Source organism: Pacificimonas sp. ICDLI1SI03, assembly GCF_054740865.1.
This window is the reverse complement of record NZ_JBSQAU010000002.1, coordinates 452,078-509,329: the sequence shown is the minus strand read 5'-3', so window position 1 is coordinate 509,329 and position 57,252 is coordinate 452,078. Positions and strand designations below refer to the sequence as shown.

The window sequence follows — 57,252 nt, the reverse complement described above, 5'->3', positions numbered from 1 at the left end:
TTCATCCGCGCGCAGGCCGTTTTCTTCACGGCGACGGCGGCGGCGGGCGCGCGCATCAATCTCAGCCCCAAGGGTCTGGACACCTTCCGCATCCTCTCGAACGACAAAATTGCCTATTTGGACCTCGGCGGATCGGGCAATGAGACGCACGCTCATCTTTCCGCCGACGGCCGTATTACGATCATGTTCTGCGCGTTCGAAAATCCTGCGAATATTTTGCGCATTTATGGGCGCGGCGTGCCCGTATTGCCGCAGGACAAGGAATGGCCAGACCTCGTTCGGCATTTTGAGATTCTGCCGGGCACGCGGCAGATATTCCGCATCGAGGTGGAAAGCGTGCAGACAAGCTGCGGCTGGGGTGTCCCCATCATGCATGTCGAGCGGCCACGCGCGACGCTGCCAAAGGCGCATGCGAATGCCGACGGCGATGCATGGGTCGAAACGGTAAGAGGACGCACAAAATCCATCGATGGCCTGCCGATCCGGCCCACCAACCGTTATTTCGGACCAGAGGGTGGCCAGGGGGCCAACAGCCTCTGATGCCGATGGTCGAGATCGCGCGGTTTCATGGCCCCGTAGAGGCCGATCTGGCACGCGCGCGACTGGACGCGGCGGGCATCGAGGCACTGCTGCTGGATCATAATCTGTCGTCCGCGTTCGGCGGCGCGATGATGCCATCGCGTCTGATGGTGCTGGACGAGGACGCGGACGAAGCGCGCGCCCTGCTGGCGGAGGTACACCGCTGAACCCCCGATACCAGGCGACCGGCGCTTACCTGCCCGCCTCGCCCAGTGATTTCTCCGCCATCTCGCGCACATCCTTCGACAGGTTCTTCGTCGCCAGGATGCGGGCCAATTGGCCGCGCATCAGGGCGGCGCGATTCGTCTCGAACCGGCGCCAGCGGCCCAGCGGCGCGATGAACCGGGCTGCCGTCTGCGGATTCAGACGGTCGACGGCCAGGATCTGATCGGCCAGGAGGCGATAGCCCGCGCCATCCGGGCGATGAAACCCGGCCATGTTCGCAACGAAGCCACCGATCAGCGCCCGAAAGCGATTGGGGTTGGAAATCGAGAAATCGTCCCGCCGCATCAGCGCCACCGCCGTCGCCAGTGGATCGCCTACCTCTGCCAATGCCTGCACCGCGAACCATTTGTCGATGACATTTGCGTCTCCGGCAAAGCGTGCCTGGAAATCGGTGAGCGCCCCCTCCCGCTGCGGCGCCTCGGAATTGGCGAGCACGCCGAGCGCTGCCATTCGATCGGTCATATTGTCCGCATTGTCGTACAGGTCCGCGGCGGCGCGGCAGGCGGCCTCGTCGGCATCGGCGAACAGCAATTGCAAGGCGACGCCGCGCAGTCGGCGACGGCCCTTCGCATGTGGTGTCAGTCCGAAGGGGCCCCCGCCCAAACTGGTGAACAGGTCCGTCACCCGCTCGCGCCCGACGCCGTGAAGCAGCGCACGCATCAGCTGTTTGCGTGCGGCAACGACTGCTTCGGGGTCGGCATCATGACCGATGCGGTCGACGATCATCGTATCGGCGGGCAATTGGATCGCCTCTGCCTGGAAGGCGGGGTCAAGCGACTGGTCGGACAAGGTTTTGCGGACCGCCTCAACGATGGCGCGGGGGGCACCCGGCTCGCCGCCCGTGGCGCGCGACGCAAGCCACAAGGACATCAATTCCTGCGTCGCCTCGTACCGCGCAAACGGATCGTCGTCGTGCGCCGCCAGAAACGCCAAGTCCTCCGTCGTGCGGTCGGTCCGCACCTCTACCGGGGCGGAAAAGCCGCGATTGAGGGAAAGCACAGGCGTTTCGCGAACATCTTCGAACACGAAATCCTGCATCGATTCTGTCAGTTCGAGGACGCGCTCTTCCGTAATGCGTGATCCGCTTTCCCGGCCCAGCAGGGCTACGCGCAGGGGAATATGCATGGGACGCTTCACGGGCTGGTCCGGTGTCGGCGGCACGTGCTGCGACAGGGTCAGCGTCACCTGCTCTCCGCTCCGACGAAGTCGCCCGGTTACGACAGGCGTTCCCGCCTGTTCGTACCACAGGCGGAATTGCGACAGGTCCAGACCCGCGCCGTCTTCTATGGCGGCAATCCAGTCGTCGCAGGTTGCCGCCTGGCCGTCATGCCGCTCGAAATAAAGATCTGTGCCGGCACGATAGCGTTCGGGGCCCGCCAATGTCGCCATCATGCGGATGACCTCAGCGCCCTTATTGTAGATGGTCGCCGTGTAGAAATTGGAGATTTCCTGATAGGAATCAGGCCGGATCGGATGCGCCAGCGGCCCGGCATCTTCCGGAAATTGCGCCACGCGCAGGGTGTGCACATCGTTGATCCGGGTGACGGCTGCACTGCCGTGATCGGCGCTGAACGACTGATCGCGAAACACGGTCAGCCCTTCCTTCAGGCTCAACTGGAACCAGTCGCGGCAGGTGATGCGGTTACCGCTCCAATTGTGGAAATATTCATGCGCGACGATGGCTGCGATATTGTCGAAATCGCGGTCGGTGGCTACGTCGCGGTCGGCGAGAACATATTTGGAATTGAATATGTTCAGACCCTTATTTTCCATTGCGCCAAAGTTGAAATCATCGACGGCGACAATGTTGAAGACATCCAGATCATATTCGCGGCCATAAACCCGCTCGTCCCAGCTCATCGCGTCCTTCAGCGCCTGCATGGCGTGGCGACAGCGCGGCTCGTCCCCCGGACGTACCCATATGCCCAGCTGCACAAGGCGCCCGGACATGGTGGTGAAACTGTCGCGCAGGACACCCAGGCGCCCCGCGACGGCGGCGAACAGATAGCAGGGCTTCGGATGCGGGTCCGTCCAGACGATTTCATGTCGCCCATCACCCAGCGTCCGCAACTCGCCGGGATCGCCGTTCGACAGCAGCACGGGGTACTCATCCGCCTGCGCGCGCAGTGTCACCGTATAACGGGACAAAATGTCGGGCCGGTCTGGAAAGGGCGTAATGCGGCGAAATCCCTCCGCCTCGCACTGGGTGCAAAGAATATCGCCAGAGGCGTAAAGGCCCATCAATTGCGTGTTGCGGTCCGGCCTCAGCAGAACCTCCGTTTCGACGATCGCACTGTCGCCATCGATCGGCACGGTCAACAAATCGTCGGCGAACATATAGTCGCCGGAATCGAGATCCCGGCCGTCGACGGCCACCCGCACAAACTCCAGTGCTTCCGCATTCAGGACGAGCGGGCCAGATTCGCCCTCTCCGCGCACGATGGAAAGGCGCGCAGCCACGCGCGTCTCCCCTGCGCCAAGATCGAACGTCAGCGCAACATCGGGCACCTGCCAGGCGGGCGGGCGGTACTCCGTGCGCCGCGTGACGGCGGGCTGACTGGCGGGCGGCTGCGCATCTGTGCTGACAATATCCATGATGCGGAATTAGTCCGATAGGGCGCGGGCGCAACTGCCGTGCGGCAAACTCTGCGACGGGGCATCGGTTCGCCGCGACACAACAACGGCTGAACGCAGGAGCGACGAACAGGCGATTCCGTTTATTTGACATTAAAGAATCCTGCCGACTATGTGGATTGGCAGGATTTTCGGCCGCAGGTGCCATGCAGGTGCCATGAAGGCGACCGAATAAGGAGGGGTCTTTTGTACAAGGGAGCCGCGCTCGACGAGCTAAGCCCGTTCGCCATCGCGGCGACGAAGACTCCCGCTAACGGGTTTTTTGTCGACTTGGGCAACGATATCGGTTCCTCCGCCTGGTGGCGTGGCATGGTCAGCCTGGTCGTGATGCTGGTCGCGGCGTTTCTGCTGGCGACAAGCCCCGCCAAGCTGCCGACACGGGCTTATGCGCCGCTGCCTCAGGCGCAGATGGCGGCACTGGCAGCGATCAGCATTGCGCCCCTCAGTGCCGGAGGACGCACCGGCGCCCGTGTTGCCCCCACCGTGCTGGTCCAGCCGCTGTCCGAAACACCGGAGCGCCCGCACATCGAATTGACCGCGGAACTGGGAAGCGTCGACAGCTTCGGCGGCGCTCTGCGAAGAGCGGGAGTCAGCATGGCGGACATCGCCGAGGCCACATCGCTGATCGAGGATTTTGCGGAGATCGGCAATCTGAAGCCTGGAACCGAATTCGACATCGTTCTCGGCCGCCGCAGCGACAAGACGCAGCCGCGCCCGCTCGATGCGCTGTCGTTCCGGGCCGCGCTCGACCTGAAGATCGACGTATCGCGCGGCAATGATGGCAAGCTGTTCGCACGCCGCATCCCCATTCGCATCGACGATACGCCGCTGCGCATCACCGGCATGGTCGGTGACAGCCTGTACAAATCCGCGCGTGCCGCCGGCCTTCCCAGCCGGGTCGTCGCAAATTTCATCAAGGCGCTGTCTCCGCGCGTTAATTTCCAGCGCAACGTCTATGCGTCAGACGAATTCGATGTCGTCGTCGCGCATCGTCGCGCGGAAACGGGCGAATCGGAAACGGGTGATCTCCTTTACGCGCGGCTCGCAGGACCGAAGAAAGACCTGGAAATCGCGGCGTGGGAGAAGGGCGGCAAACTGGAATATTTCCTGCCCGACGGAAAAGGCGTGAAGGAGGGGATGTCCGCCACGCCGGTTCGCGGTGCCCGCGAATCCTCCGGCTTTGGTGTCAGGAACCATCCCATCCTGAAGCGCACACGCATGCACAAGGGGCTGGATTATGCCGCGCGCGCTGGCTCCCCCATTGAGGCGACCGCCGCAGGGACCGTCATCTTCGCAGGCCGCAATGGCGGTTATGGCAATCAGGTGCGCGTGCGCCACGCCAACGGCATCGTCACCAGCTATAGCCACATGAAAGATTTCGGCCCTGGCATCCGATCTGGCGCGCATGTGAACCAGGGGGACAAGGTGGGGTATGTCGGGTCGACCGGCATGTCGACCGGCCCCCATCTGCACTACGAAGTGCTGGTAGCCGGACGGGCGGTAAACCCCAAATCCCAGACCCTGCCGACCGGACTGGAACTGACGGGCGGGGAGCTGCGGCAATTCCAGAGCCAGATGGCACGTTTGCGCTCGCTGTCGCCGAGCAATGACGACGTCGAGGACGAGGCCGCCAACGCCGGCTAGACGCCCGCGCAGGTCGCTTTGGCGAGGATCAATTTCTAGGCCCTGCAATGGTTAAGCAGGGTCATTACGGAGCCGTCGGCTCTGGCCAAGGCGATCCATTCCCCTCATATTTACATAGGTTTAGTCGGAACAATCCGTCCGTGGTCCCGTTGCTGGATCAGGTCCCCCCGTGGCCGTCAGATCAGGATTAGGAGCCGGCGCATGAAAATTTCCCTGAAACCCCTCTCTCAGCAGACGATGGTCGTGACCGGCGCGTCGAGCGGAATCGGTCTGGCCACCGCACTTCGTGCCGCTGAGGCGGGAGCCAATCTTGTTCTTGTTGCCCGCAATGAGGAAGCGTTGAAGGATGCCGCCGCCCGCGTTGAGGCCGCCGGAGGGCGCGCGGTATATATCGCCGTCGACATCGCAGAGGACGGTGCGGCCGAGCGCATCGGAGCCAAGGCTGAGGAAGCCTTTGGCGGCTTTGACACCTGGGTGAACAATGCCGCCGCTGCCGTCTATGCGCGGATGGCGGACATGACGATGGAGGAGCATCGCAAGCTGTTCGACACGGGCTATTTCGGCACGGTGGCAGCGTCCCTTTACGCCGCCGAGAAGCTGCGCGGGCGCGGCGGCGCGATCATCAATGTCGGCTCGATCCTTTCCGAACGCGCGATCCCCATTCAGGGCGGCTACAGCGCCATGAAGCATGCGGTTCTAGGCTTTACGGACGTGCTGCGCATGGAACTGGAGGAAGAGGACGCTCCGGTTTCCGTCACGCTGATCAAGCCAGCCTCCATAAACACCCCCTATCCCGAACATGCGCGCAACAAGATGGACAAGCCGGCACGCGTACCGCCGGTTCTTTACGATCCGCGCTTGGTGGCAAAGGCGATCTGCTTTGCCGCAGAACATCCCAAACGGTCGCTGACCGTCGGCGGCAATGGCTTCGCGATAACGAAATTCGGCAACGCCGCACCGCGCCTGACCGACAAGATCATGGAGGCGCTGTTCATGGAAAAGGGCCAGTCCACTGATCAGCCGCCGGCGCCGGGCACGCGCGATAACCTGTTCGAGGCGCGCCGGGATGGCCGCATCGAAAGCAATCAGGACGTCTATGTCCGCCGACAGAGCATGGCGCTGGAAGCACAGATGCATCCATGGCGCACCGCCGGAATATTAGGCGCCGCCGGACTGGCGGCCGGGGCGTTATGGTTCAGGCGTGGCACCAAGAACGGAAATGATGACACCCGCAAGACAGCGGATCGTACTCGCAATACAGAACGCAGAACATTTACGCCTGCCCCACCCGCACGCGCGCATCAGCCGGATGGCACCGACTCCTCCGCCTCCTTCGCAGCTGGAATCGCCGACGAAGCGACGATACCGGACGAACTGCCGCGCGACGTTCCCGCAGCATCGCAAACGGCGAAGCCTTCATGAAGGTCTCTGCACTCCTGACCGCTGTTGCCGTGTCCTTCGTGGCGACATCGGCCGTGGGGCAATCCGCCGGAGGAGAGGTGGAGCCCGGCCCAGAGGCAACCATCCTGGGTCATGTGAACAAATTCCGGCAGGCTGATCCCGACCCGCGCAGCCTGAAGGTGCCGGAAGACTTCAAGGTCGAACTGGTTGCAAACGATCTTGGCAATGCGCGCATGCTGGCAATTTCTGACGAGGGGCGCGTTTACGTGACACGCCGCACCGAAGGTGATGTCCAGCTATTGAGGGACCGGGACGGCGATGGCGTTTACGAGGGGAAGCAAACCGTCGCGTCGCGCCCCTATATGCATGGCATCGCCATCGACGGCAGCACCATGTACCTGGTCACGATAAAGGAACTGTACCAAACCGATATCGGCCCGGATGGCAGGTTGGGGCCGCTACAACTGATCGTCGACGATCTGCCAGACGCGGGCCAGCACCCGAACCGGACGCTGGGCGTGGGACCGGACGGTCGCATCTACATCTCGGTCGGTTCTACCTGTAATGCCTGCGCCGAAAACAATCCTGAAAACGCGACGATCGTCAGGATCAGAGCCGATGGCTCCGGCCGACAGATATTCGCCTCTGGCCTGCGGAACACGATCGGTTTCGACTGGAATCCCCGCAATGGCGCGCTGTGGGGTCTGGATCACGGGATCGACTGGCTGGGCGACGAAGTGCAGCCGGAGGAGGTCAATCACATCGTTCAGAATGGCACCTATTGCTGGCCCTATGTCTGGGGTGCGGATGGTGAAAACCCGCAGGATTATCCCCCCGGCGGCCTGACGATGGATGACTGGAAGGCGATCAGCACGCCGATGGTGCTGGGCTACACCGCCCACGCCGCGCCAATGCAGATGGCGTTCAATCGCGGCACGAACTTTCCTGTCGACATGCAGGGCGATATCTTTGCCGCCTATCGTGGTTCCTGGAACCGCGAAGCACCCGCCGGATATGAGGTCGTGCGCATTCGTTTTGGCGAAGATGGCCAGGCCCAGTCGGCGGAGCCGTTCCTGACGGGCTTCCTGCAGCAGATCGAGGGGGAGACGGCGTGGACGGGTCGTCCGACGGGTCTCGCCTTCGCACCAGATGGAACCATGCTGGTCACCGATCCAGAGAACGGCGCACTTTACCGGATCAGCTATGCCGGCGGGAATGCCGCCGCGACACCGCTGCGAAGCGCGGAGGTCAGTCCGGCGGACCGGCCGCAGCCGCTTGCGCTGGAACGAATTTCGGCAGGCGCCGCAGCCGACATGCAAGTGAAAGCAAGTTTTACTGAGGGCGACGCAATTCCGCGCGCCCATTCCGCCTATGGCGAAAACATCTCTCCCGCGCTCAGCTGGACCGAGGGACCTGCTGGTACGCAAAGCTATGCGATCATCGTCGAGGATCCCGACGCCGGCACGCCTGCCCCCATCGTCCACTGGCTGGCATGGAATATTCCGGCGGACGTGCTTCGCCTGCCCGAGGGCATGGGCGGGGGACCGCAGCTGACCGACCCCAAAGGCATGCGTCAGGGGATTACGGCTCGGGGTTCACTGGGCTGGTTCGGCCCCCGCCCCCCGGCAGGGGATCCACCGCATAATTATCATTTCCAGATTTTCGCGCTCGACCGGCAACTTGATCTTCTGCCGCGCGCGGGGCGCGATGAAGTGATCGCAGCCATGAAGGGACATGTGCTGGGCAGGGGCGAGCTGATCGGTACCTATGCCCATGGGGATGCGGAGCCATAACTTACGCGCGGGCGGGGCCGTCGCGGCCGACCACGGAGGTAATGCCGCCCCCACCCCGCCTGTGGCGATTATCCCCAATGACAGTGGCGGGCAAAGAAGCTATCGGCCCCGCTCGTGGGAGCCGTACGCCGCCTTTTCTTACGTAATCGCCGGCTCGCTGCGCTTGTTTTTGGCGCAGCGCTGCTGATGAAGGTGCTGGTTCCCCCCGGGTTCATGCCCGGCAGCGCGAATGGCATGATGCTGATCCAGCTTTGCACCGGCCAGGGCGTCGAAACCGCCCTGATGGCAATTCCCGGCAATCATGACGAGGGCGAGCACAAAAAGACCGACATGCCATGCGCATTTTCGGGCCTTGCGACGCCGTCGCTCGCCGGTGCCGACCCCGTCCTGTTGGCCATCGCAATCGCCTTCATCCTGGCGGCCGGGTTTCGCGTGGCCGCGACCCCCCTGCTATGGCGCGGCATTCAGGTCCGCCCCCCCTCCCAAGGGCCGCCCGCACTCATCTGATCCTTCTTAAAAAAAAGCCGAAATGCGCCCATGCGCCGCCGCGGCGGTGCGTGGGCCGGATCAGGATATATTATGTTTTATTCAGCAATTCGCGGGGCGTTAACGTCCCGACCCTTGTGTTCTGTTGCCGCAATCGCGACCGTCCTCCTGTTGTCCGCACCAGCCTGCGCCGATGATGCGGACTCTCCGGACACGATAATCGTCACAGGCACGAAATCCGGCTTTGGCGAGAAGTCCGGTATCCCCCTCGACCGGATGCCGCAGAGCGTACAAGTTCTTGATGCCGACGACATCATCGAACGCGGCGCCCGCAGCATAGAGGACGCCCTGCGGGCCGTTCCCTCCGCCACCGTGGCGCGCAGCCGCATTGGCGGCTTTGGCGGCAATACGCTTCGGATACGCGGGTTCGCCGCACAACAGATCCGCAATGGCATGTTTCAGCGCTTTTATGACGGTACGGACCCGTCCGCCCTGTCAAACGTCGCCCGCATAGAGGTGCTGAAGGGGCCGTCGGCAGTGCTCTATGGCCAGTCGGGCGTCGGCGGCATCGTTTCCATCATCACGAAACAGCCAACCGAGGAGTTCGGTGGCTATGTCGCGCTGACGGGGGGAAGTTTCGATCAAAAGCAGGCGACCATTGATGTTGGCGGGCCTATCACCGACACGCTGGGCATCCGTTTGACGGGAGAGATTGAGCGCTCAGGCTCCTTCACCGATTTACTGGACGTCGATCGTGAAAATTTGGCGCTGACCTTGGCATGGCAGCCCAGCGAGGGCGTTTCCACGCACCTGGTTGCCGAATATCTTCACCGCAAGACGCTGAATAATCCCGGATTGCCGACAGTCGGGACCATCATCAGCAACGGCGTGGCGACTGTCGACCGGTCGACATTCTTGGGCGAACCGGATTTTTCGCTGCAGGAAAATCATGCACCACTTGTACAGTTCTGGGCGGATATCAGCATGGGGGGCAGTTGGACGCTGACCCCGCGCCTGCAATATAGCGAATGGAATAATAAGGCGCGGTCGACCACGCTGCTGCCGTCCAGCCAGGACGATCCGACGCTGATCCCGCGCGTTGGCCGCAATGCTGGCGAGAACGACAAATTCTACCTCGCCCAGCTCGATCTGGCGGGGACGGCCCAGACCTTTGGCATCGCACACAGGTTGCTGTTCGGCGTGGAATATAATCACGATCAGGTGCCGTTCCGCATGTCCGCCACGGTTCCCTGTGGCATCGGCCCCATCGACGCGTTGGACCCGGCCTATGGCTGCGGCGCGCCCACCGGCAATTTCGGCTTCGTTTCAGAGGCGGTGCTGGATGGCTTCAGCTTTTATGCACAGGATCAGATCGCGCTGACGCCTGCATGGGACGTACTTGCCGGAATACGGCATTCCGTCTCCGACAATCATAATTATTTCAATGGCTCGCCCAGCGGCTATGCAGAGCTGGCCAACACCTCCTGGCAATTGGGAACGACCTTTGCGCTGGGCAGTGGCCTGTCGCTGTTCGGGGGCTATAATACCGGCTATGATCTGAGCGCGGTGACCGGGCTGCGCAGCACGGATGGGTCCGCGTTCCAGCCGGAAACGTCCGACCAGGCAGAGGCCGGGTTTCGCCTGTCGCGCGACACCGTACAGGCCAGCCTGTCCGCCTTTCGCATGCGGCGCAACGACATCGGCGTTCCCGACCCGGACAATCTGGGATTCCAGATCCAGGAGGGGCAGTTCCGCGTGCAGGGCGTAGAGTTCGAGGGGGAATGGTCGCCAATGCCCGGCTGGTGGCTGCAGGGCGGATATGCCTATCTGGACGCAAATGTAACGCGTTCGACCGATCCGGCGATTGACGGTGCACGACTGGCCGAAACGCCGGAACACAGCGCAACCGCCGCAACCCGCCTGTCGCTGGGACTCGTCGAATTGCGTGCGGCGGCCAATTATGTCGGTGCGCGAAAAATGGTCAATGGCGGCACGGTCACGCTGCCCGACTATATCACCGCCGACCTGGGCGCGGGGACGGAATTCGGCCCGGTCAGGGTCGATGCGACCCTGACCAATATCTTTGACGAGACCTATTATTACAGCGACAACCTTTCCCGCTATTCATTGGGGACGGAGGACCGCGTATTGCCGGGCGAGCCGCGTACCTTCAGCCTGCGCGTTGCGTACCGCTTTGGCGGCGATCGGTCATGAAGGCCGGGCGCCTTTATCCCACCATGTGGCGCTGGCATTTCTATGCCGGGCTGTTCGTCATTCCGTTCGTCCTGCTATTGGCAGTGACGGGCGGGTTCTATCTGTTCAAGCCGCAGATTGAACGGTGGGAGGAGCGCGCCTATCGGGACCTGCCCGTTGCAGAAAATGTCCTGCCACAGGAACAGCTGAACACCGCATTGGCGGCATTTCCGGGGGCGCGGTTCGACAGCTATCGCCTTCCCCGGCAGGCAGGTGATGCTGCGATGATTCATCTGGCCATGCCCGACGGTCGTTCGATGCGCGATGTCTTTATCTCTCCACAAGGAGAGCTGCTGGGCAGCATGGACAGCCAGTCCCGCATCATGGAGGTGGATAAACGCATCCACGGACAATTGCTGATGGGCGCGCGGGGCAGCTGGCTGGTGGAACTGGTCGCTTGCTGGGCGATCTTCCTCATTCTCTCCGGTCTCTATCTGTGGTGGCCGCGCGACCGCATGTTCGCTGGCGTGATCTGGCCGCGACTGAAGGGTCGGGGGCGGGTATTGTGGCGGGACCTGCATGCAGTCACAGGGTTCTGGATTTCCGGCCTGGTGCTGGCCCTGCTTATTACCGGTCTGCCCTGGACGAGCATATGGGGCGGCGCCTTCAGCAGCATCCGAACCGAACTTGGGCTTGTGAAGGGCGCGCAGGAATGGACCCTCGGCGGCGAAGCTGCGACTGACGAGGGGCCCCGGCCACCGGTCGTCGGGCTTCACCCGCGACACGACCATGCAGCCATGATGGCGATGATGCCGCCACCGAATGCCGCCGATGCAAGCGCCAGCATCGACCACATGGTGGCACGGGCGAGGGAGGAAGCTCTCGCCTTTCCCGTCATCATCACGCCGCCCGGCGCCCCCGGCAGGTTTGGCGCGCCCGGACCCATGGCATGGACGATCCGTTCCGATGCCGCGGTTCCGCCGCTGCGAACAAATATCACCTATGACGCGGCGACGGGGCAGGAAATTTCGCGGGACAGATTTGCCGACAGCCACATCATCGATCGAGCCGTCGGATATGGCATTGCATGGCACGAGGGACAGTTGTTTGGCTGGATCAGCCAGGCCGTGGGTGTCATCACCGCCACCGGCCTGATCCTGATGGCGGTCAGCGGATTCGTCATGTGGCGCCGGCGCAAACCGGCAGATGCCCTAGGGGCGCCTTCGCCGTCCGCCCTGCCCGCGCGCATGGGCGGGGTCGCCGCAATCCTGTTGTTTCTGGCCGCGCTACTGCCGCTGCTGGCCCTCTCCCTGGCGGCGTTGTGGTTCTTCGAACGACAAGCCCTCCCCCGCATGCCCCGCCTCGCCCGCTGGCTGGGTGTGCTACCGCGTAGAAGCGCCGCTGTGGACGACTGATCCGGCGACACGCGCAGCGAATCGGCAGCGCCTGACGGCGACGTCTCGCGAATTTTGTGAAACTGGAGCGGGCGAAGGGATTCGAACCCTCGACCCCAACCTTGGCAACTGCCTCTCGGCATTTTCGCTATCGTTTTCGTATTCAGTAAAATCTACGATATTCCAGGCAATATCAATTGCTTGTTTCTCACATCGAGTCCCCATTGGTACGCTGCGATTTCCGGCGGTTTCCCTCCTACTGCTTCCCCCCTGCTTCCCCGGCCATGCTGCACCTGTGTGGGGAAGCAAATATCAAGCGCGTGGGCCACCGGAGCGCAGGAGCAACTTCGAAAGGAATGACAACTCAAATCAAGGACAAATCGCATGACCAGACTAACTAAACGCACCGTCGAGGCGCTCAAATCCAACCGAGAGCGCGACACCTTTCTTTGGGACAGCGAACTGCGCGGTTTTGGCGTTCGCGTTAAACCCAGCGGCACCAAAACATTTATCATCCAATATCGAAACCAAGAGGCGAGGACCCGTCGCTGTGTTATAGGCCAATATGGTGTTCTGACTGTCGAGCAAGCCCGCGACCTCGCCCAAAAGAAGCTCGCCGCTGTGATCGACGGGGCCGACCCATCCGCCGAACGGCACTCGGTCCGTACGGGGCTGACAATCGCAGCAGTTTGCGATTGGTATCTTGCCGAGGCCGAATCCGGTCGGCTGATCGGACGAAACCGCCGCCCCATCAAGGCGTCATCGGTCGCAGGTGATCGAAGCCGTATTGAACTCCACATTAAGCCGCTGATCGGCAATCGCGTGGTCAGCCAATTGAAATTGGCAGATATTGAACGCTTGCAAGGTGATATTGCGGCTGGTCGAACCGCCCGAGCGAGGCGCACAAGCCGAGGTGGGCAAACGGCCGGCGGCTCAGGCGTTGCTGCCCGCGCCATCAGCACGCTTCGCGCTCTACTCAATCACGCCCGCCGCCTCGGCATTATTGAGGTTAGTCCGGCAACAGGCGTGCGCATCATGGCCTCGCAGAAGGTGAAGCGATATCTGAGCGCTGGCGAAATCCGTCACCTTGGCAAGGTGATGACGCAGATGGAACGCGAGGGCGAACACCCGGCCGGCCTCGCTGCGATCCGCGTCATGCTTCTCACCGGTTTTCGCCGCACGGAAGTGCTGGCAATGCGCAAGGCATGGGTTCAGCCCGACGACAATCTCGTCCGTTTTCCGGATACCAAGTCCGGTCCGCAGATCCGCGTGGCCGGAGACTCAGCAATGCACGTGCTGGAGGCTCAGGCTTTGTCCAGTCATTCGCCCTTCATCTTCCCGGCGGATTGGGGCGATGGGCATTTCGTAGGCGTCGTTCGGGTGCTGGGCCGAGTCTGCGCGCGTGCAGGCCTGGACAAAGTGACACCGCACACCCTGCGCCACAGCTTTGCCAGCATGGCAGCGGCGCAAGGTTTCAGTGAACTGACCATCTCGGGCCTACTCGGTCACGCCCCGCGCGGCGTAACCCAGCGCTATGTGCACCTGGATACCGCGCTCATCATCGCGGCGGATCAAGTGGCGGCAGAGATTGCGCGACTATTGGACGGTGGCGAGTTGCGGAGCGTGCGGGAGATCAAGCAAGCGCGCACACTGGCAGCTTTGCGTGCAGTTGCATGACGCCTACTTGGCTAAGATTGCCCAAAAGTCAGATTGAAAAACTGCGGTAGCTCGTGGATAGCGCTCCAAATCAAAGCCCGTCTCCAGAAATGGGGATGGGCCTTGTGGATAAGCCTGTGGTCTGTTCGGACTATCAGGAACCGGGATTCACGGACTATCAGGAACCCAAAGCTCGGACTATCAGGAACCGAAACAGGCCTCAAACCCGCAGAAATGCTTGGCTCCAGCATCCCTTAACAATGCTAACGACAATCCTTCTCGGATTGTTGCTAACACTAGGCACAGCGGCGCGCGGCTCCTCAGCGCTTTGGGGTGCGCCGTCACTGCGCGCCTTATGCACTCGGCAGGTGCAAGCTTCGCGGCTGCTTGCTAGAGATTAAACGATGAAGACCGACCTCGATCATCTTCCCCCGCAAAAGCAGCGCGAGATCGAGCGCGTCGTGCAGCTTATCTTCGAAGAATTCGACGATGCCTTCGCGCTCGCTAAGCATGAGTGGAAGAAGGCCGGGCGGATACTTAAGGTCATTCTTTACGGCAGCTATGCTCGCGGGACCTGGGTCGACGAGCCTCACACGGCCAAGGGATACCGCTCCGACTTTGATCTTCTGATCATCGTCAACGACAAGCGACTCACTGACAGGGTGAAGTACTGGGCGAAGCTCGATGACCGGCTAATGCGCGAATATGGCGTTACCGGTACGCTCCAGACGCCGGTCAATTTTATCGTGCATACCCTGCAAGAGGTGAATAACGGGCTGGCACATGGGCGCTACTTCTTCATGGATGTGAAGGAGGACGGGGTTGCGCTCTACCAATCCGACGACACCGACCTGCATACGCCCAAGCCGAAGACGCTGGAACAGGCGCTGGCGATGGCTCAGGAGTATTTTGACGAGTGGATGCCGTCAGCCGAGCAGTTTCTCATCCAGGGGAACGAGGCCACGAAAAGAGGCTGGAACAAGAAAGCAGCGTTTGAACTGCACCAAGCGGCTGAGCGCCTTTATCACTGCGTTCTGCTCGTTTGCACCTTCTATACGCCGCATAACCACAATCTTGCATTCCTGCGCACCCAGGCTGAACGGATCGACCCGCGTCTTACTTACGTCTGGCCGCGTGAAACGAAGCGTGATCGCGCACGCTTCGAGAAGCTCAAGGAAGCTTACGTGAAGGCGCGCTACTCGAAGCACTACCGCATCAACAAGGAAGAACTCGATTGGCTCGGTGAGCAAGTCGAAGAGCTGGGTCGCGTCGTCCACGATGTATGCACAGAACGCCTCGAAAAGCTTCAAGCCGATGCCAAATCGTGCCCGGATAAGCAGTAGACGCCGATTTGATTGGCCGGCAGCTTATCGATCTGGCTTGCCGGAAGCAGACCTTCGGCTATCGACCCCATTTCGGTGGTAGCAGCGCATTCGACCTATCGCCAAAAGCGGTCGTTCATGAAGAACCGGTTGTCGTTGGTAACGCGCCTCAATCCCAGCCATTCTGGTACGAGATCTGAACGCCCAAAAACAGTTGATCGTATAGCGGCAGCTACGCGCTACACTCTCCGAGACACAACAAATCGTCGCGAAAAATTCAGAATGTCAGCGGTCGACAAAAGGGCGGTCGCGAACCGCAGTCGAAAACGGCGCCGGGTTTAAGCCAGCGCCGTTCATCGTTCTCATTCAATGCGAAGTGGCCTGAGAATCAACCGTTGCATGAATACTCAAATTGCGCCGCGAAATAACCGGCGTTCTGGATTATGCGAATGACGTTGAAAGATGCCAGACCGCCATTCGAAGCACAGATGTTTTGCGCACCTTGCTCGGCCGCAGCTATGGCCTGTCCCACTTCGGGTAGAAATGGCCCGATATCCGTTTGCTGAGCAACCGCGGCAGAAGAGCCAAATGCGATTGCAGCCGAGAGTGCCAGAACCTTCGTTTTAGGGTCCGGACCCATAAACGGGATTCACAGCAGCATCGAGATGTGATTCACCTGCCTCCAGTGAGGAGGTGTGGTGGATGGCGGATTTCTTCTGGTTTTCGGATGAGCAGTGGGCGCGGATTGAACCGCTTCTGCCGCAGGATACGCGTGGTATGCCGAGGGTCGATGACCGTCGGGTGCTCTCCGGGATTGTCCATGCTCTGAAGAGCGGCGGTCGCTGGGGCGATTGCCCGGAACATGTCTACGGTCCGAAGAAGACGCTCTACAACCGCTTCCGGCGCTGGGCCGAACGCGGCGTGTGGGAACGGATCTTCGCCCAGCTCGCCGGGGTCGATGGCGTCCCTGAAAGGCTCTTCATCGACAGCAGCTGCATCAAGTTCCACCGCACCGCCGGCGGCGCAAAAGGGGGGCCTTGGCTCATGGTATCGGCATCACCAAAGGCGGACGCAACACCAAGCTCCATGCCGTCTGCGACGAGAAGGGCCGCCCGCACGTCCTCCTGCTGACGCCGGGCAACACGCACGATGCCAAGGTCGCTATCCAGACGATCAATGCCGTACCGCCATCCGACTATCTGGTCGCCGACAAGGGCTATGACAGCAACGCTTTGCGTTCCTGGCTGATCGAACGCGGCACCACCCCGGTCATCCCGTCGAAGTCCAACCGCAAGGTGCAGATCGAGCATGACCGGCAGATATACCGCCAGCGCAATGTCGTCGAACGCATGTTCTGCCGCTTCAAGGACTGGCGCCGCGTCGCCACCCGCTTCGACCGCAATATCAAGACCTTCATGGCCACCATCGCCATCGCAGCATTCGTCACATGGTGGCTCTAATGAGTCCGGACCCTAGTTTTGAACATGGCATTTTCTCCGTGGGCTCTGAGCCCTTCACGCCGATATAGTGGCTTGGATCTCCGGACCTCGGCCGAGCAGCCTGGTCAACGGACGCGATACGCCGACCGGGCGTGCTCGGAGCAATCCAAGCCGCTTATCGTCGCTCCGATGAAAATGATTCCGCGCCCGACCAATCCCATGAATCAGGCAAGAGCGACTCGCTCCGGTCGGTCTCCTGGCTCGCGGGTCATCACTTGAAATACACCTTCCCGAACCAAACAATCAGTCCAGTGGTTGCGGAGTGACCCGCCAGTATTTCTCGCTCGCCGCTTACAGTTGCAGGGACAGCCGCAGATTTGACCTTGGAGGGCCTCACTGTGTTCCCGTTACCGGTGCGAACTTGAAGCTGAATGCGCGCAACTTTGCATGCAGCTGATTTTGAGTATCGGTACGCAGCTTTGAAAACAAGGGCTGATGCGCTCGTTTCGCGTCGAATAGCGCGAAAAACATCGTCAAACCCCATCGATGGAGATCCAATCCCGTCCCATCTCCAATGCCTGTGTTGGCGTCGCCCCAACCAACTGCGCGATCAGTTCAGCCGACTCGACGAGTCGTGGGCCAGGACGATTGAAAAGATGGTGGCCATCAACGGCAAAGACCTTCCCTTTGCGAACCGCGGTAAGGTCTTTCCAACCGAAGTGGTCGACGAGCGACCCCAGATCGGCGAGCGTTTGTGGCAACAGATATCCGCAGGGCATCGCAACGATCAGATCGGGATCGGCGGCAATCAAGTCGTCCCAATTCAGCCACGAGGAATGTTCTCCGGCTCGCGCGAACAATGGGTGACCGCCGGCCGCCTCGATTAGTTCGGGTACCCAGTTTCCTGCGGCCATCAGCGGATCGATCCATTCGATCGCGGCGACACGCGGGCGATCCATCCTCTCCGCGCTACTTCGGGATAGCCCTGACATCCGCTCCTTCAAGTCACCGACGACCGATGATGCACGCTCGGGAATTCCCGCCGCTTCGGCGACCTTAGCGAAATCGCTCCATACATCTTCCAATGTATCGGGTGCCAGCGACAGCAGCGTCGGGGCGGTTCCGATCCAGTCGCCGAGTGCTTCTTCCAGATCGGCAGGGGTGACCGCGCAGACCGCGCATTGCGATTGGGTCAAGATGAGGTCGGGCCGCAAGTCCCGCAGAAGCGCGGTATCGACTTCGTATACCGACAGTCCTTGCCTCACGATTTCCTGGATCCGGTCGTCGATCTGCCGCGACGTCAGTCCTTTCTCGAGTCTGGTCGACGTGACGACCGGCAATGCCTTTACGAAAAGCGGATAATCGCATTCGTGCGAGCGACCGACGAGGCTCTCTCCCAATCCGAGTGCGACGGCGATTTCGGTCGCGCTCGGCAGGAGGGACACGATGCGCGGCTGCGCCATGTCAGGCGAACCGTATTCGCGGAGAAGGTCCGAATAGCGTGGGAGCGGCTCTGGCGAGGAGCCAGGACGCCAACAACAGTCCTGCGAACCATAATGCATCGTTCGCGAAGATCTGTCCCACGATCGCCATCGTGAAAGTCTCTGTCCCGCCTACCACCAAAGCAAACCCGAATAGCGCAGCCTCGTAAACAGCGAAGCCGATCAGAAAGGCGCCAAATGTCCGAAGGGTGCTCAGCTCGTTTTGTTCTCCCATGATGATGGCACCGGCGAGCATGGCGAGAATAGATGCGATGCCCAGCGCACCGCCCCAGGCGAACGCATATCCCGTGTGCGGGTAGCCGAGGACGGTGAACCCCAGCAACTGGTTGGTCGCCCAGATCGCGAGGATCGTCGTTAACGCGAGCGAGCGGCGCATGGTCGCGGCGGTCACGATCGTAACAGCCACGAACGGCATCATGCAGGCGGCAACCAGCGATCCGCCCACCGTCGCCAAGGCAAGTGTGACAGGCCATGCGAACCTCGCAATGTCGGACTTTGCTATCATTTCATCCGTCATCGAAATTCTCCTTAGAAACGCGCGCGCGCGCCAATGGCGAACGAGCGTCCGGGCGTCGCGAAACTGAAGACATCCTCGTAATCGGCGGCCGTCAAATTCTCGACTCGGCCGAACAGCTCGACATTATCCATCACCCTCACGTCGGCGTTGACGTTCAGCAGAAAGTAGTCGTCCAGTTGCACGCGAACCGGCACGAACGAGGGATCGATGAAAGCGCTGTCGATCGTCTCTCCATTGTAGCGCGCAACGAGCGTGACCCCTCCGGCATCCTTGGGAGCGCGCCAGTCGACAGCCAGGCTGGCGGTATGGGAGGGCCGCCGCACTTCGCGCGCGCCATCCTCGTGGGAACGCAGATAGGTGTAGGCTCCATTGACGCGCCAAGCTTCCGCGAAGCGCGCCTCGCCGAACACTTCGACGCCGTTTCTCTTGGATACGGTATCGCGATTGCCAGGGCTGGCGACGAAGTTCGGGGGCGGAAAAGAAGTGAAGATCTCTTCGTCCAGTTCGCTCTCGAAATAGGTGACCCCGATTGAAGCGCGCTCACCGAACAGCGACTGGTCGATCCCGATCTCCCATCCGCTCGACTTCTCGGGCCTGAGGTCGGGATTGCCGATGAAACGGCCGTCCACGAACCCATATAGTTCGTAGAACGAGGGGTTCTTCACCCCCGATCCGACGGCCCCGCGCACTCGCGTAGCCGCAGCGATCCGATAGCTCGCCTGAAGCCTGTACGTGGTTGTATCGGCGAACTGGTCGTTCCAGTCCCTGCGGATGGATGCGGACGCGCTCGCTCGGTCTCCGAGATCGATCGCATACTGGCCGACGAGACCGACATTGTCGATCTGTCGGCGACCGGTGAATGCGAAGCCGGTCGGATCGGTGTTACGGAAGCGTTCGCGTTCGACATCGAGAGCCGCCGTGACCCGGTGGGTCAGACCGCCAGCCTCGATACGCAACGTCGTATCGTAGGACCCTTTCAACCTCTGGCCCTCGCTGCCATAGCTGCGTCCAGTCGAAGCGAAACCGTCGCGCCGGGTATCCGCGATCTGGGCCGAAAACGCTTGGGTCCAGCGATCGTCGAGCAAGTCTAGCTCGCCCCTGATGAGCACATAGATAGCCTCGTTCTCGAAGCGGTTGCCGGGGCTATCGACCTGGAATCCGAAGGTCGGACTTCCCGGATCGGAATCGCTGTCGTTGAATTCGGCATTGGTGCGCGCGTAGCGTAATACACCAGTGAGGCGTGCATTGGTTGATGGCGCGAACGTCGTCTTCAGCGACACCGCACCACTGTCGTTCGCAAGATCGCGCGTGCCGTTCCGGGCGCCTGGCGTGCCATCGGTGGTATTGAGTGTGGCGGACAGCGCGTAGTCGAGATCGCCACTATATCCAGCGATCCGGGCAGCACCGTTCACCATGCCGAACGAACCGGCTTCGATCCGCGCGACCGCCCCGGGCGCATCGCGGCCGTCGAGAGTGATGTACTGGATGACGCCGCCGATCGCGTCCGACCCGTAGATCGCGCTCTGCTGTCCGCGCAGCACCTCGATCCGCGAAGCCTCGTCGGCGATAAGCGTTCCGAAATCGAACTCGCCGGCATAGGGATCCGACACCTCGATCCCGTCAACGAGGACGAGCGTATGGTTGGCTTCAGCACCGCGCAACCGAAGCTGTGTCTGACCGGGAACCCGTCCGACCGCGACCCCTGGGACGTCGCGGAGCACGTCGGACACCTCGCGGACTTGCCTCCGGTCGAGGATTTGCTCGTCGAGGACGGTGACCGATCCGCCGATCCGGTCGAGCGGCATGGGATCGGTGGCGCGGTTCCCGGTGACGACGATCGAGGTGTTGGATGTCTCTGGATCGGCAGCGGGATCGATGGTCTGAGCGAGCGATGGAGCCGGCAGAAGCACGGAAGACAGAAGCGACAGGTGAATGTATTTCATGAGAACGAATTTCCGGGGCGCCGGGCGACTTGGCCGGAGCGTCCGCACGAGTGCGGTCGACGAGACTGCTAGGGACGGACGCGTGCATCCCCCGGCAGTCCTGCCGATGCGGCTCCAACCGCTACTCGTCGCCCGGACGAAATTCGTTTCGCGCCTGGCCAATCCCATGAGCCCGGCAAGAGCGACACGCGCCGGTCGGTCTCCTGGCTCACGGGTTGTCGCACGAAACATACCTTCCCAGACGACAATTGCCGCCCAGTGGTTGTGGAGCCAACCCCACCCATGTTACGCGCTCGCCGCTTACAGTTGCAGGGACAGCCGCAGAATTGGCCTATCGAGACCTCACTGCGTTCCCGTTACCGGCACGCTTTATCGACATTTGATTCTGCCGACGCTCGTCTCATAGACTTTGGTCGAATGAGCGGCAAGCGCGCAGTTCCAGAGCAACGCAGCAAGACGATGGTCGCCGTTTTAGGGGGTAGGTGAACTTAATCCATCGTATCTGTTTAGGTCACCAACTGAAATGCCCAGATGTTGATCCGTCGACCTTTGGATTGGCACCAGCTTTCGCTTTCGTCTGAGATCGATTCTCAACCCTTTCTTAAATATCGCGAATGGTGTCGGAAGCCGTACGGCAGCATTTTAGTTTCTAATGCGCAAGCCGGACAGATCGCATACGGTCCAACTTCGTCGCCGGTTCAATGTCCTCTATATTGAATGCGCGGCCTAAAAGCCGACCGTCGCACACCCACCCTAAACCACGACATTAAAGCGTCAACATTATTGACCCAGAAGCTGACACATAGGCCGTCCACGAGCGTGGCTGCAACCAATCGTCGAGTATCCCGTGTGCGCTCGTAATCCGAATATCTGGCGCTTGGTGTGCGATGATCGCGTCGTTGCGCTGCCTTGGCGTTGCATCATTTAGCGACGCTCTTAGACACTGCCGCTACAGAAACTTTGCAGCTTGGTTGCTAATCAGAAGCACACTCGCAACGCTATCACTGCAGGTCGCTGGCAGCGCCGGATACAGTCGCGATGCACTCCGCTTGCAGGCGTAATCGGCGTGGGGTATTTGTCCGTAAGCGTCTGATTTGAAGAAAGAAAATGAGGGCGAGATAAAAGCGCCGCCGTCGGTCGGGGCGCAGGTGGTTGGTTTCGTTCAGTAATATGCGACGGCACCCATATTGCCCCTGCGGCGCTCATTTCAAAAAGTTCTTTGCTATCAAACAGATTGGCGACGGCGCTTGGCGTTCTGCGCTGTTTTCGTTCGGTAACCCGCTTTCGCCCGGACGTCCTTCGCCGTCCCGATGAGCATCGGTGCATTTGACTGGAGTGCTTGCCCCCACGCCTCTGCGCTGCGGCGAAAGAACGACAGCTGCGGCGTAGGAACGTCATGTGGCGCAGGGTGCCCTAATCGATCGATACTCAGTGCTGATGGCGGGCCGGCCTGTTCCCTCCATGCTTCCCAAGGTCGGTCCGTCATCACCCGAAAGATGAAAGGATCGACGGCTATGCCATCTGCGAGCACGACAGAGCATCCTTGCGAGCAATGCGGGCCCCAGGCCATCGAACCGATCGCCATGCGCGTACCCGAAGCCTGTCGCTATCTCGGGATCGGACGCAGCACACTCTATGTGCTCATTTCCAGAGACGAGATCGAGATCATCAAGATGGGGAGCGCAACCCTCGTGCTCACAGCCAGCCTGCGCTCGCTGGTTGAGCGGCTACGTCGTCCTGCCGATCAGGTACCGGGGACCGCTATATGATTACGGCGCATCCTGACTTGCTGAAAGCTGTGGTGCTTGCCGCAATCGTGAGCATGCCAGATCATTCCAAACGTCAGCTGGTCTCGAAGATCAAAGCGCGGCGTGCAAACGCAGAAGAAGCGCTGGCCGCCAGATTGGTGATTGCGCTTTCGCAGCGATCCTAGGCTCTCTGGCTATGGCAGCTACGCGCCCCAACTTCGGTCATTGGGGTGCTATTGTGTGGACACCGGAAGCAGACCATCCGCACTCCACGATCCGCCGAGCGCGAGGTTGAGCCCGACCCATTGGTCGATCCGCTGGCGGCGCACGCTCACCAGGTTGCGTTCCGTCTGGAAAAGGCGCTGCTGGAAATTGAGCACATCGATCAGGTCGATCTCGCCTTCGCGGTACTGCAACTGGGCAAGCTGGTAGGCGGTCCCCGCCTCGTCGGCAGCGGCCGCGAGTATCTGTTCGCGTTCCTCCAGCACGGTGACGGCGTCGAGATTGTCCTCGACCTCGCGCAGGGCGGCAAGAGCGGTTGAGGCATAAAGCGCGACCGCCGCGCGGCGGTTGGCATCGGCTTCGTCCTCGCGTGCGCCGCGCAGGCCCGCATCGAACACCGGCTGCAGGACGTCGCCGATGATCGACCAGAGAATGTTATCGGTATCGAGCAGGTCGCCGAGATCGGTGGAAGCGACGCCTCCGACAGCGGTCAGCACAAGTTGCGGCAGTTGCGCGGCCCGCGCCTGATCGAGGTTGGCAAACGCTGCGGCAACCCTGCGCTCGGCTGCAATCACGTCCGGACGCCGTTCGAGCAGTTGGGCGGGCAGCCCTGCGGGCGGCGCGGGCGGTGCTTCGGGAAGGCTCCGCCCGACGGTTACGAGATTGGCCGGATAGCGCCCGACTAGCACCTCCAGCGCGCGGCGGGCGTTGCGCGCCGCGATCTGCGTCTGGGCGAGGCTGTCCAGCGCGGATTGATAATCCGCCCCGGTCGTCGCGGTGTTCTGGCGCGAGGCAAAGCCTTCGCGGTATCGCACTTGCACGATCCGGTCGATTTCAGCGAGGGCTTCGACCGTGCGCTGTGCCACACTGACCTGTTCAGCGGCCTCGATGCTGGCAAAATAGGCCGAGGCGACCCCGGCTGCGAGCGAATATTGCGCAAACCGCAAATCCGCCTCGACCGCCTGCGCGCTGGCATAGGCGGCGTTGCGGCCCGCGCGCACCCGGCCCCACAGGTCAACCTCCCACTGTGCCTGCCCCGCGACAGTGTAGACCGCCTGATTGAGCGCGAACGGATTGGGCGATTCGGTCCGGTCGGCGTTCACATTGGCGTTGATCTGCGGGAACAGCGCCGCACGCGCTTGCCGCACCAGCGCGCGCGAAGCGTCGAGATTGGCGGCGGCGGCGCGGATATCGGGGTTGTTGGCCTGCGCCTCGAGCACAAGTTCGCTCAGCACCGGATCGCCGACCGCCTCGATCCAGCCGATGCGCACCTCCCCCGGCACCGTGCCTTCGACCACCCATTGCGGCGGCAGGGCGGGCAGGCTCTGCGCGGTGGCGGCGGCGATGTCTTCGGGGGTGCTCAGGCTGGCGCAGCCCGCCAGTGCGAGCGCGAGCGCCGCCGGGGCTGTGCCAAGCAGAAGCCTGCGCGCGATCATGCCGCCGCCTCCCCGCCGGTTTCCCTTGTGCCGGATTTGTCCGCGCGCTCGTCGGTGGAAATGCCGAACACGGCGGCATAGACCACCGGCACCACCAGCAGCGTCAGCGCGGTCGCGAAGGTCAGGCCGAACACCAGCACCACCGCCATCGATTTGAAAAAGGCATCGGTGAACAGCGGCAGCACGCCAAGCACCGTTGTGCCTGACCCCAACAGGACCGGGCGCACACGACTGGCGGCGCTATCGAGCAGCGCGTCCATGCGCGGCTTGCCCTCGCCGATTTCAAGGTCGATCTGGTCCACCAACACGATCGCGTTCTTGATCAGCAGCCCGGCCAGCGACAGCACGCCGAGGATCGCCATGAATTCGAACGGCACGCCCATCACGATCAGACCGAACACAACGCCCACCAGCGCGAGAGGCACCACCGACCAGATCACCAGCGGCTGGCGCACCGCATTGAACAGGAAGATCGTCACCAGCACCATCGCGCCAAAGCCCAGCGGGATCGTGCTGGCGAGGTTCTCGTTGGCCTCTGCCGAATTGCCCGATTCCCCATCCCATTCAAGCGAGTAGCCCGGCGGCAGCGCAATGGCCTCGACCAGCGGCTGGACCCGCGCCTGCAAATTGCCGGCCAGCTCGCCGGGAGCAGGATCGGCCTGCGCCTTGATCGACCAGACATTATCGGTGCGCCGCAGGCGACTGTCGCGGAATATCGTCTGGATGCCGTCGGTGACCTGTTCGACCGGAACCGCTGCGCCGGTCGGACCGAGCACCTGGATCAGCGGCAGGCCCTCGACGCTCTCGCGCTCATCCGCAGGCGCGCGCGACATGATCGGGATCAGATCGTCATTCTCGCGATAGACGCCGACCTGCTGACCCGAGTAATTGCGCGCCAGCGCCGCGCCCAGATCGGACCGGCTGACGCCTGCGCGCCGCCCCTTGACCTCGGAATAGACCGGTTCGATCGCGGGCACGCGCTGGCGCCAATTGTCCTTGATCGCGATTGCCTTGCCATCCGCGTGATACACCTCCTGCGCCTGCCGGGCGAGGTCGCGCAGCACTTCGGGATCGGGCCCGCTGAAGGTCGCCTCGATCTTCGAACCGCCGCCCGGCCCGAGGATAAACCGCCAAACCTTGCCTTGCGCCTGCGTGAAATTGGCATCGATATATTGCTGCACCTGCGGCACCAGCGTATCGAGCCGGTTGTAATCATCGAGCTTCACCAGCAATTGCCCGTAGGCTGCGTTGGTGCTCTCGAACTGATAGACCAGCATGTAGCGCAAGGTGCCCCGGCCCACGAGCGTGTGGACGTGCTCCACCCCTTCGAGCGTGCTGATATATTCGCTCAGCTTGCGCATGTCGGCATCGGTCTGGGCGATGTCGGTGCCTTCGGGCAGCCAGTAATCGACCACCAGTTGCGGCGTGGTCGAGGCGGGGAAGAAACCGGGCGTGACATAGCCAAAGCCGAACACCGAGGCGACGAACAGCCCCACTGCCGCCGCGATGGTGGTCACCCGGCGCGCGATCAGCACTTCGATAATATCCTTGAAGCGTTGCATCAGGCCGTCGGTCTTGTCCTGCGGAGCCTCTTCAGCGGCCACGCCCCCTTCAGCCTCGGACGCCTGCGCCGCCTCCTTGAACAGCAGCGAACACAGGAACGGCGTGATCGTGATCGCGAAGACCCAGCTGTAAAGCAGCGAGATCAGGATCACCCAGAACAGGTCTCCTGTAAACTCGGCGGTGTCGCCGGGCGCAAGGCCGATGGGCGCGAAAGCGAGGATGCCGACCAGTGTCCCGCCCAGCAGCGGCCAGATCGAGCGTTTGACGATGGTGCTCGATATCTCGATGATCTTCTGACCGCGCTGCACCCCGGTCAGCACGCCATCGACAACCACGATCGCATTGTCGACCAGCATCCCCAGCGCGATGATCAGCGCGCCCAGCGAGATGCGGTGCATCGGGATATCGCTCATATACATTGTGCCCAGCGTTGCCGCGATGGTCAGCAGCAGCCCGATCCCGATAACGAGCCCCGAGCGCAGCCCCATGAACACCACCAGCGCACCGATCACGATCGCCAGCGCGAGGAACACGTTGACCACAAAGTCGGAAACTGATTTGTCGACCACCTTGCCCTGGTTGTAGAATTCGTGGATCTCAATTCCCGCCGGGCGCTGGCCTTCGACCTCGGCAAGGCGCTGCGAAAGCCGCTCGGCCACGGCGACGACATTGCTGCCCGAAACCGCCGCCACGCCCATGATCAGGCCCGGCTCGCCATCCCAATAGGCGAGGAAGTCGGGCGGATCGCGCAGGCCCCGGGTGACTGTGGCGATATCGCTCAACTGCACCACGCTGCCATTGCTGGATGCAACCAGCAGGTTGGAGATCGCCGCAACCGAATCGATATCGCCGCTCGGCGTGATGATCAGGCGCTTTCCATCGACCTCGACAGTGCCGCCGGGCACGACGGTGTTCTGGGTCGAAAGTTGCTGGAAGATTGCGTTGACCGTGGCGCCCAGCGCGGCGGCGTTCTGGCGCGAGATCTCGACATAAATGACCTCCTGGCGTTCGGCCGCGATGTTGATCTTGCCCACACCGTCGACCGCCAGCAGATCCTGCCGCAGCGCCTTGGCATAGGTGCGCAGTTCGGGCATCGAATAGCCCTCGCCGGTGAGCACGTAATAGATCCCGAAAACATCGCCGAATTCGTCGAACACCATGCTCGGGCCGGCGCCAGGCGGCAGGTCGCCGGCGGCATCGCGGACCTTGTTGCGCAGCTTGTTCCAGATGTCCTGCAGCGCGCCCTTGTCCGGGCTGGCCGAAAACTTGATATCGACTGAAAGCTCTGAAAAGCCCGCCGAGGAAACCGAGCGCACTTCGTCGACCTCTGCCATGTCCTGAAGCGCTTCTTCGAGCGGGGCCGACACCTCGCGCGCGACCTGTTCGGGCGAGCCGCCGGGATATTGCGTGAAGATCTGCGCGGTGCGGATCGTGAATTCAGGATCCTCGAAGCGCGGCATGTTCTGATAGGCAGTCCACCCCGCCAGCAGCGAGAGCGCGATCACGATCCACATGATCAACCGGTTGCGAATGCTGAAGGCTGCGATATCCATATCTGCAACGCCGACCCGCGGCTATTCGCCCCAGGGGCGAACCTTGTCGCCCTCGCGGAAGTAATTGCCGCCGGCGGCCACGATGGTCTCTCCAGCCTTCAGCCCCGTGATCGCGCGCAAGGTTTCGCCGACGCCGTCCTCGATCGTGATCTCGCGCCGCTCAAGCACCTTGTCGAGCCCCTTGGCCACCCACACAAAACGCTTGCCGCCCTCGGACATGATCGCCGCCAGCGGCACTTCGACGCCATTGGGGCCCTCGCTTTCCCCGATCGGTTCGCCCTCGTAGAACAGGGTCGCCGTCATCCCGGTGAGCACCAGCAATTCGGAAGGCGGGGTAAAGCTGAAATGCGCCTCGAAGGTCTGGGTGGAGCTGTCCGCCTGCCCGCGCGCCTCGCGGAAAACCGCCGGGAACTGGCGACCGGGGGCCGCATCCAGCTCGACGAAGATATTGAAAAAGCGCCGCTGGTTGGAAACCAGCACGAAACTGGCGGGCACATTGACCACCGCCTCGACCGCGCGGCTTTGCAGGACCAGCACCGGCTGCTGCGGGCCGACATTCTGGAACTGCTCGACATAAGTCACCCCGACCCCGCCGCTGAACGGTGCCCGCAGAACGGTATCGGAGAGGTTTTTCTGCGCGGTGTCGAGTGCAGCCTTGGCGACCTGGCGCTGGGCCAGGCGGCTTTCGACCACGCTTTTGGAGATCGCGTCCTGTTCGATCAGGCGCTGCGCGCGTTCATATTCGCTGCTGGCGTTAAGGTACTGCGCCTCGGCTTGGTTGACGGCCGCAGCGTAGCTCGTCGGCTCGATCCGCGCAATCACATCGCCGCGGCTGAACCGCGCACCGTCGATCGCGTTCCACTCGATGATCTGCCCGCCGACCTGAAATGCCAGATCGGTGGTGCGGACAGAGCGGACGACCGCCGGAAAACTGCCCGAAGTCTGCGAATTGGCGGATTGGACGGTCACCAGCTTGGCCGGGCGCGGCGGTGCGTCCACCGGCTCCACCTCGGTCGATCCGCAGGCGGCGAGGACGAGCAGCGCGCCCGCGAGCGCCAGCAGGGCAGCATGCCGCCGCCAGGGTTCCCGAACGAAGATAGACGCCAAAGTGAATCTCCAAACGCTTCGAGCAGATTGCGGCTGCACGGCCAAAATTTCAGGGCCTATGGATAAGTAGTGGTCAAAATGGGGGATGAACTGACCAACTTCGATCTGATCGATAGTTCGCCAGGTGATGGCGAAAAAATTAATTCCGGAAAGCCCGCTGCGCAAGCGCAGAGACAAATACTGCTCTTGTATTGCCTGCTCCCAATGGCGGCCACACTCTGAGGACGGCAGGCCTGCCAGAAGGTGCAATACACTGACCCGTTATTGGCGCGCAACCCCTTTTTTCCTGTGTCACAACTTCCAGACTGACCCCGTCCAAGTATCGCAAGAGGCCCGCATTTTTCGCCGCAGGTCCGGATCCAGCGCCAGTTTCTGGTTGTATTCCTTCCTGATCTCGCGAAGCCGACGGAAGCCCGTCCATCCCCCCCGTCCCCAGAAAGCTGCTATCGGGGATCGATTCGTCCAGCTCGGCCCGGACAGTGGGCAAGGGCGTGGACAAGAGGGTCGACTAGGCGCCTTGCCTGGGCGTCATCGTGAAGTGCCCCACGATGCTTCTGAAGGCCGAGGCGACAGGGCCGCGCGGCACGCCCAACAGGGGCGCGGCCGTCAGTCCCGAATGGGTTGTCAGCACCTTGATGCTCGGGGCAGGCGACATCCACGCCAAGCGCTAGCGCAACCCGTCGCGGAATTGCTCCGCGGCGATCTTTGATAATCCGTAGACCTCCCACGGATCTTACTTCTGTTCGGCGCTGAGATTATCCCACATCGATCGCCTTCTCTGCAAGATGCTGGCGGAGGAGCTGGCCACCACGACGACGACGGAAGGCGCGCGTCGTCAGGGCCGGCAGCGCAACTCTCGGAAATGGTGATGAGCCCGGTGACAAAGAACGCGAACTGTAGAAAGTGACCCTACAGACAGTGGAAGGAGAGCGTCGGGAGGTTGTGCCGGTCGCGCTCGCTGATCTGGGCGACGGGGACAACAACCATGTGCTGTGTCTGGACACAAAAGATAAGCCGATCTCGGCGGCGTTTCCTGCAGGGATTCTGACCGATCCGAACGATGACCTTAATCCCGACACCTCAATCTTGGTTCGAGACTAGCAAGACCGTGCAAGTTGATCGCTGTCCGCCCCGAGAGGACCAATCGCAATTAGCACCAATCGCTTCCAAATCGGACAGTCCGGTTTCAGCCGCTGGTAATCCAAGAGCAGACTGTCGCCTTACGGCCTAGTTCGCGCCGCTCCGCAGCTTGCTGACTCGAGGCTGCTTTCAGGTCCGACAAAAGCCGCTTCGATGGCGGAGATTGGGGTCATTTGCAGACTGTCCGCTGGCGACGTTGTTGGTCAACTAGCGGACATTCGCGTTTTTCAGTGAGCCGAGACCTTCGAAAATACGTTCATCACTACGACACCAGCTACTATCAAACCCATGCCCAGCATGGCGGGAGCATCAAGTTTCTGTCCTTGGAAAACCCAGGCCACGGCTGCGATCAGAACTATGCCGACGCCCGACCAGATTGCATAGGCAACACCCGTCGGGATCGTTTTCAGTGTCAGCGACAGGAAGTAGAAGGCAATCACATAGGCGGCACCGGTGATTAGACCCGGCACCAGCTTCGTGAAACCTTCCGACTGCTTCATGAAGGTGGTGCCGATCACTTCAGCGATTATGGCCAAACTCAAATAAACGTAATTCATACTCGCGCTCCACATTTGGTCCGGGAGCGCGAAACCTCATCGCGTCACACCGAACCCAGTTCGATTGATGCCGAGGCAGAGAAGAACCAGCTGTAGCGGGCGCAGGAGCCACCACCCTGCTGCTCTATTTTCGACACCGACAATATAAGGCGATCCGTTGAAGAGGTCACGTCTACTTTTCGGCTTTTTTGTGGGATTCGATGACCGTAATTAGTGTCGTTTGCCGAATGGCTGCTTTTCGCCTTTGTCGGACTGGAAGCAGACGGTCTGGAAACGGCCCAAATTCCGCCGCTTCAAATTACAAGCGAATTGGGTAATCAGATTGGACACCTTCACTGATCGCACTCCAAGCTGGACACACGCCAAACCAATCCTTGCACCTTGGAATCGGGAGGTTCAGTGTGTCGCAATGCAAACGCCAGAGTGCGCCACGAAACTCCGATTTGTGCTTCCCCCGCGCTTCCCCGGAGCAACCGACAGAGCGGGGAAGCAGAATTCGCCAACTTGCGATCCGCTTAAGCGGTTCAATTTTCTAAAGAAAAATGGAGCGGGCGAGGCGATTCGAACGCCCGACCCCAACCTTGGCAAGGTTGTGCTCTACCCCTGAGCTACGCCCGCTCAACAAGTCGTAGGAGGAAGGGGCAGAGCCTCTTCCGGGGAGCGGCGCTGATAACCGGGGATGCGCCGGATCGCAAGCCCTTTGCGATTCACGACTGCACGCCCATATAGTCCCCGCTGTCACATACCAGATTCAGGAGACGTTCCCTTGGCCACGCTGATGACCCCCGAAGGCGACCGCGCACAGATCGAGGCGTTCGAGCGCGACGTGATCCAGCCGTCGATGACAGGACTGGTGATTCTGGATTTCCACGCCGAATGGTGCGGTCCCTGCAAGCAGGTGGGCCCGATCCTCGACAAGGTGGCCGCCGATTATGCCGCAAAGGGCGTGACGCTGGTGAAGATCGACGTCGATCAGCAGCCTGCGATCGCGGCGCAGTTCCGGGTTCAATCCGTCCCCACTATTTATGCGATTCACAAGGGGCAGCCGCTTGCCGACCTGTCGCAGGTGCGGTCGGAAACGCAGTTGACGAAGTTCCTGGACGAAATTCTGCCGAAGCTGGGCGCCGAAGGAGAGCCGGACGCCAATGACCAACTGGCCGAGATGAAGGCCCGCGCTAAGGAACTGGCGACGGCCGGACAGCACCGCGAATCGCTGGAAATCCTGTCGCAGCTGATCGGGCAGGCACCCGAGGATGAGGAAATCCTGGGCGGCGCGGCCGTGTCGCTGATTGCGCTGGGCGATGAGGAGCAGGCCAAGGCGCTGCTGGCGCGTGTGCCGGAAACATCGACCACCGCAGAGGTCGTTCAGGCACGCGCCGCGCTGGTGCTGGGCGAGAATGCGGTCGACGAATCGGAGCTGAAGGCGCTGGCGGACGTGGTTGAGGAGCGTCCGGACGATCATGACGCCCGTATCGATTATGCAGAGGCGCTGGCCGGTTCCGGACGCGGCGAAGAGGCCGCCGAGCAGTATCTGGAGTCTATCCGCCGTGACCGCACCCATGGCGAAGGTGCGGCAAAAACGAAGCTGCTAGAACTGTTCGAGGCCTCGGGCGTTGGTAGTCCGTGGGTCATGGCAGCCAGAAGAAAGCTGTCGGCCATTCTGTTTTCATAAGAGAGGGACACCGGTTGACGAGCAGTATTTCCGCAGACGGCCTGCCCCGGCGCATTCCGATCTTTCCCCTGGATGGTGCGCTGATGCTGCCGCGTGGAACCCTGCCCCTAAATATTTTCGAGCCGCGCTATCTGGATATGGTCCGCGACGCCATGGCAGGCGAGCGACTGATCGGCATGGTGCAACGGCGCGACGGCGAGCAATTATACGGCATCGGGGGCCTGGGCCGAATCAACCAGTTTACCGAAACCGATGACGGCCGCTTTATGATCGTGCTGGCGGGCCTGACGCGGTTCCGCACGGTGCAGGAATTGAGCGCCACCACCGCCTATCGGCAGATAGAGGCAGATTATTCCGACTTCCTGGATGATTTCCGGCAGCCGACCGTCCTGGATGCGACCAGCCGGCAAAGCCTGGAGGAAGTACTGCGCGCCTATCTGGATGCAGAGGATTTGTCCGCCGATTGGGAATCGATCCACCAGGCCGACGATGAAAGCCTGGTCAACACACTGTCCGCTGTGTGCCCCTTCGACACGGCGGAAAAACAGGCCCTGTTGGAGGCGGAAGACCTGCCCCGCCGGGCCGCCACGCTGGAGGCGCTGATGCGCTTTGCCGGCGATTCGCTGGCCCCCGGCAGCCGAGGGGTGCACTGATGTCCGGCTGGGGTGAAAAGGTGGAAGTCGACCCGCGCGTGCTGGAGGTTCTGGTCTGTCCGCTGACCAAGCAGCCGTTGAGCTACGACCGGGAAGCGCAAGAGCTGATCAGCAAATCGGCGGGTCTCGCCTACCCGATCCGCGACGGCATCCCGATCATGTTGATCGAGGAAGCACGCGAGATCGAGGACTGAGGCATGGCCTTCGCACAGAACCCGGAGTCTCTCCGCGCCTATCTGCGCGCAGGCACCCGCGCCGATCACGACAATACGGAAGCGGTCTTTGCCCCCTTCGATGTGACGACCGCGAACGGACTGGCGGGCTTTCTGACTGCGCATCTGTTGGCCATCGAGGCGGTGGAGGCGGCGCTAGGTGGCATGGACTGGCCGAAGGACTTGCCGTCGTTACCGCCCGCGAGCGAAATGATACTGGCCGACCTGGCCGCCTTGGGCCACGCTCGCCCAGCCATACGGCTTGATCCCGTTGCCGCGAGCGATCCTGTCGGGCCAGTTTATGTTCTGGCGGGTTCGCGCATGGGCAATCGACTGATTCGCAAACATGTCGCCCGAAACGGTACGCCGGAAACGAATGAATCCTTAACCTACATTAAGGCGCAATCGCTTGATCTTCATGGCCAAAAAGTCTTGAACGCGCTGGATCAGCTTCGCGTGGCGGACAGGCCAGCCTGTCTTGCCGGGGCCCGCGCGACGTTCGTGACCTTCGCGGCCGCCGCTCAGGCAGCCGCCCATATTGTTTAGGGTTTTGTACCAATGGATATGCCGAGCCGCGGCGCACCCGTCGACCTGACGAACTGCGAGCGGGAGGAAATACAGTTTCTGGGGCATGTCCAGCCTTTCGGAACACTGATCGCCTTCACCACAGACTGGATCGTTACCCGCGCCAGCGCCAATGTCGCGGAGGTCTACGGTGTTGCTGCAGAGGAGCTGATCGGCACGCCGCTGGACCAGCTGCTCGGCAAGCCCCTGAACGAGGCGTTGCGCCGACGCATGCGCATGCTGATCGATCCGGATGCGGTGGAACGCCTGTTCGGCCTTCCCATCGTCGAGGGCGGGGAACTGTTCGACTTCGCGCTGCATGTCGCGGGCGGCGACTTCATCCTGGAGGCTGAACGCCACGGTGGCGGCGCGCCGGGCGAATATGCCGCCAGCGTCCGCGCGATGGTGGATCGGCTGTCGCGCGCGACGACGGTACAGGAGCTGACCGACCGAGCAGCACGGCAGATGAAGCTGTTGACCGGATTCGACCGTGTCATGGTCTATCGCCTGTCGGACGATGGCGAAGGCCACGGCACCGTCATTGCAGAGGCGGGAGAAGCGCATATGGAGCGTTTCTTCGGGCTTGCTTTCCCCTCCACCGACATTCCGAAGCAGGCGCGCCGCATGTACCTGCGCAGCACCCTGCGGATCATCAGCGATGTCGATGCGACGCCAGTGCCGATCCTGCCGCAGCAGGGGCCGGACGGCAAAGCCCTCGACCTGACAATGTCGGCGACGCGTGCGGTCAGCCCGATCCATCTGGAATATCTGCGCAACATGGGCGTTGGCGCATCCATGTCCGTCTCGATCATTCGGGAAGGGAAATTGTGGGGCCTCTTCGCCTGTCACCATGAGTCGCCCCGCGTCCTGAACTATGACGTGAGAAGCGCGGCGGAGCTGTTCGGGCAGCTGTTCGCCTTCGTTCTGGGGGAAAGGGAAGCTGCGTCTCAGCGCGACCATGACAGCGTGGCCCGCGACCTGCACGACCGGCTGATGGCGCAGCTGGCAGGCGGCGAAACGCTGCAGGATAATTTCGACACCATCGCAGAGGCCCTGTGCGACGTCAGCGAATGCGACGGCATGGCGGCGTGGATCGATGGCGAGTACCAGACGCGCGGCACCGTCCCCTCGCGCGAGGAATTCGAGCCGCTGGCCCGCTTTCTGAATACCGCCGCCGCCAGCAAGATCTATACGACCGACCGGCTGCAGGAGGTCTATCCGGCCGCCGCCTCGATTGAAGCGGACGTTGCCGGGCTGCTGGCCATACCGGTTTCGCGCAAGCCGCGCGACCATATCGTCTGTTTCCGCAAGGAATATGCCCACACTGTCACCTGGAGCGGCAACCCCGACAAGCCGGTGGAAGCGGGTGAAGGCGGTGGCCAGCTGCGGCCGCGCAATTCCTTCACCGAATGGAAACAGGAAGTGCGCGGGCGTTCCCGTCCGTGGACGCCGCAGCAGATCCGCGCCTCCGAATGGCTGCGGATTACCCTGCTGGAGGTTGTCCTGAAGATGACCGACCGCGCGGCGGGAGAGGCGAAGCAGGCGTCTGAGCGGCAGGAATTGCTGATCGCTGAGTTGAACCACCGGGTTCGCAACATACTGACGCTGATTCGCGGCCTGATATCCCAGTCACGTTCAGAGGGCGACAATGTCGAGGGTTTCACCGCAAAGATCGGCGGCCGGGTCCACGCTCTGGCCCGCGCCCATGACCTGATCACAAAGAAACAATGGGCACCCGCCAGCCTGTCGGAACTGATCCGTACCGAAGCGGCGGCCTATTTGTCCGAAAAGGCCGACCGGGTGCGCATTTCCGGTCCCGATGTCCTGCTGAAGCCGCAGGCGTTCACCACCATGTCGCTCGTGATCCACGAACTTCTGACCAACAGCGCCAAATATGGCGGCTTGGCCGACAGTAGGGGCTCGGTGGAAATAACTCTGTCCCGCGACGAGGAAGAGGCGTTGATCGTGAACTGGCAGGAACGCGGCGGTCCGCCCGTCACTGCACCGACCCGGCGCGGTTTCGGAACGACGATCATAGAACGTTCCGTCCCCTTCGAGTTGAAGGGGGAGGCAGACATCCGCTATGACGTGTCGGGCCTGCGCGCCCGTTTCGTCATCCCCGGCGATCAGATCGACGGCATGACGCGCATTGCTGCCAAACCGGCCCCCGCGCCGCAGGAGGAAGATATGCATCCGCCCTTGTCTGGCGACGTTCTGTTGCTGGAAGACAATATGATCATCGCAATGGACGTCGAGAACGCCCTTGAGCGGATGGGGGCGGAGCGTGTCCACATCGCCGCAACCGTCGAAGAGGCATTGAAGTCCTTGGAAAAACATCAACTTCGCTTTGCCATGCTGGACGTGAATTTGGGGTCCGGTACCAGCGAGCCGGTGGCGGAAGCCTTGACCGAGCGAAAGGTGCCGTTTCTGTTTTCGACCGGCTATGGCGAGGGAAGCGACCTGACGAAGCGTTTCGCCAATGTCGGCGTATTGCAAAAGCCGGTAGATGAAGACCAGTTGCAAGAGGCCCTGAAAAAAGCCCTCGGCTAGAAGCGCTCGGTTAAAATGCCTGCCTGCAATCGCCCGTCCCTTTCACGGACGGTCGCCGCGCAATAATTGCGGCAGGTCGCCAGAGGCGCCCCGTGCTTCGGTCATGAAGAATGACTTTAACGGCGCGACGCGTTCAACGGTCCCCAGCCCGATGGCGCGCAGACGCTGCATTGGTCGCGGGGCGAGACCGAAAAGGCGGTTCAATATGTCGGTACTTGCCGCGACCGCCAGATTGTCGAGGCCGCGCCAGCGCGAATAGCGGGAAATGACTTCCTCTTCGCCCAGATCGAGGCCGAGGCGCTTTGCCTCGCCCAAAACTTCGCCAATCGCCGCTGCATCGCGCAGGCCCATGTTGAGGCCCTGTCCCGCAATTGGATGAATACCATGTGCGGCGTCGCCCACCAGGGCCAGCCGGTGCGCCGTATAGGATGCGGCATGGTGAAACCCCAGCGGGTAGGATGACGGCTCCGCCGCCAGCCGCAACTCTCCGAGAAAGCCGCCTATGCGCTTATCCATTTCCGCCAGCAGGGCACGCGGCGGCAGGTCCAGATAAGCGGACGCATGCTTGCCTTCGACGGTCCAGACGATGGCCGAACGGTGCGGCAGATCCTGGCCCTCACCATCAAGCATCGGCAGAATCGCGAACGGGCCGGACGGATAGAATAGTTCAAATGCCACATGATTATGCGGCAGCTCATGGTCGATCATGCCGACGATCGCCGTTTGCCGGTACTGCCACCGCGCAACACGAATACCGGCATCCTCGCGCAGTTTCGACCGGCGCCCGTCCGCACCGATGATCAGGGGCGCGCGGATTGTGTCGCCGTCAGCCAGGGTGACACACACGCCATGTTCGCCGCGTTCTATCCGCGCAACCTTGGCGGGTGCGCGCACATCAATCAATGCGTCCTGACGCCCGCCATCGATCAGCGCGCGGCGCAGATGACGGTTTTCCACCATGTGGCCCAGCGGCTCGCCTTCCGCTTCGCCGCCGTCCTGGCCGCCCGCGCGTCCGTCGAAGTGCAGATGCTGCGGCCGCAGCCCCTCGGTCACGCGAATTTCGTTGATGGGACAGTCGAGGCCCTGCAGCCGGTCCGCCAGACCGAGAGCGCCAAACATGCGCCAGGATGCACTGGCGATCGCGGTCGCCCTACCGTCGAAGTCCTGGCTGACCGTCTGTTCCAGATCGGCAGCATCTATGACCGTGGTGCGTACCCCGAAGGCCGACAGCGCAAGGGCCGTGACCATTCCGACGAGACCGCCGCCGATTATGATGGCATCGCTGTGGGTTTCCATGCTCCCTCCTTATGCGGACCGGGCCGGGCGTGAAAGCCGCAGCTTGCCGCAGGTCGCCTTCGCAGCGCGCCAAAGAATGCAAAAACCTGAGGCAGCGACCTCTGTTTGCCTACGAGTTAGGCATGACATGATTACTTCGGAGAGGCGCGTGCTCCTTAAGTAACTGATAATACTTTAGATGCTAAAACTGGCACATGGTTTGTATAGTATCGGCTTGAGAAGGCGGGGGGTCCCGCTCTCTTGCTCGCTCGGATCGATCCTCCCCAAGGAATCCGATATGACTTCGGCCGGTGGCTCAAAAAGAGCGCCGGCCGCTTTTTTATCTGCGGATTCCCTATTCGTTCTTGGCGCAGCCTCCCCGTTCTGCGAAATGCGACCGCATGACACGGGCAATGGCAAAGAAACAGGCGGCGCCGACGGGCCTGATCCCTGTCGCCGTGAAGGTCGCAGCCGCCCGCGCAGTCCGGCAGCTGCTCGGCATCCTGCTCGCCCTCCTCGGCGTCGCCATGATCCTGTCCCTGATCAGCTATTCGCCCGCCGACCCATCACTGAACCGTGCGACAATCGCAGCGCCGGAAAACTGGATGGGTAGCGGCGGCGCGCTTTATTCCGACATGGTGCTGCAATTGTTCGGCTATGCCGCCGCGCTGATGATCCCGCTGACCATCACTGCCGGTTTGCGGCTGGCAATGGGAAGGCAGCAGCCGAATCCGGGCTGGCGTACCACACTGACCTTTCTGGCGATCCTGCTCGGCGCGCTGGCGCTGGGTATGCTCCCGCTGCTGGGACCGCCTGCGGGTCCGGGCGGTCTGGTTGGACAATTGGGCGCGCTTGCCACCGGTGCGATTGGTGACGTTCTGCCGCCTGAGATTTCGGCCACTGCCACCAATTATGCGCTGGCGGCGATCCTGGGCGTTGTGGTGCTGTTCCTGACGATGAAGGGGCTTGCCTTGCCGCGCGGCTGGATCGCCGCCCGTCTTTCGCGCGCCGATGATGTTGAGGCGGATCAGCGCATGGCAAAGCCGCGCCGCACCGCCGAGCCGGAGATGAGCGCAGAACCCGACGCGGACGTACCAGACCGGCCCGCTCCCGCCACGCCGAAGCGTCCGGTCAAGATGGCCGAGACGCCGACAAAACCGTCGAAGCGCGCCGCGCGAGAACGTCAGTCCGGCCTCGCCCTCGGCGACCGTGCACAACTGCCGCCGCTGTCGCTGCTTGCCGCCGCTCCGCCGGCCAAGGGCACCAGGATCGACGAGGCGGCGCTGGAACAGAATGCGCGCCTTCTGGAAACCGTGCTCGATGATTTCGGCGTTAAGGGCGAAATCGTCGAGGTAAGGCCCGGCCCGGTCGTGACCATGTATGAGCTGGAACCCGCCCCCGGCATCAAATCCAGCCGCGTCATCGGTCTGGCGGACGACATTGCCCGCTCGATGTCTGCCGTGTCGGCCCGTGTCGCCGTGGTCCCGGGTCGCAACGTCATCGGTATCGAATTGCCGAATCGCGACCGGGAGACGGTGGTGCTGTCGGAACTGCTGTCCGACGCGACGTTCGACCGGGCGAAGGGCGCCCTGCCGCTTGTCCTGGGCAAGGACATTGCCGGCCTGCCCGTCGTGACCGACCTTGCCCCCATGCCCCATTTGCTGATCGCGGGCACGACCGGATCGGGCAAGTCCGTCGGTCTGAACGCCATGATCCTGTCGCTGCTGTACCGGCTGGAGCCGGACAAGTGCCGCATGATCATGATCGATCCAAAGATGCTGGAGCTGAGCGTCTATGACGGCATCCCCCACCTTCTGTCCCCCGTCGTTACGGAGCCATCGAAGGCCGTCCGCGCCCTGAAATGGGCGGTGGAACAGATGGAGGAACGCTATCGCATGATGGCCAGCGTCAATGTGCGGTCGCTGGCGGCCTTCAACGACAAGGTGACAGAGGCCAAGGCGTCCGGAAAGCCGTTCGAACGCCGCGTGCACACCGGCTATGATCCCGATTCCGGCCAGCCCATCTATGAGACGGAGGCGCTGGAATATGATCCCCTGCCGCTGATCGTCGTTATCGTCGACGAATTGGCCGACCTGATGATGACGGCGGGCAAAGAGGTCGAATTCCTGATCCAGCGGCTGGCGCAGAAGGCGCGCGCGGCAGGCATCCACCTGATCATGGCGACACAGCGCCCCTCCGTCGACGTCATCACCGGCGTTATCAAGGCCAATCTGCCCACCCGTATCAGCTTTTCCGTTACATCAAAGATCGACAGCCGCACGATCCTGGGTGAACAGGGCGCCGAACAGCTGCTGGGCAAGGGCGACATGCTGTTCATGAACGGTGGCAAATTCCTGACCCGCGTGCACGGCCCGTTCGTATCCGACGAGGAGGTGGAGCGCGTCGCCGATCATTGGCGCACGCAAGGGTCGCCCGACTATGTCGACGCCGTGACGGAGGAGCCGCCGCCGCAGCTGGACCAATATGGCATACCGCTGCCCACGCCCGACCTGATGGGCGGCGAGGACGACGACCCCGACGCGGCGCTGCTGCGGCAGGCGATCAAGGTGGTGCAGGATACACAGAAGGCATCCACCAGCCATGTGCAACGACACCTGCGCATCGGCTATAACAAGGCAGCGCGCCTGATCGACCAGATGGAGGAAATGGGCATCGTCAGTGCCGCCGACCATGTCGGTCGCCGCGAAGTGCTGATCGACGGCCAGGGCAACCGGCTCTAGCTAGGCCGCGATAGCAACGCCCGCAGTTTCCTGCGGCGGCACCTCATCTTCCATCCCCAGCGATCGCAATACATGAACGAGGAGGCGGTGGTCGCCCTCTTCCCCATGTGCATCGACGGCCTGCATCCCGACGGCACCATACCGGGCACCATCCTCGCCATCCACCATGGCGGCAATGCGGGTCAGGCCGGGCAAATATTCCTCAACAATGGGGTGCAGGTCGCGCGCCGCCTCGTAATCCAACCGTGTCAGCACGATAACCTGCCGATCGCCCATCGACAGCGGCTGCCAGCTGCGCGGGTCCGCCGGACTGGCGAAGTGCACGTCATAGCCATCCGCAACCGCCGTTTCGAACAGACGGTTATCGAATTCCAGCCCCACATGCCCCACGTCCCGCTGTGCCAGCGCATCTGCGAGCGCGCGGCCCTTAGGCCCCATGCCGACGATGATGACGGGGGCATCGTCGCCCGCAATCTTGCTGTCGGGCGGTCCTCGCCGCAGCCTGCCGGCCAATGTCCGCCCAACATCCGAAATTGCAGGCGTCGCGGCCAGGCTGATGGCGATGGCGGCGACCAGCATGGCGACGACATCCGTCCCGATCAGCACGGCGACAGCAGGCAGCGAGAAGACCACCAGAGCGAATTCCGATCCCTGTCCCAGCAGGAAGCCCAGTTGAACCGATCCCGGCACCGACCAGCGATTGGCCAGCGCCGCGGCGACGTTCAGGGCGCATTTCATGGCGATCAAGGCGGCGGCAATGCCCAGCACCTGCGGCCCGCGCTCTGCCAGCAATGCCGGGTTCAGCGACAAGCCAACCGTCATGAAGAAGAAGCCCAGGAAGAGACCGCGAAATGCCTCTATCTCGGCCTGAACGAGAACGCGGTAGCGCGACTCCGCGATGGCCACCCCGCCCAGAAACGCGCCTAGCGTCAGCGACAGGCCGATGGCCCCTGTCGCCCAGCCTGCCGCCAGCGCGAGAAACAGCGCCGTTGCGGTGAATACCTCGTTCGACCGGGCATTGGCGATCAGCCGGAACAGCGGCGCCGTCAGATAGCGGGAGAAGATGACGGCAACCCCAAAGGCGGCCACAGCCTTCAGCGCCGCCCATCCCAGATCACCGGCAAGAGAGCCGGAACCCGCCGCCAGGGCGGTCGCGGCGATCAGCAGGGCAATGGCGGCAATATCCTGAAAAATCAGGATCGACTGCGCCGCGCGCCCCACCGGACAATCGGCCTGCCCGCGCTGCTGGATCAGGCCGATGACCACGGCGGTCGATGACAGGCCCAGCGCCGCGCCGATGATGATGGAGGCCGTTACCGATTGACCGAGCAGCCATGCAGCCACACCGAACCCGGCGCTGGCGACCGTCATCTGCAGGGCGCCGAACCCGAATATATTGCCCGCCTCCTCGCGAATGCGCGTCAGGCTGAAATGCAGTCCCAGATTGAACAGCAGGAACATGACCCCCGCCTCTGCCAGCGCCTCGACGACTGGCCCCTCGAACCGGTCGGCATAGCCGAATGCGCCCAAGGCCAGGCCAAGCACGATATAACCGACAATGGGGCTAAGCCGGAGAACCTTGGACGCCAGCGCCGCGCCGATGCCCAAGCCCAGCAGCGATATGGCTGGCGCGATGGTCGTGAGAATTTCGGAGGAAGCGGCCATTCAGGAAGTTTACCCGCCTTTTCGCGGGCCGCATAGGCAGGGAGCATGGGCGCCGAGTGGGTCGGCTGAGGCACGCAGGCGAACCACCGCCCACCGGCCCTTCCCGTTCCCTTATTGTTCTGCTATCGCGCTAAGCATGGCAAAGCCCCAGAAACGATATAGCTGCCAGGCATGTGGCGCCGTCCAGACGAAATGGCAGGGGCAGTGTCCCGACTGCGCGGAATGGAATTCCCTGATCGAGGATGCAGGCGCGGTGGTTACGCCCTTCAGCGCAAAACATTCACTGCAACGGGGCGGGACGCGCATCGCGTTGGAAACGCTGGATGCGGATACGCCGCTGCCCCCGCGCACGAGTACGGGCATTGCAGAAATGGATCGCACGCTGGGCGGCGGTATCGTGCCCGGATCGGCGATCCTGATCGGCGGCGATCCGGGCATCGGCAAATCGACCCTGCTACTGCAGGTGGCGGGCCGCCTGGCGACACGGGGTCATCGGATCGTCTATATTTCCGGTGAGGAGGCGGCGGACCAGGTTCGCCTGCGCGCGCGGCGGCTCGGGCTGGGCGATGCGCCCGTCGAGCTGGCCAGCGCCACATCGGTGCGGGATATATTGACGACGCTGACCGACGGCACGCCGCCCGCGCTTCTGGTGATCGATTCGATTCAGACCATGCATTCCGACATATTGGAGGGCGCGCCCGGCACGGTCAGCCAGGTGCGCGCTGCCGCGCAGGAACTGATCCGCTTCGCCAAGCAGACCGGCACCGCGCTGGTCCTGGTGGGTCACGTGACAAAGGATGGCAGCATCGCCGGCCCGCGCGTCCTAGAACATATGGTCGACACCGTGCTCTATTTCGAAGGCGAGCGTTCCCATCAATATCGTATCCTGCGCGCGGTGAAGAACCGCTTTGGCGGCACCGATGAAATCGGCGTCTTCGCCATGGAAGCCGCCGGACTGACGGAAGTCTCAAACCCCTCCAGCCTGTTCCTGACGCAACGCGAACGGCCGGTGGCGGGTAGCGTCGTGTTTCCGGCGCTGGAGGGGACGCGGCCCGTCATGGTCGAGATACAGGCGCTGGTCGTCCGGCTCGCCTCTGGCGCGACGCCGCGCCGCGCCGTTGTAGGCTGGGATTCCGGGCGACTGGCGATGATCCTTGCGGTACTCGAGGCCCGCTGCGGCATGAGCTTTGCCAATGCCGAAGTTTACCTGAATATCGCGGGCGGCCTTCGCGTATCGGACCCTGCGGCGGACGTCGCGGTGGCGGCGGCGCTGGTCAGCGCGCTGACCGAAAATGCCGTGCCGCTGGATACCGTCGCGCTGGGCGAATTATCCCTTTCCGGAGAATTGCGGCCCGCCGCGCATCTGCAATTACGGCTGAAGGAAGCACACAAGCTGGGTTTCACCCGCGCGCTGACACCAAAGGCCGCCCGCGATGCCGTCCCCTCCGGCATGCGCGGAGAGGGCTTTTCCCACCTGCCCGACCTGGTGGCGCATCTGGCCGGCGGAGCCGCCGACTGACGCAGCAGCAGACCTGCAAGCAGCTCCGGTCGCCGCTAGAATTGGTGCCCTGTCCTGTCCCGCTTCGTCGCCAGATAGTCCGCGTTCAGCGCGCCATGGCCGGCGATCAGCGGCACGCGCGCTTCGACGGTGATGCCCGCTTGTTCCAACCCGTCCACCTTTGACGGGTTGTTGGTCAGCAGCCGGATGCGGGTGGCACCGACGCCGCGCAACATGGCGGCGGCAATGCCAAAATCGCGCTCGTCCACCTCGAATCCCAGGCGCAGATTCGCATCGACCGTGTCGAAACCCTGATCCTGCAGGCGATAGGCGCGCAATTTGTTCAGCAGGCCAATGCCGCGCCCCTCCTGCTGCAGATAAAGCAGGATGCCACCGCCATCCGCCGCAATGGCGTCCAGCGCAGCGACCAGCTGATCGCCGCAATCGCACTTCAGACTGCCCAGAACGTCGCCGGTCAGGCAGGCGCTGTGCAATCGCGTCAGCGGGGCCTTTTCGCGTGAGGTCTCGGCACCGTCCGCGCCCCTTCCCACCAGCAGGGCGAGATGCTCTGGTCCGCCGGGGCTGCGAAAGGCCACCACGCGCGTGTTCGGATCGGCCTTTAGCGGCAGTCGCGCGCGCGTAACCTCTCGCAGGCTGTCTGGCGCCCGGTGGGCCATGATGTCGGCAATGGAAACCTGCAGAAAATCGTCACCCTCCGCCGCTGCACGAACATGCAGCGCCGGCAGCAGACCGGCCAGCTTTGCCGCCTGCAGCGCGGCCAGCGCCGTGTCGGTATCATCGACGGGCCGGGTCTGGAACGGCCCCTTCAACGGGGTCGATAAATCCAGCGTCGGATCGGCCAGCGCCATGGCAGAGGCCGCGTCGATCCATTCCGGGCGCGCGATCCGAACCGCGCGCATGCCCGCCGCCGCCAATTGATTGGCAAGCGCCAGCTGTGCCGCGCGCTTGTCGGTGATCAGGATTTCCGCAACGACCTCACCCTCAAACAGGGCAAGGCGCTGCGCGTCGGTCAGCTCGATCGGCAGGATCGCAAGCGCCTCTGCCCCCGCAACGATGACCGCGCGACCCCGGCGGAGTTCATCAATGGCGCGTTCGGCGGCGATGGTCATGCGTCTGCGTTCACAACTCGATCTCGGTGATCAGGGGGATATGATCGCTGGGCCGGTCCCAGCTGCGCGCCGCCTCCAGCACACGGTGAGACCGGATATTGGGCAGGATTTCCGGCGACGTCCAGACGTGGTCCAGCCGCCGACCGCGATCGCCGACCGTCCAGTCCTTCGATCGATAGCTCCACCAGGTATAAAGCCGCTCTGGCGCGGGCACGAAATGGCGGCCGATATCCTGCCAGTCGTGGGCATCGCGCAGGCGCTGCATGGTTTCCACCTCGACGGGCGTATGGCTGACCACTTTCAACAATTGCTTGTGGCTCCACACGTCGGATTCCAGCGGTGCGATGTTGAAGTCCCCCATCATGATCGTCGGTTCGCGCAGCCCCTCCGACCAGCGGGTCATGCGTTCATAGAAATCCAGCTTCTGACCGAATTTGGGGTTCTCGTCACGGTCCGGAATGTCGCCCCCTGCGGGGATATAGACATTTTCCAGCAATATGCCGTTCGGCAGCCGAACACCGATATGGCGCGCCTCGCCATTATCCTGCCAGTCATAGCGGCGGTCCTCGACCAGCGGCACACGCGACAGAATCGCAACGCCGTGGTGCATCGGCTGTCCATGAAGGATGCGCGTAGTGTAGCCCAGCGCGTGGAACGCCTCGTGCGGGAATTGCGAATCCCGCACCTTTGTTTCCTGCAGGCAGATGATGTCGGGCTGTTCCGCCGTGACCAGTTGCTCGATGAGGGGCAGGCGAATCCGGACGCTGTTTATATTCCAGCTGACAAGTTTGGTAAGGCTCATGCCGCTGCTGCTAACGCGGCGACGCGGCGCCCGCAAAAGAATTGACCCCCACTCCTTTCCGAAGAACGGAGCGAGGGTCGTTCTTGCGCTCGTCACGCAAACGGATCCGGTTCAAACACCCCGGGCAACAGGGGGCAAAATCCCGAAGCGCCCTCGCTGGACCCGATGCGCCGAAGATAGGGGGGGCGTCATCGGCCGACAATCCGGTGCTTCCTCGACCTGCCCCAAAAAGGACGCACTTCGCCCCCCTTCAGTAACGGCTGCGAAACAAGAGACCCGGCGGCGGTCTCAACGCCGGGTCTGAGGACGCGGGTCGTTAAAGCGGAAGGCGTTCTTTGGAACGCCGCCATTGAACTCCACATCGGACAGCGCGACCCGCGTGGTATTGCCCTGTGCGTCGATCACGTTCCAACCTGACAGAGCCAGATCGGCGGGCGCTGCGCTATCCCGCTCGAAATAGATGGTGATGACGCCATATTCCGGATGTTCGCGGTCACGCGCCTCGACGACCAGCGCATTGGCGGTCGAGGATTTCACGCGGGCGAACTTCGCCAGATCCGCCTCCGGGTCCAACAGAACGCTCAGCGGCGTCGATCTGATCGGATAGCGCTGAACCTGCTTCACCTCATAATCGATGACGTTCACGCTCTTGCCGTCGGCCACCACAAGCAGCGGGATACCCTTTTCATACTGAAAGCGAATTTTACCCGGACGCGCCAGATAGACACGGCCCTTCGTGGTCGCGCCGCTGGCGGCGACCTGTGTGAAATTCGCCGTCATCGTACGCGTCTCTTCCAAATGCCGTGTCAGTTCCGGCAGCGTGGCGGCAGCGGGGACGGCCAGCATCAGCGCGGTCAGCGCAGCAAGACAGTTGCGAATGATGGACATCGGTCCTCCTGTTGAAATCTGGATAGCGATATAGCGGACGCCGGTTGAACCGGAATTGAATTGCCCGCGCATGAACGAGCGAACGCCGAAAAGGCGGCACGGGCCACCGTACATGCCGCCCGCACATGGTGTGTTCAGGCAGAAAAGGCTATGGTCCACACCATGATTCGTCTTTTTGCGCTCGCGGCTCTCATCGCCGCCCCCGCCCTGGCCCAGCCTGTCGAAGATGACACGGCTGCGCCTGCCCCCTCAGCTGCCAGCCCGCAGGAGGCACCGCCGGCCGAAACGGTCCCCACCGATCCCGCCGCCGTCGACCCTGTCGAAACCGCACCGCCCACGACCCTGCCGGACGGTGCCGCCCCGCCAAGCGAATCGACGGGCGAAGACGCCGCCGATCCCGCGCCGGAACCCGCCTTCCAGACGGAGCGCGTGACGCTGGAAACCGAAAACGGCCCCCTGGTCATCGCGGTGGAGGTGGAGCGCGCGCCTATCACGGCAAAGAATTTCCTGCGCTATGTGCGGGAGGGGCGCTTTAACGGCATGACGCTTTACCGCGCCAGCAATCTGGGCCGCGGATATGGCCTGGTGCAGGGCGGAACGCGCGGCAATCCCGAGATGATACTGCCGCCGATCACGCATGAGCCGACCAGCCAGACCGGGCTGAGCCACACGGACGGCACGGTCTCCATGGCGATGGGAGAGCCGGGCACGGCAGACGGCGATTTCTTTATCATTGTGGGCGATCTGATCAGTCTGGACGCCGGCGACGGCCAACCCGGCTTTGCCGCCTTCGGTCATGTGGAAGAGGGGATGGACATGGTCCGCGCCCTGCTCGACGCCCCCACCGACCCCAATGAGGGCGAGGGCGCAATGCGAGGCCAGATGCTGGCGGAACCAGTAAAGATCCTGTCCGCCGAAACAAGCGAGTAGGTGCGGCCCATCGGCATGTTCACTCTTGCCGAGCTTGAGGATGCACAGCGGCGGATCCACGCGGTTTTTCCGCCGACGCCGCAATATTGCTGGCCACTGCTGTGTCAGCGTCTGGATACCGAAGTCTGGACCAAGCACGAAAACCACACGCCAACCGGCGCCTTCAAGGTGCGGGGCGGTCTGATCTACGCCGAACGGCTGGCAAAGGAAAAACTGGCACCGCGCGGAATGATCTCCGCAACGCGCGGCAATCATGGCCAGTCGCTCGCCTTTGCGGGAAAAAGGTTCGGCATCCCGGTCACCATCGTCGTGCCGCACGGCAATAGCAGCGAAAAGAACGCCGCCATGCGGGCGCTCGGCGCGACCCTTTTGGAACATGGCGAGGATTTCGACGCGGCACGGTCGCACGCCATGGAACTTGCAGAGGCGAAGGATTTATGGTTCGCGCCCTCCTTCGGCCGCGATCTCGTCCTGGGCGTCGCGACCTGGGCACTGGAACTGTTTCGCGCGGCGGGCGATCTTGACACGCTCTACGTTCCCATCGGTCTCGGTTCCGGCATTTGCGGCGCCGTGATGGCGCGTGACCTCCTTGGTCTGAAGACGGAGATCGTCGGTGTGCAAAGTGCCGCCGCGCCCGCCTATGCCCGTTCGGTGCAGGAGGGTACGGTCGTCACACTGTCATCGGCCGACACCAAGGCGGATGGTCTGGCGGTGCGCACGCCCGACCGCGATGCGCTGGATATTATCCGGCGGGGCGTCGCGCGAATCGTCACCGTGACGGACGCGGACATTGCCACGGCGGTGCGTGCCTATTGGACGGACACGCACAATCTGGCGGAGGGGGCAGGCGCCGCGCCTTTGGCAGCCGCGATGGGCGAAAAGGCGATGCTGGCTGGAAAGCGCGTCGGCATGCCCCTGTGCGGCGGCAATATCGACCTGGCCCTGTTCGAGCGCTGGATTTTGTCATAGCCACCCCGACCGGGCGCGCGCGAAATTCAAAAGCAAGAAGCGGGACGCGGCCATAGCCGATTTTTTCTATCCGAGGACCAGTGACACCCGCCGGAGAATGATGATGGCTCATGCTGCAGATCTGGACCAATCCACTCCGCGTCCCGCTGATTATGCGGGGGCGGACGCCCGCTGGCGGGCGGTCTGCGATCGCGAAGGGGCGGCCGATGGCCACTTCTTTTTCGCGGTCACGACTACAGGCATCTACTGCCGCCCCTCATGTGGCGCGCGTCAGCCAAAGCGGGACAATATTGTGTTTTTCGATACCGCCGAAGCGGCGGCGGCTGCCGGATTTCGGCCCTGCAAACGGTGCCGCCCGGCCTCCCCCTCGCTCGCGCAGAAATATGCAAAGATCGTCGGACGCGCGTGCAGGGCGATTGAGGCGGATGACATTGCCCCGTCTTTAGATGCTCTGGCGCGGGACGCCCAGATGAGCACCAGCCATTTTCACCGCATTTTCAAGCAGGCGACCGGCATCACACCGGCACAATATGCCACCGCGACCCGTGCCGCCCGCATGGCGGGGGAATTGCGCGCTGGGACCGGCGTCACCGAGAGTCTCTATGCCGCCGGCTACGGCGCCCCTAGCCGCTTTTACGAACGTGCGGAGCAGCGCCTCGGCATGCGTCCCTCGGCCTATCGGTCCGGCGCGCCTGGAACGCTCCTGCGACATGGCACCGCGAAATCATGGCTGGGATCGGTACTGGTCGCCGCCACGGAACGCGGTATTTGCGCCATTCTGCTGGGCGACGACGAGAATAGCTTGATCGCCGACCTCGGCGCCCGCTTCCCCGCCGCTCGTCTTGTGCGCGCCGAACCCGGTTCCGATTTCGACCTGTGGCTTACAAAGGCGCTGGCTCTGCTGGAGGCGCCGGCGGGCGAACATGACCTGCCTCTCGATATTCGCGGGACAGCCTTTCAGGAGCGTGTGTGGCGCGCCCTGTGTGGCATCCGCGCCGGAACGACCGCGACCTATTCGGACATTGCCGAACTCATAGGACAGCCATCAGCGGCTCGCGCGGTCGCGACGGCCTGCGCCGCCAACCCGCTTGCTGTAGCGGTGCCATGTCACCGCGTCGTCCGTGCAAACGGCCAGTTGAGCGGCTATCGCTGGGGCGTGGAGCGGAAGCGCGCCCTGCTGAAACGCGAGGCGTGCTAGCGGAGCGACCCGATTCAGGCCTTATTGCAAATGACGGGCAAAAAACGCCGCCGTGCGCTCATCGGCAAGGGAGGCTGCCGCTTCGTCCCGGCGATTACCGAATTCAGCGGCGAAGCCATGGCCGACGCCCTCATATTCATAAATGTCGACATCTGAATGCGCGTCGAGCGCGGCGCGAACCTCGGCGACGGCCTCGCCCGGAACGAACGTGTCCTCGCCGGCAAAATGCAGCATAAGCGGACGCGCGATTGCGTCCTTCTCATTCAGATATTGTTCGATCCCGGCGCCGTAATAGGACACCGACGCATCGATATTGGTGCGGGTCGCGGTCAGAAAGGCGAGACGCCCCCCTGCGCAATAGCCAACGGCGCCGACCTTGCCGTCGTCGCGCAGCAGCTTGCGCGCCTCGGATATCGCGGCCTGAATGTCGCGAACGCCCTTGTCGATGTCGAATTCCCCAAACAGGGAAAGCGCGCGGTCCATTTCCGGTTTGACGTCGGGGTCGAGTTCGATGCCGGGCTCCTCCCGCCAGAACAGATCGGGCGCTATCGCCAGATAGCCGGACTCTGCCAGCACGTCACATTTGCGGCGGATGCCGGCATTCACACCAAAGACTTCCTGAATGACCACGATGGCCGCCTCGGCGCGCCCGGCGGGCTCGGCCAGATAGGCAGGCAAGGTGCCATCAGACAGTGAAATTTCTATGTTCTTGCTCATGCGAAAAGCTCCGTCTCCAACGGGTGGATCAATCAGCCTGCCAGTGAACGGCCCGCCCCGCGCCCCCTGGTCCCTTCGGGATAAGGGCATCGGAAGCCCGCCTGCGAAAGGAACTGTCTCGACCCCCGAAACGCACGGACGCTTCCCCGCGTTCCGCCTGTCAGCGGATCGCGACGCAATGCACAGGACGCAGACGCCCTCTGGCGCCTGCATTTATCCGTGCGGCAATTTACCTGCTGAGGAACCCCGGCACCGGCCCGTTCCAGTCTGGCGACGCATCGTCGGCCAGCGTGGCCTCTTCTGCATCGTCCTCATGCGCCCTGCGCGGCGGTGACTGTGACGCGCTGGAGGAGCTATCCCGCGCCCTCGGCTTTTCCTGCTGCGGCGCCTTCGCGGCTGCAGGACGGCGGCGGCGGGGCGCCGATTCTGCATCGGCGCCGGAACGGTCTTCTGCGGTGGGCTCGTTCTGGGAATTCGGCGTGTCCGAAACGGCCTCAGCCTTGCTGGCGGCATCCGGCTTCTTGTCCACCGCCGGTTTCGCGCGCGTCCTGCGCCCGCGCGGGGCCCGCGCCGCGTCCTTTTCGCCTGCAGGTTCGTGGCCTTCTGTCTTGTCGGCTTCGGTCTTGCGAACATCGTCGACAGGCGTGTCGCCCAGCCGCGGAATCCGGGTCTTGATCAGCTTTTCAATGTCCTGGACCAGTTCGTGATCCGATTTGATCGCAAAGGTGAATGCCTTGCCCGTTGCACCGGCGCGTCCCGTACGACCGATACGATGGACATAATCCTCTGCATTGAATGGTACGTCATAGTTAAAGACGTGGCTGACGCCCTTTATATCCAGACCGCGCGCGGCCACGTCCGAAGCGACGAGGATATTGACCTCGTCCGACTTGAACGCTTCCATCGTCGCCATGCGATCGCGTTGTTCCATGTCGCCATGGATCTGCCCGGGGCGCAGGCCGGCGGATTTCAGATCCGCGACCAGATCCTTGATGTCCTTCTTGCGATTGCAAAAGACGATCGCCGATTTGACGTCGGGCGCGGACAGCATCTTGGTCAGCGTCGAACGCTTTGACCGCGGTGAAACCTCGACCAGCGCCTGTTCGATATTCGCATTGGCAGAGGACTGGCGTGCGACCTCTATCTGCCTGGGCGAATCCATGAACTTGTCCGCCAGCTTCTTGATGGGCGGCGCCATGGTGGCGGAAAACAGCAGCGTCTGGCGATTGCGGCCCAGCAGGCTGCAGATCTTTTCGACATCGGGGATAAAGCCCATGTCGAGCATGCGGTCGGCCTCGTCGATGACCAATATGTCAACGCCGGACAGCAGGATATTGCCGCGTTCGAACTGATCCAGCAGACGGCCCGGCGTCGCGATCAGAACGTCGACGCCCTTTTCCAGCAGCTTGTTCTGTTCGGCAAAGCCCACGCCGCCGATCAGCAGGGCCATGGTCAGGCGGTGGTTCTTGCCGTATTTCTCGAAATTCTCGGCCACCTGCATCGCCAGCTCTCTGGTCGGCGCGATGATCAGGCTGCGCGGCATGCGCGCGCGGCTGCGGCCCTGTGCCAGAATGTCGATCATGGGCAGAACGAAGCTGGCCGTCTTGCCCGTGCCGGTCTGTGCGACGCCGACAACGTCCTTCCCCATCAGGATCAGGGGGATCGCCCCGCGTTGAATGTCGGTCGGTTCAGTGTAACCTGAATCGACGACTGCGGAGAGAAGCTCGTCCGAAAGGCCGAGAGGGAGAAAGCTCAAGCGCGGTTATCCATTAATAAGGCGGAAACCCGCGCTTCGCCCGCCCGGCGCCCTTAGTCAAGGGCGGGACGGGTGGCGGTCGGCGCCTCGACAGGCTCTGCGGCCAGTGCCGCCGAATAGGCATCGCGCCCTTTCAGTGCCTGCCAATAGGCGGCAACATTGTCCGGAAACGCGCCAAGGTCCAGCTCTTCCGCCAGTTTCAGGGCATAGCCAAAGGCAATATCGGCCATGGTAAAGCGGTCGGCAGCAAGGAATTCGCGCGTGTCGAGCAAGCGGCCCGCCGCCTTCAACCGCGAAAAAAACCATTGCGCATAATCGTCGGCGGCCTGCTGCTGGCCTTTTTCCGGTTCAAACACGCGGTAGCGCAGCGCGATCGTCTGCGGAAATGTCATCGTGGCATCCGACCGGTACATCCAGTCCAGATAGCGACCATAATCCCGTTCCTGCGGCGCCACGGCAAGCGACGTCGGCCCGTATTTTTCCGCCAGATAATGGCAGATCGCGACCGATTCGGTCATCACCTCGCCATTGTCGAAAAAGGCGGGGATCGTGCCGAACGGATTTATCTGCAGCCAGTCTTCCTCATGAATGCGCGGAGGGAAGGGCACCATGACCAGTTCATATTCCAGCCCCATTTCCTCCAGCGCCCACAGCGGCCGGAAGCTGCGTGCACCCTTGCAGTGGTACAGCCGGGGCTTCAGGTGCATTTGACCAGTTCGACAGGCTCTGCATCCTCGTCCTCGCCCGTGATCGTCATGCTGGCAGCGTCGGGGCCATAGCTGATCGTCCAGCTTTCGCGCACGCGGCGTCCGTCATCCACGCAGCTGGTCCGCAGGTCGGTATCGCTGAACCGCGCATCCGGCGGCATAATTTCACAGAACAGCCCCGCCGTCTTCGTCCTCAGCTCGTCCGCCCAAAAGCGCCACCAGTCGCTTTCGCACTGCCCAGCCGTCTTTGCCCAGCGACCGATATAGCGGCGCGGATCGGGGGGCGGCGCTTTTGGCGCGGGAACGGTTTTCACTTCCGGCTCCTCCGTCACCCGCGAATCGGGTTCGAAGCAGCCGGCCAGCAGCATCGGCAGGATCAGAAGCAGTCCCGCCTTCACGTTGGCCGGCCCAGCTTTCCGAACCGCGCCTCATATTCCGTGGTTCGTCCCGCAGCGAGCAGCTTTGCCTGCTCGACATGCTGATCGCGTTCTATACGTCCCTTGAATGTTCCCAGTTTCGCATCGATGGTCCGCACATCGTCCGGCGACCAGTCCGCGATCTGCGCAAAATGCCAGACGCCGAGATCATTATAGATCGATTCCAGCTTTGGCCCGATCCCTTTGATCAATTGCAAATCGTCGGGCTCCCCCTCGGCAGAGGACATAGTGGGATCCATGCGCTTCGTCGGATCGGGCACAGTCACGGTGTCTGCCCGGGGGGTAACCGGAGCTGCGGTCGCGGGTGTTTCTGAAAGGGCGGGCCGCGCCTTCATCGCGCGCAGGCGATCGACCTCATCTGCCAACGGCTTGATCTGGTCGCGGCTGGAGGCGACCTCCCGCTCCAGCGCGGCATTGCGTTCATGCGCGACCGCCAGTTCCGCGTTGCGCTCGGCCAATTCCGCCTGAAGCGCACGGCGGCTGCCCGCACCGCGAAACAACAGCCAGCCCAGTAGCAGGCCGACGAGCAATGAAATGATGATGGCGACGATCATGTCGCCTTCGAGACTGAATGCCATGCCGGCCCTCCTTGCAGGTGAGGCACAAACGCCTGTCTGCGCCATCTGTTTCCCTGGGGGTGCTTCCCGCCTCTCGTCTAGCCACACGCGGGCAAGGGGTCGAGTGCTGCAAGACCGGGGGGTGGCCCCGCGCTGCACCGTAATCATTTCATTCTGCATTCACGCTGTGGCAGTAAGGCGCCTATCATGACCGCCCTTCGTCATTTTCTCATTCTGACGCTTGCGCTATTGCTGGTCGCGCGGCCGGCGGCTGCACAGTCGATCCTGCGCGATGCGGAGACGGAGGCATGGCTGCACCGCCTGGCATCGCCCCTCGCCGCCGCCGCCGGGCTCGATCCGCGGAATCTTGAAATGGTTCTGGTGAATGATCCCAGTCTGAACGCCTTCGTCGCGGGCGGGCAAAGGATCTACATTCATTCCGGCACACTGCTGCAGGCTGACGACGTCAACCAGATCCAGGGCATCGTCGCGCACGAAATGGGCCATATCGCGGCCGGCCACTCGATCCGCTTCGGGTCGGAGGGGGGCAAGGCAGCCAGCAGCATCTCGATCCTGTCTCTGCTCGCCGCCGGCGCCGCGATGGCGATGGGTGGTGGAGAGGCGGGCATGGCGCTGCTTGGGCTTGGCCAGCGCGCGGCGCTCGGCACCATGCTCAGCTTCAGTCGCCAGCAGGAAAGCCGCACCGACCAGGCCGGCGCCCGCTACCTGGAGACCGCAGGCGTCAGCGGCAAGGGCATGCTCAGTTTCTTCAAGAAGATCCAGAACCAGGAATATCGCCTCGCGATACCGCAGGACAATGATTATGTCCGCACCCACCCGCTGACCGGCGACCGAATCCAGGCGCTGGAGAATATCCTCGTAAGATCGCCTTATTGGGACAAGCCTGCCGACGTGCAGCTGGAAGCCGATTTCGAGCGCATCCAGGCGAAGCTCTATGGCTTTATCGAGGATCCGACCCGCACGCTCAGCAAATATCCGGAAAGCGACACCAGCCCTGCGGCACACGTCGCGCGTGCCTATGCCTATCACAAGGGCGCATTTCCCGACGCGTCCGCACGAGAGGCGGATGCCCTGCTCGCGGAGAATCCCGACGATCCCTATGTGCTGGAGCTGAAAGGGCAGGTCATGCTGGAATCCGGTCGGCCAAAGGAGGCACTGGTGCCGCTGGAACGCGCCGTCGCGCTTGCGCCCGACCAGCCGCTCATCGCCACACTGCTGGGCCATGCCCTGTTGGCGACGGAAGACCAAAAGAATGTTCCGCGCGCCGCCGAGGTCCTTAAGGAGGCGGTGCGCCAGGACCGGCAGAACCCGTTCGGCTGGTACCAGCTTGGCATCGCCTATTCGAAACTGGGCGACGATGCGCGCGCTGCTCTCGCCTCCGCCGAACAATATTCCATGTCGCGGGAGCCTCGGCTCGCCGCGTCCAATGCCCAGGTCGCCATGGCGGGGCTGCCGCGCGGATCGCCGGACTGGCTACGGGCGCAGGATGTGTTACTGGTCGCCCAGAACGATCTGAAAGACGCAGAGAAGTAATCTATGGCCAGTAGCAGGAATTTCGTGGCCGGGCTCAGCCTGGTTGCGCTCATAGGATTTGCGCTCGCCGCCCTGCTGGCTGTGCGCCAGCCGGTCGAGGCGCAGGCCGCGAAGGGCGCGCTGTCCGCTGCCGAGCGCGCGGAAGTCGAGAGCATCGTTCACGACTATATCCTGGCAAATCCCGAAATCATTCCAGAGGCGATCAACAATCTGCAGCAGCGCGAAGTCGCGCGCATGATCGACTCGAACCGTGAGGATATTGAGACCCCGTTCGAGGGCGCATGGGCGGGGAAGGAGGACGCCAGCGTCGTGCTGGTCGAATTTTTCGACTATAATTGCCCCTATTGCCGCCAGTCCAACGCCGTCGTGCAGAAATTGCTGGCCGAGGACGAAAATCTGAAAGTCGTATGGCGCGATTTCCCCGTGCTCGGCCCCGAAAGCCGACGTGCCGCCATGGGCGCCCTGTCGGCGGCGAAGCAGGACAAGTATCGCAGCTATCACGATCTCATGTTCGCCGATGAACGCCGCCTGTCGCAGGAAAAGCTGTTCGACGTCATCCGCAAGACCGGCCTGGATGAAGTCGCCACTGCCAACGATCTGAAACGCAAGGCGCTGGAAGACGAACTCGATTCGAACCTCGCCCTCGGCCGCGCGCTCGGCCTTGGTGGCACGCCCGCTTATGTAATCGGCGATCAGATTCTGGAAGGGGCGGTCGGATATGAAGCCCTAAAGACCGCAATCGCCGAAGCGCGCGCGGAAGAAGCAGCCGCAGAATAGACCTCTATTCCCACACCGTTGAATGCCCGCCTTGCGGAATCAGCTGGATTCGCCCATATGCGCTCGCGGAAGTCGGGCGGGTGCGGCACTCGCCAACCCGGTCAGGTCCGGAAGGAAGCAGCCGTAACGAATTCGTCGCAGGTCGTTCCGGCTTCCACCCCACACATATTTCCATGCAGTCGCCTATCTCCGCCCGCGCGGCAGGGACGGTCGTCAAACTGCGCTGCGTCGTCAGAGGCGCTAGGAGGCCGTCAGCAAACGCTGCCGCTATAGCCTTCGTCCGCGTGCCTGGGCGCGGCGGGCCAGGGTCAGAAATATGTCCGCCGTCAACAGATCGCCATCGGCGGTCCCGCTCGATTTGAACTTGACCTCCGCTGCGCGCAGCCGCTCCAGCGCAAGTTCAGCGTCGCTCGCACTCCACAGCTTCAGCTCTCGCGTCAGGGCATTCTTTTCCTTCCAGAAAATTCGTCTACCCTCCGCCTCGATGACCGCTTCGGCGCTTTGTCCGCGCGCGGTCCCCCTCGCCAGCGATACCAGCTGAGAGAAACGCCGCTGTACCGCCCGAAGCTGTGCCACGCTTACCTTGCCGTCATGGATCAGGCGGGCATGTTCGCGCGCGACGGCCCGGGGATCGCCGCCTGCGACGGCCATTGTCAATTGCGAGAAATCGCCCTCGGAAAAGGCCGCGCCCAAACGATCCATCACGTCTTCGCCCAGCGGCTTCGGATCGTCGGGGGACGCATCGAGATATAATGCGAATTTCTCGATTTCCTGTTCGGCAATGGCGCGGTTCGCTACGATCATCGCCGCGATCGTCGCGCGTACCGCCCGGTCGGGTAACAGGCCCGCCGCCTTGCACATCTCATCCGCCATCCCAGCCGCGTCACGGGCATTGGGCTGCCAGAAGCGCAGCGCCGCGCCCGCCACGCTGCCACCGACCATTTTCACCAGCGCCGATGTCGCCTTGATGTCGCCACCGGACAGCACCACCGGATTGCCTGCCTCTGCCGCGTTCAGCAGCAGCTCGACTGCATCACGTATATTGTTGCCCGGTGCCTCCGACACCTGATCGACGCGAATGACGCTCCTGCCGCCGAACATGGAGATGGCGGCGGCTTCGGCGGCGAGGCGCGACGGATCTTCGCGCAGGTCCGCATTCGTGAAATCGGTGCGCGCCATGGCGTCATCGCCGACCAGCGCCCTTGTCAGACGGTCAGCGGCGGCTTTTGCGCCCGCAACATCCTGTCCATAGAACAGCCAGACACGGATTTTCGGATCGGCGGCGGCGATGGCCGCATTGATGGCGGGTAGCTTGTCTGCCTTCACCGCTCGTTCGCCGCCGTGAACACGGCGATGCGGGTAGCGATTTGCGTCGCGATATCGTCCGACAGACGCTCCAGCGCATCGGTTTCGGCGGCGACGACCGCATAGTCCGACGAAACGACGTCGATACCCGAATCTGTACGCACCGTCTCGTCGATCAGCGTATTGCCGGTCGACAGTTCCACCAGCTGATAACGCGCGCGCAGCGTCCGCCGCTCACGCGTGATCGAATCGTCGCCGCGAATGCCGAGACCGGTAATCTGGTCGTCCAGTGCCACGTCCAGCCGGTAGCGCGCCTCTTCGCCGCCGCCCATACGATCCAGCAGCGCCTGACGAACAAGATAGCCGGAACGATCCGGGATTGCCGGAATGCTGATCCCGCGCAGGGTCTGCGCCGCCGCGCTGTTTGCGCCACCACCGTAAACCGGCGTCAACTGACAGGCGGCGAGCACGGCGGGCGTAAGGCAGAGCAGCATCAGCCGACAGAGCCCCTTCGCAGCAGCAGGCACGGATTCCCGCCTCATATTACCAGATTCACCAGACGATCGGGCACCACGATCACCTTCTTGGGCGTCCGCCCCTCCAGCGCCTGGCTGATCTTGTCGCGCGCCATGACGGCGGCC

Annotated in this window: 49 protein-coding genes, 1 tRNA gene, 1 other RNA gene and 2 riboswitches (2 of these 53 only partly in view); of the genes, 27 read left to right on the top strand and 24 right to left on the bottom strand. The window is 62.6% G+C overall.

All coding sequences use genetic code 11. The annotated features are described in order from the left end of the window. Positions 1-540: the 3' portion of a pyridoxamine 5'-phosphate oxidase family protein gene (locus tag ACSMXM_RS14385; protein ID WP_460317066.1), read on the top strand. The gene continues 42 nt to the left of window position 1, outside the view; the window shows 540 of its 582 coding nt (coding positions 43-582); its start codon lies off the left edge, out of view; its stop codon occupies positions 538-540. Continuing rightward, positions 540-746, top strand: a complete 207-nt coding sequence (locus ACSMXM_RS14380) for a putative signal transducing protein (RefSeq protein ID WP_460317064.1) — start codon at positions 540-542, stop codon at positions 744-746. The genes ACSMXM_RS14385 and ACSMXM_RS14380 overlap by 1 nt, the downstream gene beginning before the upstream one ends. 25 nt (positions 747-771) lie before the next feature. Here the strand turns inward: ACSMXM_RS14380 and pepN are convergent, their stop codons facing one another. Further along, a complete protein-coding gene (pepN, locus tag ACSMXM_RS14375) occupies positions 772-3,399 on the bottom strand; it encodes an aminopeptidase N (RefSeq protein ID WP_460317063.1) in 2,628 nt (875 codons plus the stop codon). 225 nt (positions 3,400-3,624) lie between these two features. On the opposite strand from pepN, the gene ACSMXM_RS14370 reads away from it, so the two are divergent. The 8 genes from ACSMXM_RS14370 (at position 3,625) to ACSMXM_RS14335 (ending at position 15,348) form a co-directional block, all read left to right on the top strand. Then, a complete protein-coding gene (locus tag ACSMXM_RS14370) occupies positions 3,625-5,082 on the top strand; it encodes a peptidoglycan DD-metalloendopeptidase family protein (protein WP_460317062.1) in 1,458 nt (485 codons plus the stop codon). Positions 5,083-5,283: 201 nt separating this feature from the next. Beyond that, positions 5,284-6,504 carry an SDR family oxidoreductase gene (locus ACSMXM_RS14365; protein ID WP_460317060.1) on the top strand — a complete coding sequence of 407 codons (1,221 nt, stop codon included), beginning with the start codon at positions 5,284-5,286 and terminating at the stop codon, positions 6,502-6,504. Next, the gene (locus ACSMXM_RS14360; RefSeq protein ID WP_460317058.1) at positions 6,501-8,276 is read left to right on the top strand and encodes a YbhB/YbcL family Raf kinase inhibitor-like protein; all 1,776 of its coding nucleotides are present in this window, start codon (positions 6,501-6,503) and stop codon (positions 8,274-8,276) included. The genes ACSMXM_RS14365 and ACSMXM_RS14360 overlap by 4 nt, the downstream gene beginning before the upstream one ends. A gap of 186 nt (positions 8,277-8,462) precedes the next feature. After that, positions 8,463-8,783 carry a hypothetical protein gene (locus ACSMXM_RS14355; protein WP_460317056.1) on the top strand — a complete coding sequence of 107 codons (321 nt, stop codon included), beginning with the start codon at positions 8,463-8,465 and terminating at the stop codon, positions 8,781-8,783. Between the two features lie 72 nt (positions 8,784-8,855). Continuing rightward, the gene (locus tag ACSMXM_RS14350) at positions 8,856-10,976 is read left to right on the top strand and encodes a TonB-dependent receptor (protein WP_460317054.1); all 2,121 of its coding nucleotides are present in this window, start codon (positions 8,856-8,858) and stop codon (positions 10,974-10,976) included. Further along, positions 10,973-12,370, top strand: coding sequence for a PepSY-associated TM helix domain-containing protein (locus ACSMXM_RS14345; RefSeq protein ID WP_460317052.1), 1,398 nt, complete (start codon positions 10,973-10,975; stop codon positions 12,368-12,370). The genes ACSMXM_RS14350 and ACSMXM_RS14345 overlap by 4 nt, the downstream gene beginning before the upstream one ends. A gap of 363 nt (positions 12,371-12,733) precedes the next feature. After that, a complete protein-coding gene (locus ACSMXM_RS14340) occupies positions 12,734-14,026 on the top strand; it encodes a tyrosine-type recombinase/integrase (protein WP_160683793.1) in 1,293 nt (430 codons plus the stop codon). A gap of 383 nt (positions 14,027-14,409) precedes the next feature. Then, positions 14,410-15,348 (top strand): HEPN domain-containing protein, encoded by a 939-nt coding sequence (locus tag ACSMXM_RS14335; RefSeq protein WP_119587875.1) that lies wholly within the window; start codon positions 14,410-14,412, stop codon positions 15,346-15,348. A 367-nt stretch (positions 15,349-15,715) separates the two neighbouring features. Here the strand turns inward: ACSMXM_RS14335 and ACSMXM_RS14330 are convergent, their stop codons facing one another. After that, positions 15,716-15,967, bottom strand: coding sequence for a hypothetical protein (locus ACSMXM_RS14330; RefSeq protein ID WP_460317050.1), 252 nt, complete (start codon positions 15,965-15,967; stop codon positions 15,716-15,718). 62 nt (positions 15,968-16,029) lie between these two features. Between ACSMXM_RS14330 and ACSMXM_RS14325 the strand changes: the two genes are divergently transcribed. After that, positions 16,030-16,787 (top strand): IS5 family transposase gene (locus tag ACSMXM_RS14325; protein WP_160683796.1). Its coding sequence is split into 2 segments (ribosomal slippage): positions 16,030-16,366 and positions 16,366-16,787, totalling 759 coding nucleotides; the frame shifts between segments, so codons are not numbered across the junction. 208 nt (positions 16,788-16,995) lie between these two features. Then, positions 16,996-17,196, bottom strand: a riboswitch (cobalamin riboswitch). Positions 17,197-17,299: 103 nt separating this feature from the next. Here ACSMXM_RS14325 and ACSMXM_RS14320 read toward each other — a convergent pair. The 3 genes from ACSMXM_RS14320 to ACSMXM_RS14310 are packed head-to-tail and all read right to left on the bottom strand — an operon-like array spanning position 17,300 to position 20,728. Next, positions 17,300-18,229, bottom strand: a complete 930-nt coding sequence (locus ACSMXM_RS14320) for a cobalamin-binding protein (protein ID WP_037447548.1) — start codon at positions 18,227-18,229, stop codon at positions 17,300-17,302. Position 18,230: 1 nt separating this feature from the next. Next, positions 18,231-18,785: a hypothetical protein gene (locus tag ACSMXM_RS14315; protein WP_051749615.1), complete on the bottom strand. Its 555-nt coding sequence runs from the start codon at positions 18,783-18,785 to the stop codon at positions 18,231-18,233. A gap of 11 nt (positions 18,786-18,796) precedes the next feature. After that, complete coding sequence (locus ACSMXM_RS14310) at positions 18,797-20,728, bottom strand: TonB-dependent receptor plug domain-containing protein (RefSeq protein ID WP_037447551.1); 1,932 nt, start codon at positions 20,726-20,728, stop codon at positions 18,797-18,799. A gap of 176 nt (positions 20,729-20,904) precedes the next feature. After that, positions 20,905-21,136, bottom strand: a riboswitch (cobalamin riboswitch). Positions 21,137-22,242: 1,106 nt separating this feature from the next. Here ACSMXM_RS14310 and ACSMXM_RS14305 point away from each other — a divergent pair. After that, the gene (locus tag ACSMXM_RS14305; RefSeq protein WP_119587909.1) at positions 22,243-22,497 is read left to right on the top strand and encodes a helix-turn-helix domain-containing protein; all 255 of its coding nucleotides are present in this window, start codon (positions 22,243-22,245) and stop codon (positions 22,495-22,497) included. Continuing rightward, on the top strand, positions 22,494-22,661 hold the full coding sequence (locus ACSMXM_RS14300) for a hypothetical protein (RefSeq protein ID WP_158586864.1): 168 nt from the start codon (positions 22,494-22,496) through the stop codon (positions 22,659-22,661). The genes ACSMXM_RS14305 and ACSMXM_RS14300 overlap by 4 nt, the downstream gene beginning before the upstream one ends. Before the next feature lie 48 nt (positions 22,662-22,709). On the opposite strand, the gene ACSMXM_RS14295 is transcribed toward ACSMXM_RS14300, so the two are convergent. From ACSMXM_RS14295 to ACSMXM_RS14285, 3 genes are read right to left on the bottom strand one after another with little or no spacing between them, the layout of a single operon-like run. Next, complete coding sequence (locus ACSMXM_RS14295) at positions 22,710-24,134, bottom strand: efflux transporter outer membrane subunit (protein ID WP_458817494.1); 1,425 nt, start codon at positions 24,132-24,134, stop codon at positions 22,710-22,712. After that, complete coding sequence (locus tag ACSMXM_RS14290) at positions 24,131-27,250, bottom strand: efflux RND transporter permease subunit (RefSeq protein ID WP_458817495.1); 3,120 nt, start codon at positions 27,248-27,250, stop codon at positions 24,131-24,133. Before ACSMXM_RS14290 ends, ACSMXM_RS14295 begins: the two co-directional genes overlap by 4 nt. Positions 27,251-27,271: 21 nt before the next feature. After that, entirely contained in the window at positions 27,272-28,606 is a 1,335-nt protein-coding gene (locus ACSMXM_RS14285; protein ID WP_460317048.1) for an efflux RND transporter periplasmic adaptor subunit, read from the bottom strand. 693 nt (positions 28,607-29,299) lie between these two features. Between ACSMXM_RS14285 and ACSMXM_RS14280 the strand changes: the two genes are divergently transcribed. Then, positions 29,300-29,458 carry a hypothetical protein gene (locus ACSMXM_RS14280; RefSeq protein WP_458817497.1) on the top strand — a complete coding sequence of 53 codons (159 nt, stop codon included), beginning with the start codon at positions 29,300-29,302 and terminating at the stop codon, positions 29,456-29,458. A gap of 266 nt (positions 29,459-29,724) precedes the next feature. Here the strand turns inward: ACSMXM_RS14280 and ACSMXM_RS14275 are convergent, their stop codons facing one another. The 3 genes from ACSMXM_RS14275 to ACSMXM_RS14265 all read right to left on the bottom strand — a co-directional run bounded on the left by ACSMXM_RS14275 (position 29,725) and on the right by ACSMXM_RS14265 (position 30,672). Next, positions 29,725-30,054, bottom strand: coding sequence for an SMR family transporter (locus ACSMXM_RS14275; RefSeq protein ID WP_460317046.1), 330 nt, complete (start codon positions 30,052-30,054; stop codon positions 29,725-29,727). A gap of 44 nt (positions 30,055-30,098) precedes the next feature. After that, a complete protein-coding gene (locus tag ACSMXM_RS14270) occupies positions 30,099-30,224 on the bottom strand; it encodes a hypothetical protein (RefSeq protein ID WP_460317043.1) in 126 nt (41 codons plus the stop codon). A gap of 373 nt (positions 30,225-30,597) precedes the next feature. Next, a tRNA-Gly gene (locus ACSMXM_RS14265) sits at positions 30,598-30,672 on the bottom strand. A gap of 148 nt (positions 30,673-30,820) precedes the next feature. Here ACSMXM_RS14265 and ACSMXM_RS14260 point away from each other — a divergent pair. From ACSMXM_RS14260 to ACSMXM_RS14240, 5 genes are read left to right on the top strand one after another with little or no spacing between them, the layout of a single operon-like run. Beyond that, the gene (locus ACSMXM_RS14260; RefSeq protein ID WP_460317042.1) at positions 30,821-31,726 is read left to right on the top strand and encodes a tetratricopeptide repeat protein; all 906 of its coding nucleotides are present in this window, start codon (positions 30,821-30,823) and stop codon (positions 31,724-31,726) included. A 14-nt stretch (positions 31,727-31,740) separates the two neighbouring features. Continuing rightward, positions 31,741-32,379, top strand: a complete 639-nt coding sequence (locus ACSMXM_RS14255; RefSeq protein ID WP_460317039.1) for an LON peptidase substrate-binding domain-containing protein — start codon at positions 31,741-31,743, stop codon at positions 32,377-32,379. Beyond that, positions 32,379-32,573: a Trm112 family protein gene (locus tag ACSMXM_RS14250; protein ID WP_460317037.1), complete on the top strand. Its 195-nt coding sequence runs from the start codon at positions 32,379-32,381 to the stop codon at positions 32,571-32,573. Before ACSMXM_RS14255 ends, ACSMXM_RS14250 begins: the two co-directional genes overlap by 1 nt. A 3-nt stretch (positions 32,574-32,576) precedes the next feature. Then, positions 32,577-33,137: a biliverdin-producing heme oxygenase gene (locus ACSMXM_RS14245; protein WP_460317035.1), complete on the top strand. Its 561-nt coding sequence runs from the start codon at positions 32,577-32,579 to the stop codon at positions 33,135-33,137. A gap of 12 nt (positions 33,138-33,149) precedes the next feature. Continuing rightward, positions 33,150-35,705, top strand: coding sequence for an HWE histidine kinase domain-containing protein (locus ACSMXM_RS14240; RefSeq protein ID WP_460317032.1), 2,556 nt, complete (start codon positions 33,150-33,152; stop codon positions 35,703-35,705). A gap of 42 nt (positions 35,706-35,747) precedes the next feature. Here the strand turns inward: ACSMXM_RS14240 and ACSMXM_RS14235 are convergent, their stop codons facing one another. Further along, positions 35,748-37,001, bottom strand: a complete 1,254-nt coding sequence (locus ACSMXM_RS14235; RefSeq protein WP_460317031.1) for a UbiH/UbiF/VisC/COQ6 family ubiquinone biosynthesis hydroxylase — start codon at positions 36,999-37,001, stop codon at positions 35,748-35,750. 392 nt (positions 37,002-37,393) lie between these two features. Here ACSMXM_RS14235 and ACSMXM_RS14230 point away from each other — a divergent pair, with 392 nt between their 5' ends. Beyond that, positions 37,394-39,721: an FtsK/SpoIIIE family DNA translocase gene (locus tag ACSMXM_RS14230; RefSeq protein ID WP_460317030.1), complete on the top strand. Its 2,328-nt coding sequence runs from the start codon at positions 37,394-37,396 to the stop codon at positions 39,719-39,721. Here the strand turns inward: ACSMXM_RS14230 and ACSMXM_RS14225 are convergent, their stop codons facing one another. Next, complete coding sequence (locus ACSMXM_RS14225) at positions 39,722-41,386, bottom strand: cation:proton antiporter domain-containing protein (protein ID WP_460317029.1); 1,665 nt, start codon at positions 41,384-41,386, stop codon at positions 39,722-39,724. Between the two features lie 136 nt (positions 41,387-41,522). On the opposite strand from ACSMXM_RS14225, the gene radA reads away from it, so the two are divergent. Beyond that, positions 41,523-42,905 (top strand): DNA repair protein RadA, encoded by a 1,383-nt coding sequence (radA, locus tag ACSMXM_RS14220; protein WP_460317028.1) that lies wholly within the window; start codon positions 41,523-41,525, stop codon positions 42,903-42,905. 35 nt (positions 42,906-42,940) lie between these two features. On the opposite strand, the gene ribA is transcribed toward radA, so the two are convergent. The 3 genes from ribA to ACSMXM_RS14205 form a co-directional block, all read right to left on the bottom strand. Then, a complete protein-coding gene (gene ribA, locus ACSMXM_RS14215; protein WP_460317025.1) occupies positions 42,941-44,014 on the bottom strand; it encodes a GTP cyclohydrolase II in 1,074 nt (357 codons plus the stop codon). A gap of 10 nt (positions 44,015-44,024) precedes the next feature. Beyond that, on the bottom strand, positions 44,025-44,816 hold the full coding sequence (locus ACSMXM_RS14210; RefSeq protein WP_460317024.1) for an exodeoxyribonuclease III: 792 nt from the start codon (positions 44,814-44,816) through the stop codon (positions 44,025-44,027). Between the two features lie 288 nt (positions 44,817-45,104). Continuing rightward, positions 45,105-45,704: a LolA family protein gene (locus tag ACSMXM_RS14205; RefSeq protein ID WP_460317023.1), complete on the bottom strand. Its 600-nt coding sequence runs from the start codon at positions 45,702-45,704 to the stop codon at positions 45,105-45,107. 162 nt (positions 45,705-45,866) lie between these two features. On the opposite strand from ACSMXM_RS14205, the gene ACSMXM_RS14200 reads away from it, so the two are divergent. From ACSMXM_RS14200 to ada, 3 genes are all read left to right on the top strand, one after another. Then, positions 45,867-46,634: a peptidylprolyl isomerase gene (locus ACSMXM_RS14200; protein ID WP_460317022.1), complete on the top strand. Its 768-nt coding sequence runs from the start codon at positions 45,867-45,869 to the stop codon at positions 46,632-46,634. A gap of 15 nt (positions 46,635-46,649) precedes the next feature. After that, positions 46,650-47,603, top strand: a complete 954-nt coding sequence (locus ACSMXM_RS14195) for a threonine dehydratase (RefSeq protein WP_460317019.1) — start codon at positions 46,650-46,652, stop codon at positions 47,601-47,603. Positions 47,604-47,706: 103 nt separating this feature from the next. Further along, the gene (gene ada, locus ACSMXM_RS14190) at positions 47,707-48,801 is read left to right on the top strand and encodes a bifunctional DNA-binding transcriptional regulator/O6-methylguanine-DNA methyltransferase Ada (RefSeq protein WP_460317018.1); all 1,095 of its coding nucleotides are present in this window, start codon (positions 47,707-47,709) and stop codon (positions 48,799-48,801) included. 21 nt (positions 48,802-48,822) lie between these two features. Here ada and ACSMXM_RS14185 read toward each other — a convergent pair whose 3' ends face one another. From ACSMXM_RS14185 to ACSMXM_RS14165, 5 genes are all read right to left on the bottom strand, one after another. Then, on the bottom strand, positions 48,823-49,518 hold the full coding sequence (locus tag ACSMXM_RS14185) for a dienelactone hydrolase family protein (protein ID WP_460317017.1): 696 nt from the start codon (positions 49,516-49,518) through the stop codon (positions 48,823-48,825). 229 nt (positions 49,519-49,747) lie between these two features. Beyond that, a complete protein-coding gene (locus ACSMXM_RS14180) occupies positions 49,748-51,274 on the bottom strand; it encodes a DEAD/DEAH box helicase (protein ID WP_460317016.1) in 1,527 nt (508 codons plus the stop codon). Positions 51,275-51,327: 53 nt separating this feature from the next. Further along, the gene (locus tag ACSMXM_RS14175) at positions 51,328-51,981 is read right to left on the bottom strand and encodes a glutathione S-transferase family protein (protein WP_460317015.1); all 654 of its coding nucleotides are present in this window, start codon (positions 51,979-51,981) and stop codon (positions 51,328-51,330) included. Further along, a complete protein-coding gene (locus ACSMXM_RS14170; RefSeq protein WP_460317014.1) occupies positions 51,972-52,379 on the bottom strand; it encodes a hypothetical protein in 408 nt (135 codons plus the stop codon). The genes ACSMXM_RS14175 and ACSMXM_RS14170 overlap by 10 nt, the downstream gene beginning before the upstream one ends. Next, entirely contained in the window at positions 52,376-52,996 is a 621-nt protein-coding gene (locus ACSMXM_RS14165; protein ID WP_460317013.1) for a hypothetical protein, read from the bottom strand. Before ACSMXM_RS14165 ends, ACSMXM_RS14170 begins: the two co-directional genes overlap by 4 nt. Positions 52,997-53,182: 186 nt before the next feature. Here ACSMXM_RS14165 and ACSMXM_RS14160 point away from each other — a divergent pair, with 186 nt between their 5' ends. From ACSMXM_RS14160 to ffs, 3 genes are all read left to right on the top strand, one after another. Further along, the gene (locus ACSMXM_RS14160) at positions 53,183-54,529 is read left to right on the top strand and encodes a M48 family metalloprotease (RefSeq protein WP_460317011.1); all 1,347 of its coding nucleotides are present in this window, start codon (positions 53,183-53,185) and stop codon (positions 54,527-54,529) included. A gap of 3 nt (positions 54,530-54,532) precedes the next feature. Further along, positions 54,533-55,306, top strand: coding sequence for a DsbA family protein (locus ACSMXM_RS14155; protein WP_460317010.1), 774 nt, complete (start codon positions 54,533-54,535; stop codon positions 55,304-55,306). 64 nt (positions 55,307-55,370) lie between these two features. Next, an RNA gene (ffs, locus tag ACSMXM_RS14150) (signal recognition particle sRNA small type) lies at positions 55,371-55,468 on the top strand. Positions 55,469-55,573: 105 nt separating this feature from the next. Here ffs and holA read toward each other — a convergent pair. The 3 genes in view from holA to leuS are tightly spaced (at most 44 nt apart) and all read right to left on the bottom strand, a layout consistent with a single transcriptional unit that may run on beyond the window. Further along, positions 55,574-56,632 (bottom strand): DNA polymerase III subunit delta, encoded by a 1,059-nt coding sequence (holA, locus tag ACSMXM_RS14145; protein WP_460317008.1) that lies wholly within the window; start codon positions 56,630-56,632, stop codon positions 55,574-55,576. Then, the gene (gene lptE / locus ACSMXM_RS14140; RefSeq protein ID WP_460317006.1) at positions 56,629-57,105 is read right to left on the bottom strand and encodes an LPS assembly lipoprotein LptE; all 477 of its coding nucleotides are present in this window, start codon (positions 57,103-57,105) and stop codon (positions 56,629-56,631) included. The genes holA and lptE overlap by 4 nt, the downstream gene beginning before the upstream one ends. Positions 57,106-57,149: 44 nt before the next feature. Continuing rightward, positions 57,150-57,252: the 3' portion of a leucine--tRNA ligase gene (gene leuS, locus ACSMXM_RS14135; RefSeq protein WP_460317004.1), read on the bottom strand. 2,405 nt of this gene lie beyond the right edge of the window; only the last 103 of its 2,508 coding nucleotides appear in the window; the start codon falls outside the window, past its right edge; it ends in the stop codon at positions 57,150-57,152.

Coding starts and splice junctions, on each gene's coding strand:
- ACSMXM_RS14300 (WP_158586864.1), top strand. CDS start 22,494: ATGATTACGGCGCATCCTGACTTGCTGAAAGCTGTGGTGCTTGCCGCA.
- ACSMXM_RS14155 (WP_460317010.1), top strand. CDS start 54,533: ATGGCCAGTAGCAGGAATTTCGTGGCCGGGCTCAGCCTGGTTGCGCTC.
- ACSMXM_RS14230 (WP_460317030.1), top strand. CDS start 37,394: ATGGCAAAGAAACAGGCGGCGCCGACGGGCCTGATCCCTGTCGCCGTG.
- ACSMXM_RS14275 (WP_460317046.1), bottom strand. CDS start 30,054: ATGAATTACGTTTATTTGAGTTTGGCCATAATCGCTGAAGTGATCGGC.
- ACSMXM_RS14165 (WP_460317013.1), bottom strand. CDS start 52,996: ATGGCATTCAGTCTCGAAGGCGACATGATCGTCGCCATCATCATTTCA.
- ACSMXM_RS14340 (WP_160683793.1), top strand. CDS start 12,734: ATGACCAGACTAACTAAACGCACCGTCGAGGCGCTCAAATCCAACCGA.
- ACSMXM_RS14235 (WP_460317031.1), bottom strand. CDS start 37,001: ATGGAAACCCACAGCGATGCCATCATAATCGGCGGCGGTCTCGTCGGA.
- ACSMXM_RS14365 (WP_460317060.1), top strand. CDS start 5,284: ATGAAAATTTCCCTGAAACCCCTCTCTCAGCAGACGATGGTCGTGACC.
- ACSMXM_RS14290 (WP_458817495.1), bottom strand. CDS start 27,250: ATGGATATCGCAGCCTTCAGCATTCGCAACCGGTTGATCATGTGGATC.
- ACSMXM_RS14315 (WP_051749615.1), bottom strand. CDS start 18,785: ATGACGGATGAAATGATAGCAAAGTCCGACATTGCGAGGTTCGCATGG.
- ACSMXM_RS14175 (WP_460317015.1), bottom strand. CDS start 51,981: ATGCACCTGAAGCCCCGGCTGTACCACTGCAAGGGTGCACGCAGCTTC.
- ACSMXM_RS14345 (WP_460317052.1), top strand. CDS start 10,973: ATGAAGGCCGGGCGCCTTTATCCCACCATGTGGCGCTGGCATTTCTAT.
- ribA (WP_460317025.1), bottom strand. CDS start 44,014: ATGACCATCGCCGCCGAACGCGCCATTGATGAACTCCGCCGGGGTCGC.
- ACSMXM_RS14355 (WP_460317056.1), top strand. CDS start 8,463: ATGAAGGTGCTGGTTCCCCCCGGGTTCATGCCCGGCAGCGCGAATGGC.
- ACSMXM_RS14305 (WP_119587909.1), top strand. CDS start 22,243: ATGCCATCTGCGAGCACGACAGAGCATCCTTGCGAGCAATGCGGGCCC.
- ACSMXM_RS14185 (WP_460317017.1), bottom strand. CDS start 49,518: ATGAGCAAGAACATAGAAATTTCACTGTCTGATGGCACCTTGCCTGCC.
- ACSMXM_RS14380 (WP_460317064.1), top strand. CDS start 540: ATGCCGATGGTCGAGATCGCGCGGTTTCATGGCCCCGTAGAGGCCGAT.
- lptE (WP_460317006.1), bottom strand. CDS start 57,105: ATGCTGCTCTGCCTTACGCCCGCCGTGCTCGCCGCCTGTCAGTTGACG.
- ACSMXM_RS14350 (WP_460317054.1), top strand. CDS start 8,856: ATGTTTTATTCAGCAATTCGCGGGGCGTTAACGTCCCGACCCTTGTGT.
- ACSMXM_RS14360 (WP_460317058.1), top strand. CDS start 6,501: ATGAAGGTCTCTGCACTCCTGACCGCTGTTGCCGTGTCCTTCGTGGCG.
- ACSMXM_RS14330 (WP_460317050.1), bottom strand. CDS start 15,967: ATGGGTCCGGACCCTAAAACGAAGGTTCTGGCACTCTCGGCTGCAATC.
- ACSMXM_RS14240 (WP_460317032.1), top strand. CDS start 33,150: ATGGATATGCCGAGCCGCGGCGCACCCGTCGACCTGACGAACTGCGAG.
- ACSMXM_RS14200 (WP_460317022.1), top strand. CDS start 45,867: ATGATTCGTCTTTTTGCGCTCGCGGCTCTCATCGCCGCCCCCGCCCTG.
- ACSMXM_RS14195 (WP_460317019.1), top strand. CDS start 46,650: ATGTTCACTCTTGCCGAGCTTGAGGATGCACAGCGGCGGATCCACGCG.
- ACSMXM_RS14295 (WP_458817494.1), bottom strand. CDS start 24,134: ATGATCGCGCGCAGGCTTCTGCTTGGCACAGCCCCGGCGGCGCTCGCG.
- ada (WP_460317018.1), top strand. CDS start 47,707: ATGGCTCATGCTGCAGATCTGGACCAATCCACTCCGCGTCCCGCTGAT.
- pepN (WP_460317063.1), bottom strand. CDS start 3,399: ATGGATATTGTCAGCACAGATGCGCAGCCGCCCGCCAGTCAGCCCGCC.
- ACSMXM_RS14310 (WP_037447551.1), bottom strand. CDS start 20,728: ATGAAATACATTCACCTGTCGCTTCTGTCTTCCGTGCTTCTGCCGGCT.
- ACSMXM_RS14210 (WP_460317024.1), bottom strand. CDS start 44,816: ATGAGCCTTACCAAACTTGTCAGCTGGAATATAAACAGCGTCCGGATT.
- ACSMXM_RS14160 (WP_460317011.1), top strand. CDS start 53,183: ATGACCGCCCTTCGTCATTTTCTCATTCTGACGCTTGCGCTATTGCTG.
- ACSMXM_RS14225 (WP_460317029.1), bottom strand. CDS start 41,386: ATGGCCGCTTCCTCCGAAATTCTCACGACCATCGCGCCAGCCATATCG.
- ACSMXM_RS14335 (WP_119587875.1), top strand. CDS start 14,410: ATGAAGACCGACCTCGATCATCTTCCCCCGCAAAAGCAGCGCGAGATC.
- radA (WP_460317028.1), top strand. CDS start 41,523: ATGGCAAAGCCCCAGAAACGATATAGCTGCCAGGCATGTGGCGCCGTC.
- ACSMXM_RS14320 (WP_037447548.1), bottom strand. CDS start 18,229: ATGGCGCAGCCGCGCATCGTGTCCCTCCTGCCGAGCGCGACCGAAATC.
- ACSMXM_RS14245 (WP_460317035.1), top strand. CDS start 32,577: ATGGCCTTCGCACAGAACCCGGAGTCTCTCCGCGCCTATCTGCGCGCA.
- ACSMXM_RS14205 (WP_460317023.1), bottom strand. CDS start 45,704: ATGTCCATCATTCGCAACTGTCTTGCTGCGCTGACCGCGCTGATGCTG.
- ACSMXM_RS14250 (WP_460317037.1), top strand. CDS start 32,379: ATGTCCGGCTGGGGTGAAAAGGTGGAAGTCGACCCGCGCGTGCTGGAG.